The organism is uncultured Mesonia sp., from assembly GCA_947499595.1.
In the GTDB taxonomy this organism is placed as follows: Bacteria; Bacteroidota; Bacteroidia; order Flavobacteriales; family Flavobacteriaceae; genus Mesonia; species Mesonia sediminis.
Genome location: CANMOY010000004.1, coordinates 57672 through 115342, shown reverse-complemented (window position 1 = coordinate 115342; position 57671 = coordinate 57672). Strand labels below are relative to the sequence as shown.

The following is a 57671-nucleotide window of genomic DNA, read 5'->3' as shown; positions in this document are numbered from 1 at the left end:
AATTTATCACATACCAAATTACAACTTTTACAAATGGCTTATGGCTCTGTAAGAAAAAAAACAGCCCAAACCATCTTACAGTTTTTAGAAGTTTTAAGTCCTAAACAAGGAGAGACTATAAAAATCTCACGAGGTGATCTAGCGAGTGTTGCTGGTATTGCCACTGAGAGTTTGATTAGAACTTTATCACAATTCAAAAAAGACGGATTGATTGATATTGATGGTAGAAATATTAAAATATTAGATAAAAAGGGACTTTCTTGTGTAGAATAATTCAAAACTGACTTTTATCATTCTTTAACTTGTGACATCCTCATACTTTTGTTATCAAATAAATTGAGTGATGAACATTTTAATCCCAACAGATTTCTCTGAAAATTCTTGGAACGCTATACAGTATAGTTTAGCATTCTTTAAGGAGGCAAATGTTGTTTTTCATCTCGTTCACATTGAATCTTCTACCCAAGAAGAGGAAGGCCTTGAGTATTCAGGAAATATAGCTATTGATAAAAAAATATCTGTTGGCAAAGATAAATTAAAGCAGCTTAAAGAAAAGATTGCCAAAAATTTTCCGCTACAATCAGAACAAATAAATTTTCATATAGAAACTGGTTTTTTAATTGAAACACTACGACAAATCATAAATCAGTTGAAAATAACCTATATTGTAATGGGTACAAAAGGTGTTTCAAATAATGAAAAGTGCCTTATTGGCACCAACACGGCAGATGTAATTAAGCGTATTCAATGCCCTATCTTGGTGGTGCCAGAAAAAACTAAATATAAAAAACCGGAGCAAATAGTTTTTCCTACAGATTTTTCGAATTTCAGCAAAGAAAGAGTGTTTAGAAATCTAGCCGAAATTCTTCATTTAAATCATTCGGCTTTAAGTGTCCTATATGTAGCCAAAAAAAACGACTCGCTTACACCTTTCCAAGCCAGCAATAAGGCACGTTTGAAAGAATATATTAAATATTTACCTCATAGTTTTCAGTTTACCGTAAAAAACTCACTTTGTAAGGCCTTACAAGAGTTCATTAATTTGGAAGACATACAGATGATAGCGCTTCCTGCCAAAAATGTTTATCTTTTTCAAAACTTGCTTTTTCAACCTGTTGAAAAAAATATTACTTACCCCAAAGAAATACCATTTTTGGTTTTACACGAATAAAGATGGAAACACAAAGCTTAATACAAAAATACAATATTCCCGGCCCAAGATATACCAGTTATCCTACCGTACCTTATTGGGACGAGTCCAGTTTTACTGCTAAGGACTGGCAAAATACATTTATAAAATCATTTAAAGAAAGTAACGCACAAGAAGGAATTAGTATTTATATACATTTACCCTTTTGTGAACAACTCTGCACTTTTTGTGGATGCCATAAAAGAATTACCAAAAGACACGAGGTAGAAACGCCGTATTTAGAAAGTGTTTTGAAAGAATGGAGTTTATATTGTAACTTATTTCCTGAAAAACCAATCATAAAAGAATTACATCTAGGCGGAGGAACCCCAACTTTTTTTTCACCAGAGAACTTAAGGCAACTTATTGAAGGTATTTTTAAACTTGCCTCAAGGGCTGAGACGTATGAGTATAGTTTTGAGGGACATCCTAACAACACAACAAAAGAACATTTACAAACCTTATATGATTTAGGTTTTAGACGCGTTAGCTATGGGGTACAAGATTATAATCTTACGGTACAAAAGGCTATTAATAGAATACAACCTTTTGAAAACGTAAAAAAAGTTACAGAATGGGCGCGCGAAATAGGCTATACTTCGGTAAGTCACGATATTATTTTTGGTCTACCTTTTCAAAGTACAGCTGCGGTTAAAGAAACTATTTTGAAAACCAAAGAACTATTACCAGACCGTATCGCATTTTATAGCTATGCCCATGTACCTTGGATAAAAGGGAATGGACAGCGTGGTTTTAATGAAAACGATTTACCAAAACCAACTGTTAAGAGAGAGCAATATGAGTTAGGAAAGGCTTTGTTAGAGGAAATTGGATACATTGAAATTGGAATGGATCATTTTGCGCTTAAATCTGATTCGATGTATATGGCAATGCAAAATCATAAATTGCACCGCAATTTTATGGGGTATACCGCTTCAAAAACACAATTAATGATTGGTTTAGGGGTATCTTCTATAAGCGACAGTTGGTACGGATTTGCCCAAAACGAAAAACGCGTTGAAAAATACCAGGCTATGGTTGAAGAAGGGATAATACCCGTAGTAAAAGGACATATATTAAACCAAGAAGACCTAGTAATTCGCAAACATATCTTAAACCTTATGTGTCAATTAAAGACAAATTGGAAAAATGAAGTAGATTATTTTGAAAAACTACCCGATAGCTTGCAACTTCTAGATGAAATGATTAGTGATGGACTAATTCGTATCACTGGAAAAGAGCTGGAAATCACACCAGCCGGTCGTGCTTTTGTACGTAATGCTTGTATGGCTTTTGATTGGCGTTTACAACGTAATAAGCCTGACACTAAATTATTTTCTATGACAATATAGTTTTTTAAGTTAAGTTTCTGTTTAATTAGTTTGAAAAAAAGCCAGTTTTGCATAAAACTGGCTTTTTTTATTGATTACTTATTTAAGTTATGATTCGATTTCATCAAGCTTTTTGAGTGTACTTTCAAATTGTTTAAAATTTAATTTTATATCTCCATTTTCTAAGTTTCCAACCAATTTCATTAGCTCCCCAACATTCATCTTTTCACCCAAAACCCTAGCAACAATGAATCCCTTGTCACTATCGTTACCAAAAAACACCACCTCATCAATAGCCTTTTCTTCTCCTAAATAAGCAATTCGCATACCTTTAGTAGTATTTCCAATTTTCATGAGTAATTTATACTTCTCTCGGGATAGTATTTTGTTTAAAACAGCCACCTCACTTTCATAATTAGCTGTATTAGATCCGTTTAACGGATAAGCTAAAACGCTAACTTTTTTTATGCTCTCTATGGCTTCTTGATCTGCATTGGCCAGCTCATCATTAAAACTTAAAAACATACCAGCTGGTAAATCTACCATTACGTAGTTCTCATCATTTTGGTGGTTCACAAAATACTTTTGCAAAGTGGGTTCTTGATTACAACCGCTGAATTGTACACCTAAAATCAGTAAAAAGAATATTTGAAAAATTGATTTCATATTATTTGATATTTTTTAATTGTTTAGCCCCAGGAACCTTTAAATCATTGGCTAATTTTGAAACTTGTTTTAAATCTATATCTCCTTGAATGCTCATTACTACGGTAATGGGCTCACCCTCTTCTTGCCCGGTCATAAGCATTAATAATTCACTTACAAAACCCTCCTTGCTTCCTGGTTTAGAGTAAAACTTTACTTGCATACTCTTTTCTTTAAAACGCATAAGCTCTTCTACCTGGCTGGATTCAACATAAGTATTAAAATCAGTATTCATATCGGTACCAATTTCTACATTGTTAGTGGTTAACACTTTTATATCCTTTAGGTTTTCAATTAAATCAATATAAGCTTGGGTTTCTTGATCTTGCGTATCTAAGTCTATTTCAGATAACAGTTTAAACATATTCTGGGTAATCACCATAGCGCTTACCTCTTTCATCGATTCATACTTGGTAAAGTTGGCCTGCCCCCAATTTAGGATAGGGTAAAGACAAAAAGCCAATAGAAATACAATTTTAGTTTTCATAGTTTTTTAATTTTTAATTTTAATAATTTTTTCTGTGGTTGTTGGCAATACTTTAATATAATTTAATTTCATTCGACTAGCTTTAAGCGCTTCAGGCAGCATAGCCAATAAATCCTTTGAATTTTCGTAGGCCAATTTCTGATTAGCATAAGACACTTTTTCTTTTTGGGGCTGTGGCCAGAAAAAAAAGCCTCCCAACGCCATAAAACCAATGATAAGCACCGCTGCAATCTGATGGTAATACCACTTTTTCTCTACCTTCAGTTGCGATAATGGTTCTATATATTTCTCTTGCTTTGTTACCTCCTGCCAGCTAAAAATAGGCTTATATTTAACTAAGTGTGGCGCAACCGATTCTTGTTTAAAATATGCTTTTAAAACCGATTCTTCTTCAAGGCTTGTTTCGGCTTCTAGATACTTATTAATCAATTTTTCTATCCTATTTTCTGACTCCATATTCATGTTGCTTTAGCATTGCTGTTCTTATTTTTTTTCTAGCACGTGATAAACATACGCGCATAGCCGTAGGCTTCAAACCGGTTATTTTTTCCATTTCATCATAGCTATATTGTTCGACATCGCGCAATTGAATTAAAATTTGCTCTTGTTCACTTAGATTACTAATAATTTTTTGAACCTGCTTGAGTTCATCTTTAGCCTCTATTTGGCACTGCAAAGAACTCTGTTGGTTATTTTCATAATTGGTATGCACTAGGCGCACTTGATTATTGCGTTTAGCCTTTAATTGATCATAACTATAATTCTTGGTCATGGTCATTGCAAAAGCCTCAGGTGATTGATACTCTTTTAATTTAGTCTTGATCTTCCACAATTTCAAAATCACCTCTTGAGTAGCGTCTTGAGCGGCATCTTTTGATATTAATAGGCGTAGCGATAGGCGGTACATTTTATCTTTAACGCTAGTAATAAATTCTAAAAATTCTCTTTCGCTCAAAATACTTTGCTTTGTATAGTTGTAACGATTCGCTATATTTTTTGTTACAAAAATCTATTTATTTTTAATTTGTAGCTATCTTTAGACATAAAATTAAAGCTAGCTATGAAAAGAAACCTTTATATCCCTCTATTTTTACTAAGCCTCTTCACAAGCTTAACCGGTTGTTTTTCAGATATAGACGACGAAGTAATTCCAGCTTCAAGCGAAGAGATAAATGACTTTATTTATAAAGGATTAAATCAATTTTACTTATACAAGCCAGATGTGCCACAATTGGCCAATAATTATTTTAATAATAATGCCAGTTACCGCACATTCTTAGAAGGTGAGGCTAATCCTATCCAATTTTTTGAAAGCTTATTGAGTAATAGAGATCGCTTTAGCTTTATAGTTAGTGACTTTAGAGCATTAGAAAACAGCTTTAACAATATAAGCCTTACTACGGGCATGGAATACGGATTGGTTAGAATCCCAGAAACAAGCCGTGTATTTGGATATGTGCGCTATGTTTTACCCAATACTCCCGCTGCCAATCAAGGTGTTTCTCGAGGGATGCTTTTTGACAGAATAAATGAAACTGAATTAACTGAAGACAACTACCTTGAACTTCTAAACCAAGATAGCTTTACTATAGGATTAGCAGCAATAAATCAAGGCCAGTTAGTGCGTTTAGACCAGCAAATAAAATTGAATAAAATAGAATTTACCGAAAATCCCATTTTTTTAACTAAAGTAATCAATAGCGGTGAGACCCCAGTAGGCTATCTTATGTATAATGGTTTTGTTACCAGCTTTGAAAATGAACTAAATACAGCTTTCGCGGAATTTAAAGCGGCTAACATTCAAGAATTGGTGGTTGATTTAAGGTACAACCCAGGTGGAAGTATTGAAATGTGTAATGATTTAGCCAGCATGATTACCGGTCAATTTAATCAAGAACTCTTTATTACTCAACGTTACAATAGTAATTTTGAAGATGTACCGCGTTTTTTCAACAATAAACTTAGTAATGACGCTAGTATAAACAGCCTTAATTTAAACCAAGTATACGTGCTTACCACAACCAACTCGGCATCGGCAAGTGAATTATTAATTAGCGGCTTAAAGCCCTATATTAATGTCAAACAAATTGGCGATCGTACCCGAGGAAAATTTGAAGGCTCAGTAACCTTATACGATTCTGACAACTATTCCAGAAATGGTTCTAATCTTTCTATTAATCACAGTTACGCTATGCAACCTTTAGTATTAAAATCTATCAATAAAAACGGTTTTACCGATTATTTTAATGGTATAGAACCACAGCTTTTTATAGAAGAAGATTTCGGGAACTTAGGCGTTTTAGGAGATGAGCAAGAGCCCCTTTTAAAAGCGGCTTTAGATGATATATCTGGTGTTGGAAAAACGACTCCTACTGTTAGGGAATTTGATGTAAAACATTTGTATAATAGTAACCAAAAACTAAACTATTATAATAAGATGTTTATTGGCGCTCAAGAACTCCCTTAACCAACTTTTTATTGCCTTATTTAAGTAAAATCCCCTTCTTAGCTATAAGCTAAAAAGGGGATTTTTATGCATTATAATTTACTTGCAAAAGTTATTTAAGCGAACTGGATATTATTAATCATTGAACTCAACTCCGTTTGCCCCTATTCCTGTGGTTATACTTTGAATAAGTTCACCCTCTAGGTTGTAAATCATCACATCACTATTTTCGGTAAAACCGTTAACATCGGTATAAAAAATATGATCTTCTTCTACGGCAAATCCATAACCGACCCCCCAACTCGCTCCGTCTGCATTGGTATCAATCAAAGCGGTTTCGGTCATTATATCGGCATTGGCAGCATTTTTATAGATACTGCTTCCCTGGATGAAATAAATAAAATTATCATCAACATCAAATTTTGAAACCCCTGTGAAACCATCTGCAAAAGGAATTGTAGTAATTTTTTGTTTTGAATTGATATTAAACTTACTTACCCCTGATTGGTGCAAAACATAAAGAATATCGTCTTCCTCTTCTATAGCCTTGATGTTATCGGGTAAACTTATGGCCTGCTCCACACTAAAGTCTGATACTTTTATTGGAGTTATTTCTTTCCCTGTACCAAAAGAAGCGTTTTGAACAAATAAATAGTTGTCTGTCAGTTCTAATTGCTCTACACTCTTGTTCAATTCTATTTTTCGCAATAAACTAAAATCAGTTAAAGAATAAACCGTAATCGACTGTGAACCGCTGTTGCTTATATACAATACATTATCATCTGCCGCAGCAAATCTTGGTAATTCAATTTCTTCACTTATCGTGGCTACTTTTTCAAAAGTAAATCGGTTAACCACCTCTATTTTATTGCTATTGTTAAGTACTAAAAATGCCAAGTCCTCATTGGTAGTAAAATGATTGAGTACATCACCTAAAGGATTCCCGTTATTTGCATTGGCGTAAATACCATTTTCTAAGATAGCAAAATCGGCACTTAAAAAACTTACACTAGCGGTGGGCGAACCAAAATCACCTTCGTTTGAAATAATATAGCCCAAGTCGTACTTACCTTGTGGGGTAGGCAGACCCGAGTTATCGTCGTCGTTATTACAAGAAATGATAGTTAAACTTACCGCAACTAGCAGTATCCAAGATTTAAAAAAATGCTTCATAAGATTTGTATTTATAGAATTAGATTAAAAAAAAGTTCAAAATTTCTTCCTGGCATTGGTTTATAATTAACCACAAAATAATTTTCATTGCTAAGGTTGCGCACCCGTGCCCCTAACTCCCAATTAAAAGTATTTGAAGAGGTATAACTTAAACTGGTCTGGGCAATAGGATAAGCCTTAAGAGCTGTTTTTTCGTTATTATTGGTTTGAGTATATACTTTACCAGTATAAATTGTTTGAGCAATGAAATTCCAGTTTTTATAAATTAGGTCTAACTTAGCGGTTAACTTATGCTTAGGAACATAAATAAGTGTGTTTCGTGTCTCTAAGTTTGTAGCCTCGGTAAAGGCATAGATACTTTTTACTTGAACTTCAAATTTTTTAAAGGTAGTTTTATAGGCTGCGTTTCCTTCAATCCCTCTTGTGCGCACTTTATGCGTATTTAAAGGTTTCCATATCGAAGCTTCGGCTGGCAACCACCTAATCATATCGCTGATTTTAATGTTATATCCGGTTAAACCGAATTGCCATCTTTTGCGTTTAAAACTATAACTCGCTTCAAATTGTCTTGAGGTCTCTGGTTTCAAGTCTAAATTACCTGCACCGGGCCAAAATAAATCGTTAAAAGTAGGTATTCGGTAATTTTTTGAAAAACTAGCTTTTAAACTATGGTTCTTATTTAATTGAAGATTGGTCCCTATTTGGTAAAGTATTGGCATATTAAAATCTTCTGTGTGCTGCAAGCTTACTTGAGCTTGATAGATCCAATTTGAAGTAAGATGTTGTTTAAGAAATAAGTGAGCTTTGCTAATCTGGCGCGAAGCGGCAGAAATAGCTGTACCTTCTGCCCAATCTTTTCGTAAATTTAAGCGAACCTCTGTATACAAGTTTTTATTCGGTTTAAAACCAGTTTGAAGTATACTCACTAAAGATTTGGCGGTGCCGTGATCTTTTAAATTTGGACGCTCTATGTTTTGAAAATAGGTATACTTTTCTTGTAGATATGCACCGCGAGCTTTGGCACTCCATTTACCTTTTACATATTCCCAAGCAAGTTGGCTTTTATAATTTTCATCCTGATATTTAGTTCGGATTTGAGTGGATTCTAAAATAGGAAAATGTCGTTCGCCATTAAATGCAGTTGAATAAAAAGTAAGTTTATGAAAATTATTAAGCTTTACAGAGGCATTGAGGTATAAGTTTAAATGATCAAAAGCTGCATTTTCATTTTTTGCATTAGAATTAAAAAACGGATAATCATTTTCAGATTGCACGTAATTCCCGCCCACTTGAGCACTAATTTTTTGGTTAGACCATTGGTAATCTAAACTTTGGTTAAAAGTGGCAAAACTACCTAAGGAAGAGTTTAAGGAGAGTTGATGGCCTTTTTCAAAATCAAGTTGGTTCTGCAGTAAGATACTTCCTCCAATTGCACCCGAGCCTAATTGCGCCGAACCACCACCAGATCGAACCAAAATATCGGAATATCCATGTGCCGAAAGAGTATTAAAGTCCACCTGCCCCAAAAAGGTAGAATTTACGTTTATACCATTCCATAAAACCGCTGTTTGCTGTGCCGTTGTACCTCGAAAACTAGGTGAAGAAACCATACCTAGGCCATTCTCTTTAAAAAAAATAGGCGTTTCAAAATTCAGAACATCTGTGAGTTGTGGTCGGTATTTCTTTATCTCACTACTTTTGATTTCGACAATATTTTGGCCTACAGATTGGGTTCTAATATTGCTTGCTTTAAGCACAACAGAATCGAGCAGTTCTCGTTTTTGCGCTTGAACAGCATAACCTAAAAGAAAAAGTAAGATTAAAAATAAAAATTGCCTCATAACCTATACTTGCTTATCCCGAGCAAATTGATTTAAAAAATTACTTTTGGCAGGTCTCCTGGCTTGCGTCTTTATAAAAAACCTTCCCATCTAAACGACAGTGGTATTGAAGAAATATTTATAAAGCGTTATAAAACTAAGCTTACAGTTGCGGGAACAGCTTCCGATTCTAACGGAATTCCCTTTTAATAAAATCGGATTGACATCTCGATTTTAACCAAAATTTGGGCAAATATAAACATTTTTTACACCGAGGTGTGGTTAAAATGAAATAATATTACTTTTGCATAAAGTTCAAACTATGCGTCAATTCTTTTTTTGTGTTTTAATTCTTACAAGCTTATTAAGTTGTAAAAAACAAACTTCCGCTTCAGCTACTCATACCCCACCGCTTCAAAATAAGAACGAAGCTTTAAAATTAAAATATGCCAATGGTTTTGCGGTAAACAAATACGATGATTACACTTTACTATCTGTTAGTCAACCATGGCCCGACGCGCAAAAAGATTTTATTTATGCTATAGCCGAAAATAAAATCAATATTCCAGACAGTGTAGTCTATGATGTTTTTGTACCGCGTACAATAAATCGTTTAATTGTCACTTCTACTACTCATATTCCGGCACTAGAATCCTTAAAACAATTAGACAAGCTCATTGCTTTTCCTAACTTAAATTATATTTCTTCACCGGCAGTACGAACAAAAATAGAGAAAGGCGAAGTTTTAGAAGTAGGAAATAAAAATCAGTTAAATACAGAGCTAGTATTAGCATCACAACCAGACGCGGTTGTGGCTTCGGCTATCAATGCCAACAATAAATCATACAGTACTTTAGAACGCAATGGGATCCCTGTTATTTATAACGGAGACTGGGTAGAAGAAACCCCTCTTGGTAAAGCCGAGTGGATTAAGTTTTTTGGTGTTTTATTAAATCAAGAGCAACAAGCCGACTCTATCTTTAATCATATTGAGACAAATTACCTTAATGCTAAAAAAATGGCTAAAAAAGCTACTTTAAAACCCTTAGTTCTAAGCGGTAGTTTATATAAAGATGTTTGGTATGCGCCTGCAGGAGACTCGTGGCAGGCACAACTAATTCAAGACGCTAACGCCAATTACGTTTATGAAAAAACCAAAGGAAAAGGAAGCCTCTCGCTGGCTTTAGAACAGGTTTTGGCAAATGCGCAAAATGCCGATATTTGGATTTCTCCAGGTAGTTTTACAAGCTACAATGCTTTGATTGAAAGCAATCAACATTACAGTCAGCTTAGCGCGTATCAGAATAAAGAAGTATACAGTATTGCTTTAACCACTGGAGAAACAGGTGGGGTACTATTTTATGAACTGGGCCCCAACCGACCCGATTTAATTTTAAAGGATTTGATTAAAATATTTCACCCAAATTTAGCCAATTATGATTTTACATTTTTTAAGCCTTTAAACCCTTAATATTTTGCAAAAACCTAAACGCCTGCTTTTTTTGGGTATATTACTCGTTTTAACTTTCTTCCTGATCAATATTAGTTTTGGTTCGGCTGCTATTCCTTTTGAAGAAGTACTCAAAATTCTTTGCTTTCAAGCCGAAGATTCGGTTGAGAAGTACATCGTACTCTCTTATCGTCTCCCAAAGGCAATTACAGCGATTTTAGTAGGGTCTGGTTTAGCTTTAAGCGGATTATTGATGCAAACCCTATTTAGAAATCCACTGGCCGGGCCTTATGTATTAGGTTTAAGCAGTGGCGCCAGCTTGGGAGTGGCCCTGGTTATTTTGGGTAGCCAATTTTTAAGTGGCTTGTTAACCATAAATTTATTTAACAACACGAGTATTATCATTGCGAGTAGTCTAGGAAGTTTTTTAGTTTTATTGGCTGTATTAATCGTAGCCAGGCGGGTACGAGATACCATGGCTATTTTAATAATTGGTCTTATGTTTGCGAGTTTTACTGCAGCGGCGGTTAGTATTCTTTCTTACTTTAGCGACGCCGAAAAACTGCAACAATATATTTTTTGGTCATTTGGAAGTTTAGGAGATTTAACATGGGAAGAGGTAATTTGGCTTGCTTCTAGTTGGTTCATAGGACTATCGCTTTCCTTACTTACCATTAAACCATTAAACGCCTTATTATTGGGCGAAGCCTATGCTCAAAGTGTGGGTACACAGATTAAAAAAAATAGGATTTTAGTTATTTTAGCAACAAGTATTTTAGCAGGTTCAATCACTGCATTTGCCGGGCCCATTGCATTTATTGGCTTGGCAGTACCCCATCTCGCAAGACTCATTATAAAACAAAGTAACCATGCATTTTTGTTTCCTGCTTGTATAATTCTAGGAAGTTTACTGATGTTAATAAGTGATTTAATAGCACAAATGCCCAGTTTCCAGTTTACCTTACCCATTAATGCTGTAACTTCGCTTTTTGGAGCTCCAGTAGTAATATGGCTATTGGTGCGCAAAAAGAAAATGAGTTTTTAAGCAATGACCAAGCCGATTTTACATACAACAAACCTAAGTATTGGCTACCACCAAGAATGCATCGCTCAAGTAGATGATTTAAACATCAACAAAGGTGAGCTGGTAGCCATTATCGGTAAAAACGGAGCGGGAAAATCTACTCTACTAAAAACGCTATCAGGAAACCTATCTCCTCAATCAGGAAAGGTAAGTATTAATAATACCCCTGTTTGCCAATTAACTGCTCTAGAAATAGCCAAGAAAATTGCTATTGTATTAACCAAAACCGATTTTTCAACCCATTTGAGTGTTCAAGAACTAGTGGCTTTAGGAAGACAGCCCTATACCAACTGGTTAGGGAGCCTTACAAACCGAGACAAAAAAAAAGTTATTGAAGCGCTTAATTTGCTCGACATAGCCCATAAAAAGCGTGCTTCGTGTTCTAATTTAAGCGACGGCCAACTGCAAAAGGCTATGCTTGCCAGGGCGATTGCTCAAGACACGCCACTCATTATTTTAGACGAACCTACCTCCCATCTTGATTTATATCATAAGGTATTTGTTTTAAAAACGTTGCGTTTTTTAAGTAAAAAAACCAATAAAGCAATTGTATTTGCCTCGCATGAAATTGATCTAGCCCTACAATTGTGCGATAAAATTATTCTGGTACATCAAGCCAAAGTCAAACAATACGAAACCCATCAAGTTATAGAGAGCAATATTTTAAATCAAATGTTCCCATCAGAACTTATTTATTTTGACAAGAACAGTAAAAGCTTTAAAATTAAGGATGCTATCATTAAATAATGTAATATGAGTAATGAGATTATTATTATCATTTTCGCTTTAAGCGGATTTTTTTTAGGTGCTTTAATTCTATTCATACTGTATAATCAAATCAGTAAAAGGCAAATAGAGAATTTGGTGAAACAACACCAAACCCAACTTGAAAAGCAAGAGGGCAATTACAAGAGCAGAATAAACAAATATGAGGAGCAAATTATTGATCTGCAGGCCGATTGCAAGAAGGCTGAGAAGGAATTATTTGAAACCAAATCAGACCTGCGCCAGAGTCTTTTTATGGAGCAAAGTTTACAGCAAAAATTAAATACTCAAAAAACAGAACTAACTGATTTACAAGCAAAATTTAAAACCGATTTTGAAAACTTAGCCCAAAAGATTCTAGAGCAAAAATCTGAAAAGTTTACCCAACAAAATCATGATCAAATCAATCAATTGCTTAATCCGCTACAAGAAAAAATAAAAAGTTTTGAAAACAAAGTTGACCAAACCAATATTAATGCGGCCAAGCAATATACTGCGCTAGAAAAGCAACTGCAGTTTTTAAATCAGCAAAACATAAAGATAAGCGAAGAAGCCACTAATCTAACGAAGGCCCTCAAAGGAAATTCTAAAATGCAAGGAAATTGGGGTGAGATGATTCTAGAACGCGTATTAGAGCGAAGCGGATTACAAAAAAATAGTGAGTATTTTGTGCAGCAACATTTTACCACAGACGAAGGAAAGCGCTACTTCCCCGATGTGATAATTGCTTTACCAGGTGAAAAGAAAATGGTAGTTGACTCAAAAGTTTCGCTTACCGCTTATGAAACCTATTGCAATACGCAAGAAGAATCTGAAAAGAAAGTAGCCCTTAAACAACACCTGCTATCAATTGAGAATCATATTTCAGGCTTAAGCGAAAAAAATTACCAAAAACTATATCCAGAACAAAGTCCAGATTTTGTTTTATTGTTTATCCCTATAGAAGCTGCATTTGCCTTGGCGAGTCAAGAAAATCCGCAATTATACGGTCAAGCCTTTGATAAAAATATCATTCTTGTTACGCCTACTACCCTCTTAGCTGTACTGCGAACAATTGATAGTATGTGGCAAAACGAAAAGCAGCAACAAAATGCAATTGAAATCGCTACCCGAGCTGGTGCCTTGTATGACTCGTTTCACTTACTAATTGAAGAATTAGATAAACTAGGCCAACAGATTACTACAGTACAGAGAACCTACGATCGAGGGATGAAAAAATTAACGGGAAAGGGCAACTTGATTTCGAAGGTCGAAAAGCTTAAAAAATTAGGAGCAAAAGCCAATAAACAATTAGAAAAACAGTAACTTTCGTTAAATTCAAACTTATGAAGAAAACACTAAGTATTGTACTTTTAGTTATTAGCGTTTTAGCTGTAGCCTACTATGCATTTATTTATTTTGTGCCTTATAGCGAAGGTACACGAGCGGGTGAACTTATAAAATTTAGTAATCGTGGGGTGATCATAAAAACATGGGAAGGTGAAATAAGTCAAGGTATAAGCGGAGCTCAGATATTTCAGTTTTCGGTTTTAGATCAAAATAAAGAGGTAATTCAAAAACTAAAAGAATACCAAGGAGAATATGTTAAACTTACCTATATAGAAAGATTTGGCACCTTTGTATTCTGGGGAGATACAAAATATTTTGTAACTAAAGTTGAACGCTCATCTTCCCCACATTTTAGACGTTAATTCAGTAACTAAATATGCAAACAAGATATAAAACTATTAAAGAGTCTCAAGTTACCTTTTCAGAACTTATGCTCCCTTCTCACTCCAATTTTAATAACAAAATACATGGAGGCTATATTTTAAATTTATTAGACCAAATTGCGTTTGCTTGTGCCTCAAAGCACAGCGAGGCATACTGCGTGACGGCAAGTGTAGATAAGGTGAATTTTTTAAACCCAATTGAAATTGGTGAGTTGGTCACCATGCGTGCTTCTATTAATTACGTAGGTAGAAGTTCAATGGTTATTGGTATTCGCGTTGAAGCCGAAAATATTAAAACCCAACAGAAAAAACATTGCAATTCATCCTACTTTACTATGGTAGCTAAAGATGAAGCTGGTCAAAGCGTTGAAGTTCCTGGACTTAGATTAAATACTGAAAACGACATGCGCCGTTTTGTGCGCGCAGTACAGCGCCGAAAAACAAAATCTGAACATAAGGAAAGCTTTAGTGAACAACACTTTTCTAGTGCTCCTTACTTAGAATTATTGAAAGAGGAAAAGGTTCAAATAGCCCTTTAATCAAACTTTATATTGATTATTAAACGCTTAGAGTGACGTTTTAAAATGGATTAGAATTTACAAAAGATATTCTAATCCCAACAAAACCCACCCTACTATTAGAAACAATCCTCCTAAAGGGGTAATTGGACCTAAAAACTTTTTAGGCTTCTGCTTATACCCCAAGTATATTAAACCGTAAATGCTTCCTGAAAAAAGCAGAATACCTACTGCAAAACAACAAGTTAAGGCGACGCTTAAGGAATCTCCCCACGATAAACTGCTACCGCACCACAATAGTGCTAAGGCGTGAAACATTTGATAACGAATTGCCGTTTCAAAACTACGAAGCTGGTCTATAGTCAATTTACTCTGTAGTACATGAGCCCCGAAAGCTCCTAACATAACTGCTATCCCGCCAAGAATAGCAGCAAAACTTATAACGATATCTTGCATTTTTTTTGCACAAAGCTATTCTTTTTTTCTTAGAAAATATGGTATTTTAGATTCATGATAGTACTATCTATATGTAAAATATCGTTTTAAGATACGATAATCAATAATATCAATAATTTTAACGATATTTGAAAAAGATAACTAAATCATGGTAGCCACACTAACAGGCGATATTGTAAAATCGCAAAATTTAAAAGACCCTCAGCTTTATATAGGTGCTCTTAGCTCTATTTTTAATCGTTTAAATTTAAATTATGAGTTATTTGGTGGTGACAGTTTTCAAATTGAATTGGCCGAACCGGAAGATAGTTTTGCTCTAGCGCTTCAAATTAAGGCGCACTTAATTGAAATAGGTAATATTCAAACCCGCATCGCTATAGGTATAGGCGAAATTACTTTTCAAGGCGATAGCTTACTGACCCGACAAGGAAGTGCTTATTTGCGTTCTGGTAGATTACTTGAAAAGATTAAAAATTCTAAACAAAATCTAGCTATACGCACGGGGGATGAAAAATTTGATTCAGAAATAAATATAGGCTTCAAACTTTGCGAAATACCCATTTCACAATGGACTAAAAACACAGCCGAGATCGTGAGCCTTCTTTACACTTATCCTGATTTAAACCAAGAGCAATTGGGCAAGAAAATAGGCATAAAGCAAAATACAGTGAGCGAGCGTATTAAGCGTTCACATTGGGGCGTTCTAAAAGAATTTGATACTTTATTTAAAGAAAAAGTAAAGGCTTTAAACCTATGATTTTACTATTTATAAAATTATTACTGGCTCATCTTTTAGGTGATTTTTTACTACAACCTGATACCTGGGTAGCCAGCAAGGAAAAGAAAAAAATAAAATCGGTTAAATTTTATCTGCACCTGACAGTACATGCTGGTTTGTCCTTACTTTTCTTAGCACATTGGCGTTATTGGTATGTCGTTTCACTAGTGGTTTTGAGCCATGGGTTCATTGACCTATTAAAATTATATCGGCAGAAAAAACACAATCGGCGCTTTTGGTTTTTTACCGATCAGACTTTACATTTGCTATCCATTTTTTTAATTACCTTATTTTACGGATACCATCATCAAATTCTCTCATGGAAAGACCTTACTTTACCTGATGTATTTTGGGTTTATGGTACGGGGCTATTTTTTCTCAGTTTTCCGTGTGCATTTGCCATTAAAACAGCTTTGGCCTATTACACCCCTAAAACAGAGATTAAAAAAGATGAAAGCTTACATAAAGCCGGTCTATATATTGGTATGCTAGAAAGAATTCTGGTCTTTTTGTTTGTTATTACCCAACACTGGGAAGGCATAGGGTTTTTGCTTGCTGCAAAATCAATTTTTAGGTTTAGTGATCTTACCAAGGCAAAAGACCGTAAATTAACCGAATATATACTTATAGGAACCTTATTAAGCTATGGTATAGCTATATTAATGGGGTTACTTTGCAATTTTATAGCTTTTCAACTTTAAAAGTAATCTTGTATTAGGGATTGAACGGTATGTTTGAGCTCTTGTTTTTTATAAAAAACAAAGCGAGTAGTGAAAGCCCGGCCTGTTTTAAGCTAAAACAGGAATACCCAAAAAAATAACCCTAGTCATTAAGAAACTAGGGTTATTCAATAAGCGTAATTACTGATTAGCGGGAGTAGTTAGGCGCTTCTTTTGTTATGGTGACGTCATGCGGATGACTTTCGAAAACACCGGCCGAAGTAATTTTTACAAATTTCCCTTCTTCTTTTAAGGTGTTGATATTTTTTGCTCCACAATACCCCATACCTGCACGCAAACCTCCAATAAATTGGTTCATACTTTCCACCAATTCACCTTTATAAGGTACTCTACCTACAATGCCTTCTGGTACTAATTTTTTTATATCGTCTTCAACATCTTGAAAATATCTATCTTTTGATCCTTTTTGCATGGCTTCTACAGAGCCCATGCCGCGGTAAGATTTATATTTTCTTCCTTCATAAATAATTGTTTCTCCTGGTGATTCTTTTGTACCGGCTAAAAGTGAACCTAGCATAACGCAGTCTGCTCCTGCTGCAATAGCCTTAGGAATATCCCCTGTATAACGTATCCCGCCATCTGCAATTACCGGTATACCAGACCCTTTAATGGCTTGTGCTACTTCTAAAACTGCTGAAAATTGTGGAAAACCTACTCCTGCTACAACTCGAGTTGTACAAATAGATCCGGGTCCGATACCTACCTTAATTCCGTCTGCACCAGCCTCTACCAAATATTTTGCAGCACTAGCGGTTGCAATATTTCCTACTACAACGTCTAAATTAGGGAATTTGGACTTTACTTGTTTTAAAACCTCAACCACTCCTTTTGTATGTCCGTGGGCCGTGTCAATAATTACCGCATCTACACCGGCATTTACCAAAGCTTCTGCACGATCTACAGCATCGGGTGTAACCCCTATGGCTGCTGCAACGCGTAGCCTACCGTATTTATCTTTATTGGCAATAGGTTTTTGGGTTAATTTTGTTATATCTCTAAAGGTGATTAAACCTGCGAGTTTATTTTGCTGATTTACTACAGGTAATTTTTCTATTTTATTTTGTTGTAATATTTCTTCGGCATCCTCTAGCGAAGTACCCTCTGCAACTGTTACTAGATTTTCACTAGTCATAACCTCTTTTATGGGGCGATCAAGGTTTTTCTCAAATCTTAAATCTCGGTTTGTAACTATTCCTATAAGTTCGTTAGCCTCATTCACTATAGGAATACCACCAATACTATGCTCACGCATTTGATTTTTTGCATCGCGAACGGTAGCCCAAAGTGGTAAAGTTACGGGGTCTATAATCATTCCGCTTTCTGCGCGTTTTACCTTTCTTACTTTTAATGCCTGCTGCTCAATGGTCATATTTTTATGTAATACACCAATACCGCCTTCCCGAGCCATGGCTATTGCCATTTGTGACTCGGTTACGGTATCCATCGCAGCAGAAGCGATAGGTACATTTACCTTAATATTTTTAGAAAAATTTGATTGGGTACTTACTTCGCGCGGAAGAACTTCTGAGTAAGCAGGAATCAACAATACATCATCATAAGTTAATCCTTCGCCTACTATTTTGTTGTTGTGTGCAGTCATCGCAATTAGAGTTTAATTGCATGCAAAAATACGTTATTATGCTTACTTATAATGAATCATGTCTTTTTTTTTCTGAATAAATATCAGCAACCTGAATAAACTGAAATTAATTTTACACTAGCCCTATTGATTTATTATTATTTAAGTACAATATTAATGAATAAGAAATAGGCTTTTTTTTACGGTATTTAATTAAAGAAAATTATAGAATAGTCTTTAAGAATAGTAAATACACTATGCTTCATACCAACTTTAAAAATTTAATTTATTTCTAAACTAAAAGTTAGTTTTATTTCTGTTCCAGTAAAGCTATGGGGTATTATTTCTAAACTTCCGTTATTTTCTAGAACGTATTTTTTAACCAATTTTAATCCTAAACCAAAGCTATTCGCGCTAGGTTTAACATTAACAGGCTCTAAATGATTGATGTTTTGAATAGAATCAATTAAATCTTGATGCATTTCCTCACCTTCATTCAATATCGATAGGGTGATCTTGTCTTTGTCGCTAGTATCATAATTAATAATAATACGGCCTTTCTTATCTGTATACTTAAGTGCGTTTGTTAAAATATTATGCAAGATTACATGAAGTTGAGCCACTTGTATTTTTACAATTGGCTTTTGTTCTATACAATTATGAATTAAATGAACCTCTTTATATTTTGCAGGAATTTTATAAACACTTAAAACATCTGTCATCTCTTTCTGAATATCCAGGGGCTCAAATGTGCTTTTTATCTGGCCATTAATCTGACTATTGGCCCAAACCAGTAAATTATTTAGCATACGAAAAGTTTGAGTAAGCTGTAAGCGTATTTCTTTAAATGCCTCTTCCTTCTCATTATAGCTCAGGCTGCTTAACACGGTATCATCCATTAACTGCGTCATGGCAGCAATGGGTGAACGTATATCATGTGAAACGATTGAGAATAGGACATTTTTATTCTCATCTATTTCTTTTAAATGTTTATTTTTTCGATTCAATTCAGTAATAAGCCGTGCTCTTTGCTTACCAATTTTTCTGTATTTAAACATAAAAAACAAAGTCAACAGTAAGAATAGGCCACCAATGATTAATAAACTATTTCTCGATTTTATTTGATTTTGAGATGCCTTATTTTTTTCTTGTAGTAATTGGTTCTCTTTTTCTTTTAAATCTAGCTCTAACAAACCAACAATTTGTGCTTGTTCTTTGTTATAGAGCGAATCGCTCAATTGTGAATGAAGCGTCAAGTTTTCTAAGGCTTTTGGCAAATTCTTTGTTTTCTGATATAATTTAGCCAATAATTTGGTATTGCGTTTCAAATCCCAAGTTGCTTGCAAGGCGCTTGATTCTCTTTTGGCTTGCTCTGCTGTACCAATAGCAAGATCTATTTTATTTTGCTTGGCGTACACTTCGGCTAGACCGTGAAGTACAAAAATGCGTTCATAATTGGTTACCGATGGGTTATTAAGTACTTGAAGATACTTTGTTTCTGCTAGGTTTAATTTACCTTCAACAAAATCTAATTCTGCCAACCTATTCAGTGTATTTAGGTAAATATGATTATTAGGATCGGTTAAATTGCTTTTTGTTTCTAGATAAAGTTCCCTCGCCTTTTTATAATCGCCTAAATAAAAATAAGACATTCCTGCATTTAGAGAAAACGCTGGATTCTCTTTGATTTGAACATCTCGAGCCTGGTTAAAATAATCTACCGCCTGTTGATGCCTTCCCAAAGCCTGCTGTACCAAACCCAAACCATTATAAGCTAGCGCCTGATTTTGCTTATCATCAGTTTTTTGAAAAATATAGAGTGCCTGTTGGTTATATTTCAACGACTCTGCATAGTCTCCTCGAATATAACTTATAGAGCCTCTAACTTTGCAGGCAAGTCCCTTTAAACTATCATTAGGGAAACGTTCTAAAAATGTTTCGGCTTTCTGGATTAAAGAAGCTGATTTATATAAATCGTTTTTATAGATTTTTATTGCTTCGTTTAAATAAAAACTACTAGAATCTTGAATCTGACTTATACCTTTTGCAGATATAAATAGCGCAAAAAAAAATAGAGTAAGCCGTACACTGTAGTTTTTCATTAGCCAGAAGTTTAGCTTTAATGATAGGTTTTAAAAATTTGAGTAGCCATATTATATGCCGATTCAAAGCTCGTCATCTTAACATTAAACTCGGTCTTTTGTTGATTAAAATAGCTCAACATTTTTTCTGTTGGCATATTTCCCGTTAATTTATCCTTGGCCATTGGGCAGCCTCCAAAACCTTGAATAGCACCATCAAAGCGTTTACACCCCGCTTTAAATGCGGCATCTACTTTATTATGCCAAGCCTCTGGGGTGGTATGCAGGTGAGCTCCAAATTCGATATTAGGATAAGCCGGAATTAAATTAGAAAAGAGATAAGAAATAGTTTCTGAATTAGAAGTGCCAACTGTATCGGATAATGATAAAATCTCTACACCCATCTGGGCTAGCTTTTCGGTCCATTCTGCAACAATTTCAACATTCCACGGGTCCCCGTATGGGTTTCCAAAACCCATAGAAAGATAAGCCACTACTTTTTTATTATGTTGATCTGCCAGGTTAATTATTTCCTGCAAAAGCTCAACAGATTCTTCTATGGTTTTATGCGTATTACGCATTTGAAAATTCTCTGATATAGAGAAAGGATAGCCCAAATAGTCTATCTCTTGATGTTGAACGGCATCTTGCGCACCACGCAAGTTGGCAACAATGGCCAATAGTTTTGTTTTCGTCTTACTCAAATCAAGTCCGGCGAGTACTTCTGCCGTATCTCGCATTTGTGGAATGGCTTTGGGTGAAACAAAACTACCAAAATCTAAAGTATCAAAACCACAGCGAAGCAATGCTTGCAAATAGTCAATTTTTTGACTTGTAGGAATAAACGATTTAATGCCTTGCATGGCATCTCTAGGACACTCAATAAGCTTAATTTCTTTCATACGCCCAAAGATACACGTTCTGTTTAAAATAAATAACTTATGCTACAAATCCATAAAGAAAAATCAGACAAACAAAAATAGGGCTATTCCTACAAATACTGCTATTTGAAGGTAATTAAGGTATATAAAAGTTCTGTTATTTTGATTAATTCGCCTTGAAATAGCGGCCGCAAGGAATGCAAAAGATGAAAAAACTAAAAAAGAAACAACAATAAAAAGCAACCCCAGTATATAAATTTGCAAGATAAAAGTCATCTTTTCACTAAACAAAAATTGAGGAAGTAACGCCAAAAAAAACAACGCCACTTTAGGGTTTAAAATATTCATTATGAAACCTTGTTTAAAAAGTGCCGCTGTTGACTTAAAGCCCACTTTCTTTTCGTTTAGCCGAATAGGTGCATTATGCTGATAAATTTTATAGGCTAGATAAAGCAGATAGGCTGCTCCAAAAACTTTTACCATAAACAAGGCTTGTGGATACTTCTTTAGTAGCCCGGCCAAACCAAAAGCTACTAGACTAGTATGCACTAAGCACCCTATCATTAATCCTAAAACAGTAGCAATACCATATTTACGGCCATAAACCAAGCTTTGTGTGAGTACAAAAATATTATCGGGCCCTGGTGAAAGTGCCAGTAAAAAAACTACCGCGCAAAATGACAGCAGGGTTTCAATCATTATTTTTTAGCGCTAAGTTTTAGGTTTATTTCTTTAATCAAACGCGGCCCCTCATAAATAAAACCGGTATAAAGTTGAACTAAACTGGCTCCGGCTTCAAGTTTCTCCAAAGCATCTTCGGCCGTATGTATACCTCCTACCCCAATTATAGGAAAAGACTGTTTACTATTTTGTGAAAGGAAACGTATAACTTCAGTCGATCTCGATTTTAATGGTTTTCCGCTAAGACCACCTTTTTCTTTTCTACCTTCAGATTGTAATCCTACTCTAGAAATGGTGGTATTGGTCGCAATTACACCGCTAATTTGGGTTTCTTGCACAATTTCAATTATGTCAAGTAACTGCTCGTCGCTAAGATCTGGTGCTATTTTTAGCAATATGGGTTTAGGTTTTGGTTTTTGTTTGTTTTGTTCTTGTAAAGCAAAAAGTATTTTCTTTAATGGCTCTTTATCTTGTAATGCTCTTAAATCTGGTGTATTGGGCGAACTTACATTCACTACAAAATAATCTACATAATCAAAAAGTTGTTCAAAACCTTTTTGATAATCCAAGAGAGCTTGATCATTAGGCGTAATTTTATTTTTACCAATATTACCGCCTATTATAACCCGTTTTTTATTCTTTTTTAATCGCTCTACGGCGGATGCTAAGCCTTGATTATTAAATCCCATTCTATTGATAATAGCAGCATCTTCTTTAAGCCTAAAAAGTCTTTTCTTTGGGTTTCCTTCCTGGGGTTTCGGGGTTAAAGTACCAATTTCAACAAAACCAAAACCTAATGATCCTAATTCATTAAAAAGCTGAGCATCTTTATCAAAACCCGCAGCTAATCCTACAGGATTTTTAAATTTTAAGCCAAATACCTCTCGCTCTAAACTTTTATCGTTTACAGCAAAACGCTTTTTAAAAAATTGCTCTACCCCAGGGATTTTAAAAGCAAACTTTAAAGTCTTAAAAGTGAAATGATGTACTTTTTCTGGATCAAATTTAAAAAGCAAAGGCCTTATTAAAGAGGTATACATGGTAATAATAGGTTTATGCAAAAATAATTTAAATTGAATAAGGGCAAGACTAAATGCAATAAAAAACCAATGTTTTTTTATGAAACTTAAGGAGCTAAAATTGCTTTCGGCTAGTTGATTATGTACTTTTACCAAAATTTATGCTTTATGATTAATAGAGAAGAACTAATAGAAAGATTTGTAAGCTATGTTACCATAGATTCTGAGAGTGACCCAAATTCTAAAACCACCCCAAGCACCCAAAAACAATGGGATATAGCGAATAAGCTGGTTCAAGAGTTAAAAGATATGGGCCTGAAAGATGTTAGTATCGATGAGCACGCCTACATTATGGCAACAGTACCAAGTAATGTGGAACACCCAGTGCCGAGTATAGGCTTTATATCACATTTTGATACCTCACCAGATTTTACTGGTAAAGATGTCAAACCGCAGATAATAGAAAATTATGACGGAAAAGATATTTTACTCAATAAAGAACAAAATATTATTTTGTCGCCCGATTATTTTGAAGATTTATTGATGTACAAAGGTCAGACTTTGATTACCACAGACGGTACTACATTACTAGGTGCAGACGACAAAGCGGGAGTTACCGAAATTATGACTGCAGTAAAATATTTAGTAGAGCATCCAGAAATAAAGCACGGAGATATCAAAATTGGTTTTACTCCAGATGAAGAAATTGGACGTGGTGCACATAAATTTGATGTTAAAAAATTTGGTGCAGAATGGGCCTATACAATGGATGGTAGCCAAGTAGGTGAACTTGAATATGAAAACTTTAACGCTGCTGGCGCACAGGTTAAAATTACTGGTAAAATTGTACACCCTGGTTATGCCAAAGGAAAAATGATTAACAGCATGTATATTGCTCAAGATTTCATCAATTCCTTACCAAGATTAGAAACTCCAGAACACACAGAAGGACGCCAAGGCTTTTTTCACTTAACCAAAATTGAGGGTGAAGTAGATGAAACACGTTTAAATTACATTATACGGGATCACGATAAAGAGCATTTCGAAGCTAGAAAGAAGGTTATGTTAGACCTAGCCAAAGAAATAAACGAGCAACACGGACGAGAAGCAGTAAGTATTGAAATAAAAGACCAGTATTTTAATATGCGTGAAAAGGTAGAACCCGTTATGCATATTGTTGATATTGCTGAACAAGCGATGAAAGAATTAAACATTGAACCGCTTATAAAACCTATTAGAGGAGGTACAGATGGCTCTCAATTATCATATATGGGATTACCTTGCCCTAATATTTTTGCCGGCGGACATAATTTTCATGGTCGTTATGAATATGTACCAGTCGAAAGTATGATTAAAGCTACACAAGTTATTATAAAGATTGCAGAGTTAACTGCCCAGCAGTACAAAAAATAAAACCAGTCAATTCATTCAACACAAAAACAACCAAATTTATAATATTAAATTTGGTTGTTTTTTTATACTAAATTTGAAGTATGTAATTATCTCATTTGCTATGGATCCAGTTAAAGAATATATTACCAAACACGAAAAGTGGAGTAAACAGCTGCAAGAATTACGAATGCTTTTATTGAAGACTCCCCTAGAAGAAACGATTAAATGGGGTTCTCCCGTTTATACGTTAAACAATAAAAATGTAATTGGGTTAGGTGCTTTTAAAAACCATTGTGCGCTATGGTTTTTTAAAGGTAGTCTATTGCAGAAAAACCAGTCTTTACTCATTAACGCTCAAGAAGGTAAAACAAAAAATCTGCGTCAGATTCGCTTTAAAGCAGGAGATCAGATTCCTGAAAAGGAAATAAAAGCCTATATCCTGGAAGCAATAGCTATTGAACAAACTGGAGTAAAAAGTCAGACCAGTCTAAAAACAACTATTACGATTCCTCCAGAACTTCAAGCTGCTTTTGATAACAATACCTCACTAAAAACAGCTTTTGAAAAACTAAGCATTGGAAAAAAACGGGAATATTGCCAGTACATTTCCGAGGCTAAACGAGCTTCTACTAAAACTTCGAGATTAGAAAAAATAACTCCAATGATTCTAGCCTTAAAGGGGCTGCACGATAAATACCGAAAGTCATAAAAAAAATCCCAAATTTAAATTTGGGATTTTTTTTACTATAGAAAGCTATAGTTACTTTTTAGTTTCTTTCTCTGGATTTTGAACCAATTTACTTAGTTCCATTGAGATAGAAGCTTTATTAACGGTAATTTTTCCAGCACCAGTTTCGATAATTACCGCATTTAGTTTCTCGCTAAAATCTACAACCTTGCCGTGAATACCACCGCTGGTTACAACTTTGTCACCCTTTTTAAGGCTTTCACCAAAGTTCCTTTCTTCTTTTTGCCTCTTTTGTTGTGGTCTTATCATGAAGAAATAAAAAACGATGATAATCGCAATAAAAGGTAAAAAACTTGATATTTGATCCATTATAAAATATTAGTGGTTATGTCCTTCGTGTCCAGCTGCTGCTTTTCCTGCAGTTTGTTGAGCAGCTCCTCCATTTTTAGGAGTTACAAAAGTTCTAATTCTCAAGGTTTCTTGACCGCTTGCCGTGTTAGCGCTTACGCGGATAGATTTAGATTGATTATTTGGTCTACCCGAAGAGTTAAATTTAACTTTTATTTCTCCAGCTTCACCTGGGGCCACAGGAGTTTTTGTCCATTGAGGTACAGTACAACCACAGCTAGCCTTTGCATTTGAAATTACCAATGGCGCATCTCCAGTATTTGTAAACTTAAAGGTATGTTCTACTATATCACCTTCGTTAATTGTACCAAAGTCATGGGAATCTGACTCGAATTGCATAACTGGTGTTCCAGTAGCTTTTGCATCGCGTTCAGCAACTTCTTTTTGGTTTTCTTCTTTAACTTTGTCTGCGGCATTCTCTTTACAAGAAGTGAAAGTAATTCCCGCTACAGCGGCAAGAATCAATAATCCTTTTTTCATTGTGTTTAATTTTTAATTGTTGAAATATAATTTTTACGGAGCTAAAATTAAGAAAAAAGTTTCAACTACATCAAGCCTCTACCCACTTTATTTAATTCTCCTTTTTCTTTTAATTCTTTAGATAATTTATCTAAAATACCATTGATAAAAATACTGCTTTTAGGCGTACTATATTCCTTAGCTATCTCAAGGTACTCGTTGATGCTCACCTTTACAGGAATAGAAGGAAATTTTAAAAACTCACATAAAGCCATCTTTAATAAAATGCTATCAATATCCGCTATACGGTCTTTATCCCAATTGGGGGTCTTATCTTGAATTAGATTACTATAATATTCCTGATTCAACAAGCATTTTTCGAGCAAATCTATAGCAAATTCCTCATCTTCTTCATTTTTAAATAAAGCTGGAATTCTTACTTGTTCTTGAGTCTCTTTAGTCTTGCTTATCAACTTAAGTACCGCAGTATTTACCAAAGGTAAATCATCTAACCAAGTTAATTTTTTATCTTCTAAATATTCATAAAGCTTATCATTGGGTGCAATTATTTCTTTAAAAAGATAAGTAACAATTTTTTTATCTTCTTTATAGGTTGTTGCTTCTTGATCTAAGTAGGCTATGAAGCGTTCATCTTCTTTGATTAAATCCCACAGTATGGCCACATATTCGTCATCTTGATGCCAATTGTTTAACTTATGGTCTTCTATAAGCTCTTCTAACTGGCCACTTTGCTCTAATTGTTTAAGGAATTTATTGTCTACAAAATTTAAACTAGGATTGATGTCTTTTGCAGTAGGTAAAAATTTCTTTTGTGATTTTTCTATGAAATCTTGGGCTTTGTTTCTTACCTGTAGAAGCAAATCTAAGTTTAGTAAGAAAAGGTCATACATATCTTCCATACTCTTATAGATAAACTTTTTTTCTGCACCCAAATTTTGGTTTTTGGATTGTGTAAATGCGTAGAAAGACTGCATTACTTTTACACGGATATGTCTTCTTGTTAACATAGATAAATAAAGAACTTGATTTAAAAGATTAAAAAAGGGCGAATTAAAATTCGCCCTGCAAAAATAAAACTTATTTGTTGCAAATCGGTATTTGATTTACTTTTCTTGCTTCTTTTTTTCAATGCGCTCTTGCGCAATTTTAAGAGCAGCTTGGTGGGTTGTCATCTTGTTCTCTTCGGCCTTATTAAGTATTTCTAAGGTTGTGTTATAGATGTTCTCCGTTTTAGCCATTGTTTCTTCGCGGTTGTAACCTTTTAACTCGGCGTAAACATTAATCACACCTCCAGCATTAATCAAGAAATCGGGTGCGTAAACTATTCCTTTTTCTTGAAGTAGTTTTCCGTGCTTAGCCTCATTTTCTAATTGGTTATTTGCTGCCCCGGCTATTACCTGTGCTTTTAATTTACCTATCGTTTCATCATTCACTGTGGCTCCTAAAGCACAAGGTGCATAAATATCAACATCTGCAGTGTACAAATCTGAACCAGTATAAATTTTGGCTCCGTATTTTTGTTGTACGGCTTCTAAACGCTCTTGATTGATGTCTGAGATAAATACCTCTCCTCCTTCTTCACGAATATGTTTCACCACGGTTTCACCCACATTTCCTATTCCTTGAACAAGTACTTTTTTACCTTCTAGGTTGTCTGTTCCAAATTTATATTTAGCAGCAGCTTTCATACCCATATAAACACCGTATCCTGTAACTGGTGAAGGGTTACCTGATCCTCCCAAATGCTCAGAAATACCGGTTACATATTTAGTTACCTCACGAACGGTATCCATATCTTCAGTTTGCATACCTACATCTTCTGCCGTGATGTATTTACCACTTAAAGAATCAACAAATTTACCAAAACGACGCATCAACTCAGGCGACTTTTGCGTTTTAGCATCCCCGATGATAACCGCTTTTCCTCCCCCTAAATCCAATCCAGAAATAGAGCTTTTAAAGGTCATTCCTCGAGAAAGACGCAACACATCATTCAATGCTTCCCACTCACTGCTATAATTCCACATTCTAGTACCTCCTAAAGCAGGTCCTAAAACTGTGTTATGTATTCCTATAATCGCTTTTAAACCTGTATCTTTGTCATAGCAAAAAACCACCTGCTCATGTTCATCAAAAGAAAGCTGACCAAAAACTGGCGCTACCTTTTTAATTTCATCGGCATTCAATATTTCAGCATTCATAGTATAAAATTTAAATTATTAATGTCTTAATTTTGTACCGCAAAAATACATATTGTTTATAGATTAATTAGGTTTTTAATCTAAAAATAAAAATCTTTTAAAACTCACTTTACAAAACGGAATGAAAGAGTTACGGCACCTGAATAAATATTTTGTCAAGTATAAATGGAGTCTATTACTAGGACTTGTGATAACGGTAGCCGCCCGTATATTCGCGGTTTACGTTCCACAATTTATAGGAGACTCTACTCACGTAGTTGAACAATATGTGAACGGCGAGGTAACCGATTTAGCATTGGTCAAAAAAGAACTTTTAAACAATATCTTAATAATTCTAGGGGCTACCTTGCTCTCTGCGCTTTTCACTTTTTTAATGCGGCAAACCTTTATTGTGGTCTCTCGCCGAATTGAGTTCGATTTAAAAAACGAGGTTTATACACAATACCAAAACTTATCGCTCAATTTTTATAAAAAAAATAGAACGGGAGATTTAATGAACCGCATCAGTGAAGATGTTTCTAAAGTTCGTATGTATGTTGGTCCAGCTTTGATGTACAGCATTACCACAATTACCTTATTTGTGGTGGTAATTACCTATATGATTAAAACCGCTCCTCTACTTACTCTTTATACCTTGGTCCCGTTGCCTTTTTTATCAATCGCCATTTATAAAATAAGCCGAACAATCAACAAACGCAGTAGCGTTGTGCAGTTGTACCTTTCTAAACTTAATACCTTTACCCAAGAAAGTTTTAGCGGAATTAGTGTGATTAAAAGTTATGGATTAGAAAATCAAATCAATGAAGGCTTTGTTTCTTTATCCGATTCTAGTAAAAATAAAAACCTTGACCTAGTTCGGGTTCAAGCTTTCTTTTTTCCGTTGATGGTTTTATTGATTGGTTTTAGTAATCTTATAGTAATTTACGTCGGTGGAAACCAAGTCATAAGTGGAGAAATTGATAATTTTGGAGTTATCGTTGAGTTTTTAATGTATGTTAATATGCTCACTTGGCCGGTAGCTACAGTAGGTTTTGTTGCAAATATGGTACAACAAGCAGAGGCTTCACAAAAACGAATAAATGAATTCTTACAACAAGAGCCATCCATAAAGAATTATAATGAAGATAAAACTCCCATAGCTGGCAATATTGAGTTTAAGAACGTTAATTTCACTTATGAAGAAACCAATATAGAAGCTTTAAAAAACATCTCATTTAAGATTAATAGTGGAGAAACCTTAGCTATAATAGGTAAAACTGGCTCGGGAAAATCGACCTTATTAGAATTAATTGCTCGGGTTTATGATGCCACAGAAGGAACCATAACCATAGATAAGATTCCTATTGGAAAATTAAATTTAAACAACCTACGCGAAGCCATTGGCTACGTTCCTCAAGATGCTTTTTTATTTAGCGATAGCATTGCCAATAACATCCAGTTTGGAAAAGTGGATGCGACGAGAGAAGAAATTATTGAAGCTGCTAAAAACGCTTATGTACACAAAAATATAATTGGTTTTAGCAAAGGCTATGAAACTGTTTTGGGTGAAAGAGGAATTACTCTTTCTGGTGGTCAAAAACAAAGGGTTTCTATCGCACGAGCCATAATTAAATCACCTGAAATCTTACTCTTTGACGATTGTCTTTCGGCCGTAGATACTGAAACAGAAGAAATAATACTAAATAATCTCTACCGCGTTGCCAAAAATAAAACTATGATAATGGTTAGTCATCGCGTATCGACTGCTAAAAATGCCGACAAAATAATTGTACTAGAAGATGGTAAAATTGTTCAAGAAGGGGTACATCAAGATTTAATGAACCAAAATGGTCCTTATTTAGACCTTTACAACAAACAATTGGCCGAAAAAGAAAAGTAACTTTTATTTGCCGGTTGTTAATTTTTTTAAGATTTTTGACAGCAACTATAACGTATAACCAAATTAAATTTGACTATGAGTGATAACGGAACGATGCCGAAAGAAGAAATTTTTTCAAAAGTACTAAGAGCAGGAAGAAGAACTTACTTTTTTGATGTTAGAGCAACCAAAGCCAATGACTACTACTTGACCATCACCGAAAGCAAGAAATTCACGAATGAAGATGGATCTTTTCATTACAAAAAGCACAAGATTTATTTGTACAAAGAAGATTTTGCTGGTTTTGAGGAAATCTTAAAAGAAATGACTCAATACATAATTGATGAAAAAGGTGAAGAAGTGATTAGTGAGCGCCACCAAAAAGATTTTAAGAAAGAATATGAGAACGAGATAGAGAATAATGTAGCCCCAAAGCAATTTACAGATGTAAGTTTTGACGATATATAACAAAGGCTACACCTTTTTAAAAAGAGCATTGGTAAACAATGCTCTTTTTTTATTCTAGCTGCTAGCTTAATTGGCAATAAATTATTTTTGCCTACGCTATTTTTAATAGTGAATGAATTCCGATTTCATTAAAGGAAACAATAAAGCATCTCTAAAACATTTTATTAAAAATGGTTTTTGTTGTATTTTGAAAAAATGAATGATTCAACCCAACTCGATACGATTTATACGTTTACAGCATCCTCAAAACTAAATAATTGGAGAACAATTAATGACACCGTTATGGGGGGAGTGTCTTATAGTCACATCAAAGTAAACGAAGAAGGCAACGGAGTTTTCACAGGTAAAGTCTCCTTAAAAAACAACGGCGGATTCTGTTCTGTGCGCTACCCACTTCCCAAAAGGCGAATCGGTAAATTTCATAGCTTCGTATTAAAAGTTTATGGAGATGGCAAAGCATATCAATTCAGAATTAAAGAAAATTCAGAAGACGCACACGTTTACAAGGCAGTGTTCAAAACAACTAAGCAATGGCAGGAAATCAAAATTCGGTTTGATGAAATGTTTCCCAGTTTTAGAGGACAAAAACTCAATAAACCCAATTTCTCAGGACAATCTTTAGAAGAAATCGCTTTCTTAATTGCTAATAAAGAAGAAGAACATTTTAAGTTATTGATCAATCGAATTAAATTAATGTAAGATATATCAAGCCTATATAATTTACGAAAACAAAATTTTGTGATAAAAAATTATTGGCTTAGTTACTATCCTAACATATTACTTTTTTGATTTAGCAATTCAAATACACCATTCATCCTTAATATGTAATCAGTTAAAAAATTTTGGTTTCAAATTCATCCGATTCGGTTATATTTATCACTTAAATAAAACCGTGAAAAAAACAGCTGTACTAATTACTTTCTTCTTTTTAACTGTTTGGGTTCAGGCTCAAGAACCAAGCTATTTTTCGCTGCAAACCCTTAACACATTACCCGATCAAACTTTTTATGACATTATTGAAGATGATGAAAAGAACATTTGGCTATCGGCTAATAAAGGACTTTATAAATTAACAGGTAAGAATCTCGACTATATTAATTCTAGTCAACAAAAGGGCAAGACCGTTTTTAGTTTAATTCAATCTAATGGTAGTATTTACGGCATAAATCTTTACGGGCAATTGCTACGCTCACAACACGATAGTTTAATGGTCGTTGCCGATTTAAGTGAAAAATTAAAAGGAAAATTAGCACAACTATACGAGCATCAAGAACATATTTATGCATTGAGTCAAGCCGGCCTCAGCAGTTTACATTTGCCAACTCAAACGCTTGAGCAAATCAATCTAGACTTAGTTTTAACTTCGGCTCAAAACCCTAACACCAAAACGATTTATTACCTCACCAACACCCATCAGCTTAAAGCAATTAAAAACAACCAACTCAAGGTTATTCCTCACCTGCCTATTGCAAGAGACCAAAGCAACATCAAACATTTAGGCTTGTTTTTTATAAAAGATAAATTGTATTTGTTTTATGTGCAAAATCGTAAACTAAGCTACTTAAACTATGACGAAAGCCAACAAGCTTTTATCAATAAAGTAAGCATAGAAGGACTTGAAGATTTAGAAATTCGTCATATCAATAGTATCGATAATGATATTTACTTTAGCACTAATCGAGGTTTATTTATTGCTCAATCATCAAATAGTGGATTTAAGCTAAAGCAGCATCTATTTAAAGATTTTTCACTAAGCAAAACCCTGTTTGATTTTCAAGGTAACATTTGGGTAACTACGCTTAAAAATGGGGTATTTATTATTCCGAAGAATCATTATTATCAATATGATTTAAAATTAAAAAACAGGGAATACATAAGTGCGTTGGCTAAAGCTAAAGGCAGCAATCTTTTTGTGGGCACCAATTTTGGAAAAATTTTCTTTGGCAACATACAAAATGGTTTTAATCGGCTAAACATTAAAAACACGCATAAAGTTGAAGCGATTTTCTATGATGACCTTAGCGATAAGCTCGTTGTGAGTTTGAAAGATACCGATGGTTTCGTATACCAGCTTAAGTCTGCTCAAAGAAAGAACCTTAAAAATCAAATTAAAAGTTCTAAAGGCTTATTAAAAGCATTTAACGGATTGGTAAACCTGAGTTTTAAAGCCTCCTACTTCTATAAAGATCTTACCCAACCTGATCAAAGACGTATTTTAAATGACAAACGCGCCAAAAAAGCACTTTTTGATAGTATTAATAAGCGGCTTTACATCAGTTATATAGATGGGACACGAGTTTATGACCACAATTTTAACAGTGAGTACCTTAGTTACAAAAATAATACAATCCTTACATCAGCCATTAATAAATATAATGACAATATATTATTGGCTACTAATCAAGAAATACTAAAAGTAAATCAGAACCAACTTGAAGCTTTTATAAGCCAAGATCAATTATTTTTTAAGAATGGGATCTTAGATTTTGCGGTAGACAATGAAGACCGCATCTGGGTTTTAAGTCTAGAAGGTTTACAATGTTACCAAAACAAAGAAATTCTTTATGAAAAAACCTTTTTTAATGATTTTCACGGCCATAGCTTAAACAATCTATTTTACCTCGACAATCATCTTTATTTTAAAGGCAACCAAAAACTTATTTACCTACCCACCAATGTAAAAAGCCATTATGCGTCACTGGAATCTCCCCGCATTAAAAGCCTCAAAATAGATGGAAAAAATCAAGCTATAACCCACGAAATTGAATTAGAACCTGAATCGCAATTACTTGAAATTCAATTATATACACCAGGTTTACAACTCACTCAAGAAACCAATTACCTGTACAATCTCAACCAAGAAAAAGCTGTTTGGCAGGAAACCTCATCGGGATCTAACAATTTAAATTTTAGCAACTTACCCACAGGAAGCTACCAATTAAGTATAAAATCTAAAGATCAGTTTGGCCGGGTGAGCCAAGAAGAATTATGCCTTAATTTGATTATAAAACCCCATTTTTATGAGCAAAACTGGTTTTATGCATTATGCATTTTGGTTTTAGGATTTTCCCTTTACGGATTACATCATTGGCAATTGAATAGAAAAGCTAAAAAGGCACACAAGGAAATCAAATCTTTAAAAATACAAAACAAAATTAATGCCTTAAGCTTAGAGAATTTGCGCTCGCAAATGAATCCGCACTTTATCTTTAATGCGCTTAATGCCATTCAAGAATTTATCGTATCTAACGAAAAAAAATTAGCCAGCAATTATTTGGTGAAATTCTCTAGGTTAATTCGTTTATACTTAGAGCACGCCCAGCAGGATAAAATCAGTTTAACTGAAGAAATAGAAGCCTTAAAACTTTACATTGCTCTAGAAAAACTAAGGTTTGAGGATGAAATTGACGTACAGATAGAAATTGATTCTAGTCTAAATTTACAAGCCATTCAAGTACCTTCAATATTTATTCAACCTTATGTAGAAAATGCTTTTAAACACGGATTATTACACGTTTCGGGATCAAAAAAATTACATATTGTCATAAAGAAATTCAAAGAATCATTCATTTCTTGTATCATTGAAGATAACGGAATTGGCCGTGATGCTGCCAACAAATTGTATGCGAATAAAACCAAACCGCATACTTCTTTTGCTTTAAAAGCCAACCAGAGACGAGTGGCCTTGTATAACCAAATTAATCCTCAACCCATTACAGTAAAAATAACCGATTTAGGAAGCTCTGCAACCCCAAAGGGAACGCGAGTTGAAATCCTATTTCCTATAAATAATTAATATGCGTGTATTAATCATAGACGATGAGCCTAGAGCCAGAACCTTATTAGAAAAAATGCTTTTGGGCTTAGATGCTTATACTTTTGAAATACAAACTGCCAAAAATTTACTAGATGGACTAGAAATTTTAAAACAGCAATCCATTGATTTACTTTTTTTAGATATTGAAATGCCGCAGCACTCCGGATTAGAGCTTTTTGATATTCTGCCTCCACCCTATGCGTTTCAAATTGTATTTACCACGGCTTATAATCAATATGCCGTAGAAGCTTTTAAAAAAAATGCCATCGATTATTTGCTTAAACCTATAGACTTAGATGAGTTAGAAATAGCGGTTTCAAAGGCCAGTACTGCTAATAAAGGTGCGCATTTAGAAGCAAAATTAGAAGATTTGGCGAAGGCTTTAAAAAAGGTAGCTATAAATAAAATTGCTTTAGAGGTAGCGAAAGGTATTCTATTTGTAGAGCATAAAGACATACTTTATTTTGAGGCAGATGGGATGTATACGAATGTTTTCTTAAGAGATGGCACTAAAAAATGTATTTCAAAACCACTTAAAAATTTCGTGGAACAATTGGAGCAAGATACTTTATTTTTTAAATGCCATCGCTCTTTTTTAGTGAATTTGCAATATGTAAAAGAATTTTCACGCAAAGATGGAGACCAGTTGATTATGGAAAATGGCAAATCTGTTCCTATCTCAAAATCTAATAAAGAGTCGTTTTTAAAACTCATTCAACAGGTGTACCAATAAAAAAAGAAGCGGGTTTGTTAACCCGCCTCTTTTTTGTATTTAAGAGTAATAAATTCTTACTTATCTTGGTTCATTGCAATCTGAATAAGAATAATTAGTTTGCATATCGCTTATCCAATTTGATCCCGGATTAAAATCTTGATCTATTTGAATACAATTTAAATTAGCATTGCCTTGTGCCTGCATTCGGCTAAAAAAGAAATTATTGCCATTGGCCACATTCAAACTGCTTAAGTTGTTGGTGTGTACTTTTAAATCATCAACCTCGGGTAGCATACTAATATCTAAAGCAACTAATTTATTATTTTCAAGTAAAATTTGCTTTAACTTAGTATTTTTAGATAAATCTACTTGAGTTAATTGATTATTAAAAGCTGATAAGTTTTTTATGTTTATGAAAGCTTCTATACCCGTTAAATCTTCAATCCCTAGATTTTCAAGACTCAATCTTTCAGTAGCTAATTCTGCTTCTTGATAACTTATTTCTTCATCGTTATTAGTGTTGATAGCCGAGTTGTCGATCAACGCTTGTTTAAAAATCGCATCATTAAATTTTACGTATTGACTTTGATCTACATTTGTGTTTGTATCATCATCAGATGAGCAGCTTGCCAATGTTGCAATAGCGATTATAGCCAAACTTCTTAATGTTTTTTTCATTCTTTTATTCTTGATTATGGTTGTGCATTTTTACAATCTATTTTTTGACCATAAGGCATTTGTCCGTGTATAACCCCACCAAAGCTGGTATTGCTATAACCACTACCGTTATATTGCTGCTTTAAAATAAAGCCCTGAAGTTTACAATCTCCTTGTCGTGTAGTTTCTGTAAAAGCTCCTTTTATCCAACGGTACAAGGGCTTCCCTGTTATTTTATGATGAACAATACTCCAGTCGTTAGATTCAATTCTGTGGTACATCAATTTTGCACCATCTTTATTGATTACTTTATTTATTTCCGCTTTAGCGAAATTCTTTAAACTGGTGTTAGCATCTAACTTACCAGCTTTAGGAATTTTAATACTTGCTAAATTGGCCGCTGCAGCTTCTTCATAATTGGCTTTGAATTTTGCTTCTATCGCTAAAGCCATTTCCTTAGCTTTTTCTTTGCTAAACAAATTTAGTTTTTCGGGAGGTGCAATGATATTGGTGATGGTTAAATCGCCTGGTTTTACGTATGAAGGCACATTGTAGCTGTGACCGCCCTGAAAAGCACCGGCATATAAAACAAATACATCTTCGTCTAGTTTTAGCATACGGGTTAATATTAATCCGCTAGTATCTAAGTTTAGTTGGTGGTTAGGATCTGCTGGGTGCTGAATAGCATAAGATCCGCTTGTCATCTCATATACCCTCACACCATCTAGCGCAAAAGCATCTAAGATTGGGGGAGAAATGAATTCCAACCACGCAAAGTCTAAATCAAAGTCTGGGTAAATTACAACAGCGTGACCTTGTTCTGCTTCTCCTTGACGATAATTAGCGGCTTTTATTATATGATTGCTTCGACCAGAACTGTAGCCTATTATATCTTTAAATTGTAAACTTAAGGTAGCTTTTTCACTACTGGCTTGGGGTCCACGTGGTACGCTGCCTGGCATTCTACTTTTTCTACCCGATGGTCCAGGTTTAGCCGTATTCGCGTCACCACTTGAAGCATCGTTAGATACAGCTTCTTGTGCTGCTTTTTTTACTTTATTTTTTAACATTTTACCCAGTTGCGCTTCCGCCGGAAGGCTAACTGCCAAAAATAAAATGGCGAACAGATAAGTTAATTTTTGTTTAAACATTGTTTTAGATTTTTAGTTGATATTAGTTCGGCGCGTTTTCACAAGCGATATAGGAGCCGTAAGGAACTGGAGCAGTTCTGCTTATTCCAGCAAAATAGGCCTCGTTAAAACCACTGCCATTAAAATCTTGCTTTAAGATATATTGAAACAGCATACATTTGCCATTAGAATTTTTCTGTATTAAGGCACCAACAGCCCATTGATATAATACCGCTCCTGTAGTTTTATGGGTGACCACCTTCCAGTTGTCTGATATAATATTAAAGGCTACCAATTGCATACTTTTACTGGCATAATAGTTCTCTAATGCTTTTGAGGCAACCTGATGTAAATCTGAATCTTTATTAAGTTCTCCAGCTTCAGGAAAAGCAATAGCCTTTGCAGCTTGCTGCTCTTTTTCTTTATTGGCTTTTGTTGGTAGGTTTAAACTTTCTGAAGCTTTTTCTTTTATTTTTTTAAAAAACTGAGCCTGAACAGTTGTACTGCCGCCTAATAAGCATAAGCAGATCAAGCATTGTAATATAAGTCTCATAGCTTATAATGAATTTAAAGAGCGTGCATCCAGCTGGTTAAGCTGAATGCACTGCAAATAGATTGGATTAGTTTTTAATGAATTTAAAAGTTTTATTTTGCTGATTTGCTTTTACTTGAATAAAGTAAACACCAGCTGACAGATGATTTAAATTCATCTTTAATTCTTTAGTGGTATGCACCTTTTTACCGGCCATAGAAAAAACGTTTATTTCATCAACTTTTTCTATTCCATTTAGATTAAGGATACCTGCCGAGGGGTTTGGGTAAATAGAAATGGCATCTAAAATATTTTGCTCAATTCCTAAAGTACAAGTAGTATATCCATAAATGGTGTTTGGGTCTTTATCTGAATCTATCATCCAAAATATACCAGGGCTTGCAGCAGGAGGTGTAAAACCGTTATCTAATTGCACACAAGAAAGATTAGGACAATTAGTTGCATTAAATTCATTAATTGAAGCATTATTGCCGTTAGCCATATTTACAATTTGTAAGTTAGCGTTATCTGAAACATACAAAGTGTGAAAAGATGGCAACATCGAAACATCTATATCAGAGAAAAGATTATCTTGTAGATATAAGTGATTTAAATTTAAATTAGTTGTAACATCTAAAGAAGTTAAATCGTTATCTCCTAAATACAATTGTAAAAGTCCCGGGTTGTTAGATAAGTCTATACTGGTAAGATCATTTTCTTCTAATTTTAAACTTGTAAGCTGAGCTAACGAAGAAAGATCTATAGAAGTAAAATTATTAGTATTTGCCTCTAATTCTTCTAAAACGGTATTGCTAGAAAGATCTATCGTGTTAAGATTGGTATTGTTAACTATTAGTTTTTCTAAATTAGTAAAATTACTTACATCTATACTCCCTAATGGGTTATCACTCAAATAAGCAGTGGTAACGCTTGATGTATTGGGTAAGGTTAAGCTAGAAGCAGTTAAATTATTAGAATGTATAGCCAACCAAGTTAAATTTGTTTGATTACTTAAGTCTAAACTGCTTAGGTTATTATCAGACAAGTTTAAGTTTTCAATAGCTGTATTATTACTTAAGTCTATCGTTGTTAATTGATTGAACGAAGCCGAAAAATTGCTCAAATTAATGTTGTTAGAAACATCTAAAGAGGTTAATTGATTGTTATTTAAGTTTAAGACCTCTAAATTTACATTGGTACTTAAATCTATCGAGGCAAGACTATTAGTAAAATCTGCTACTAATGTGGTAAGATTGGTGAGTCCTGTTACATCTAAGGTTGTTAACGGGTTTATGCCTATATTAATTTTAGTTAAAGCTGTATTAGCAGTAAAATGGGCAAAATGAATATCGTTATTAGGCAAGTATACTTCTGTAATATTTGTAAAAGCATCTAAACCAGTTAGATCTTGAATATTTAAATTAGGAGCAGAAATTATACCCGTATAGGCCATTGCTTCGGGATAGCTAATTTCGTAGTCTCCATTGGTATTTATTGCCGTATTAGTAATTAAAGCAATTTTTAAATTTGTATCGGGTATGTATACATTTTGAGCAAAAAGGCTAGCACTAGCTAAGCAAAATAATGAGAGTAATGTTTTTTTCATTTTGAGATGTTTTTAATATTCACCCCAAAAATCTGATAATGATTAGTTTAATTTAATCAAAACTTGCTGAATGCCGTTATTTAGTTGCTGAATAAAGTTTATAATTTTTAAACTACAAGACTAGCCAATTTGCAAGCCGTTAGGTATTTTTGTTTCGGGTTTTAATAAAACAACATCGTCTTTTTGCACTGCCCCCAAAACCAAACACTCGCTCATAAAATTGGCAATTTGCTTTTTAGGAAAATTAATCACGGCTATCACCTGTTGACCCATCAACTCTTCTTTGCTATAGCGCCTGGTAATTTGAGCAGAAGTTTTGCGTGTACCAAGCTCTGGTCCAAAATCTAACATTAATTGATAAGCTGGTTTTTTGGCCTCCGGAAAATCCTGGACATCTATAATGGTAGCCACCCGCATTTCAATCTTTTTAAAATCCTCCCAAACTATAGTTTCCATATGTATTTAAACTTTCAAATTAACTCTAAATGTAGTAATTTTAGATAAAACTTGTCCATGAAAAGAGAATCTTCTACTGTAAAATTAGGTGAAAAATACCACGACTTTTTACTACCCGATGCCATTACCAAAGATTTGTATACTTTTAAAGATATAAAAGGAGAATTGGGCACGGTAGTTATGTTTATAAGCAACCACTGCCCTTATGTTAAGCTAGTTGCTTCAGAACTCGTTCGCATTGCCAACGATTACAGAATATTAGGCTTTGGTTTTGTAGCCGTATCGAGTAATGACGCTACTCAGTATCCAGAAGACAGCTTTTATAACATGTGGCAATTTGCCCGAAAACACAACTTTACTTTCCCGTACCTTTACGATGAAACCCAAGCGATTGCCCGGACCTATCAGGCCGTGTGTACTCCAGATTTTTATATTTATAACGCTTCCGCGGAATTGGTTTATCACGGCCAATTAGACGATGCCAGACCGCAAAATGGTATTGCGGTAAACGGAAGAAGTGTTCGTGAAGTCTTAGACGCGTTATTCAACAGTAGGAGTATCCCAAAACTTCAAAAACCTAGTGTAGGCTGCAGCATTAAATGGAAAAAAGAAAAAAGTCACTCGTAAGGAGTGACTTTTTTGATAATGGATTTACTTAAATTTAGGCTTTGATAAGTTCTACCTCAAAAATTAACGTAGCATTAGGCGGAATTACTCCTCCAGCTCCTTGTGATCCATAACCTAAATGGGCAGGAATAACAAATTTGGCTTTATCATCTTGGTTCAATAACATAATTCCTTCGTCCCAGCCTGCAATCACGTGCCCCATTCCTACAGGAAACTGTATAGGTTGGTTACGTTTAAAAGACGAATCAAATACAGTACCATCAGCTAACATGCCTTTGTAATGTACAGAAACGGTATTACCTTTTTTGGGTTTTGGTCCTTTACCTTCTTGGGTTATGGTATAATGCAAACCAGACTCGGTTTTACTCAAACCTTCGGTTAAGGCCTTTAGTTTATCCTCTTCTCTTTTCTTAGCTTCGGCTTCTCTTTTTTCTTTCTCTTCATTAAAACTCTTAAAGTTAGCAGCTGCATCAAACTGTTGTGCTTCCTCCCCAACGCGTTCTATACTTAGCTTTTCAATCTGGTCACCCTGCTCAATGCTATCAACTATATCTTGACCTTCTACAACTTCTCCAAAAACCGTATGCTTACCATCAAGCCAGGGCGTTTCAACGTGTGTGATAAAAAACTGACTTCCGTTTGTACCAGGACCTGCATTAGCCATTGACAATATTCCTGGCTTATTATGTTTTAAATCAGGGTGTATTTCATCGTCAAATTGATATCCTGGTCCGCCAGCTCCTGTTCCATTAGGGTCACCCCCTTGAATCATAAAATCGGCAATAACACGGTGAAATTTAAGACCATCGTAATACGGCGTACCCTTTGCTTTTGCGTCGTTTTTTATATTTCCTTCAGCAAGACCTACAAAATTTCCTACTGTTCCTGGTGTTTTATCGTGGTGTAATTTCACCAAAATTTCGCCCTTGGTGGTTGCGAACTTGGCATAGATTCCGTTTTCCATAGTTTATTTTAATTTTTAAAGCGCAAAGATAAGTCTTCTTGAGGGTTTTTCTCAAAAAGAAGAAACCCAAAATTTTAAATTTTGGGTTTCTTTAGATTTATAATGTATTTCTAATTAGCCACTTCACTCATAAACTTGATTCGGTAAAGCCTAAGTTCTTCTTCTTCGTAATCGCCGTCAAACTCATCCATCGCTTCGTCTATTTTATCGCTTTCTGCTTCTAAAAAATACTCATGCAATTCTTCTTGTTGATCTTCATCTAAAATTTCATCTATCCAGTAAGAAATATTCAGTTTGGTTCCACTATAAACAATTGCTTCAAGTTCTTTAATAAAATCATCCATCGATAGGCCTTTTGCGCTGGCAATATCGGGTAGCGGTAATTTTCTATCTACATTCTGTATAAAATAGAGCTTATTACTACTATTAGCACCGGTAGTTTTTACTACCATATCATCGGGTCTTATGATCTCATTATCTTCTACATAACGCTGTATGAGGCTTACAAACTCTTTCCCGAATTTTTTGGCTTTACCTTCACCTACCCCATGAATGTTTCCTAACTCTTCAATAGAAATCGGATATTTTGAAGCCATATCTTCCAACGAAGGGTCTTGAAATACCACATAAGGAGGTACATCTTTTTTTTGCGCTACGTTTTTTCGTAAATCTTTAAGCATTTTCATCAATTGCTCATCGGTTGCACTAGCCGCTTTATTTTGTTGAGCGGCTTTGTTTTGTTCTTCTTCGGTATAAATATGATCTTCAGACATCATAAAAGAACTAGGACTTTCTAAAAAAGCTTTACCTTCCGCAGTCAGTTTTATAACGCCATAGGTTTCAATATCTTTTTTGAGTAAGCCTTTTATCAGAACTTGTCTAATTAAAGCCATCCAATAAAATTTTGGCTTTTCTTTTCCTTTTCCAAAAATGGGAAGCTCATCTGTTTTGTGCGATTTGATCATAGCGTTTACTTCTCCCACCAATGTTTTAACCAAGTCTTTAGCTTTATAAATCGATTTGGTTTTCTTAACGGTATTTAAAAGTAGAACCACTTCATCTTTGGCTTCTTTTTGGGTTTTGGGAAAACGAACGTTGTCATCCATATCGGCTCCTTCACCTGTCTCGCTATCAAAGGCTTCTCCAAAATAATGCAAAATAAATTTACGTCTTGAAATAGAGGTTTCCGCGTAAGCGACAACTTCTTGCAGTAAAGCAAAACCTACTTCTTGTTCGGCTACAGGTTTACCACTCATAAATTTTTCTAGCTTTTCTATATCTTTATAAGCGTAAAAAGCTAAGCAATGCCCTTCTCCCCCGTCGCGACCAGCTCTACCGGTTTCTTGGTAGTAGCTTTCGATACTTTTAGGGATATCGTGGTGAATTACAAAACGTACATCTGGTTTATCTATTCCCATACCAAAGGCAATAGTAGCCACCACCACATCAACCTCTTCCATCAAAAACATATCTTGATGTTTAGCTCGGGTTTTACTATCTAACCCAGCATGGTAAGGTACTGCCGATATACCGTTTACTTGCAGCGTTTGCGCAAGTTCTTCTACCTTCTTTCTAGATAGACAATAAATGATTCCGCTTTTCCCTTGCCGCTCACGCACAAACCGAATAATGTCTGCGCTTACTTGAGCGGTTTTGGGTCGCACTTCATAATATAAATTTGGCCGGTTAAAAGAAGCTTTAAAGGTATTAGCTTTTGGCATACCTAAATTTTTCAAGATATCTTCTTGTACCTTTGGCGTTGCCGTTGCCGTTAAGGCAATTATGGGTATATCATCCCCTATTCGTTTTATAATCTTGCGTAAATTTCTGTATTCTGGCCTAAAATCATGGCCCCATTCACTTATACAGTGAGCTTCGTCTATAGCCAAAAAAGAAATTTTTTGCGTTCGCAAAAAATCTATATACTCTTCTTTGGTTAAAGATTCGGGTGCCACATATAATAACTTGGTAATACCGTTTTCAATGTCGCTTTTAACCTGTTTTACTTCGGTTTTATTTAACGAAGAATTCAAAACATGCGCTACTCCTTTTTCCGAAGAAATACCTCTAATGGCATCTACTTGGTTTTTCATTAAAGCTATTAAAGGGGAGACAACAATTGCTGTTCCTTCTTTTATCAAGGCAGGTAATTGGTAACATAGAGATTTACCACCTCCTGTAGGCATGATCACAAAAGTGTGCTCACCATTAATAATGCTTTTTATTACTTGTTCTTGCAGGCCTTTAAATTGGTCAAAGCCAAAATACTTTTTTAGTTCCTGATGTAAATCGATTTCTGTCAAACTGATATTTTAGTGTTACAATTTTACATACCTTTGTCAGTCTAAAGATATATATTTCTTTAGTATTGGCAAATCGAAATTTAAAAAATTGATGAAAGATTCTCAAATCCTTTCTTTTGCAAAAGACACTATTAAAAATGAGGCAGCCGCAATTGCCCAATTAGAAAACTTTTTAACTCAAGATTTTCCCCAAGCAGTAAATTGTATCTATCATAGCAAAGGTCGCGTAGTTATTACTGGTATAGGTAAAAGTGCCATTATCGCACAAAAAATAGTAGCTACTTTAAACAGTACTGGCACACCGGCAATTTTTATGCATGCTGCCGATGCTATTCACGGCGATTTAGGGAATATTCAAAAAGATGATGTTGTAATATGTATTTCTAAAAGTGGAAACACCCCCGAAATTAAGGTACTGGTACCGCTAATTAAGAATTTTAATAACAAATTGATAGGTCTCACCGGTAACAAAGATTCTTTTTTGGGTCAACAAGCCGATTTTGTTCTGAATGCCTATATTGAGCAGGAAGCTTGCCCTAATAATTTGGCCCCTACCACGAGTACCACAGCTCAATTGGTGATTGGCGATGCTCTTGCGGTAAGCTTACTTCATCTTAAAGGATTTTCTAGTAAAGATTTTGCAAAATACCACCCTGGGGGTGCTTTAGGAAAAAAACTCTATTTGCGCGTAGCCGATATTACGGCCCAAAACAATCTACCTCAAGTAGCGCCCAACAGTAAAATTTCTGATGTTATTGTAGAGATTTCTGAAAAAATGTTAGGAGCAACGGCAGTTATTGAAAAAGGCGATATACTAGGAATCATCACCGATGGTGACATTAGAAGAATGTTGCAAAAAAGTCAAGATATCAATCAATTAACAGCTCGCGATATTATGGGCGAAGCGCCTAAAACTATCGATAATCAAGCTTTAGCTATAGAAGCTAAAAATATGCTTGAGCACTTTGGTATTTCTCAGCTAATTGCAACAGAAAAGGGCAGTTATAAAGGTATTGTACACCTGCACAACTTAATAAAAGAAGGTATCATCTAAAGTATGGCGACAAAGACAAAGAAAAATCCTCAAGAAATGTCATTTCTAGATCATCTAGAAACCTTGAGATGGCATTTAATTCGTTCAATAATCGCAGTGGTAGCGGTTGCTTTTATCGCTTTTTTTTTAAAGGATTTAATTTTCGGAATTCTATTTGCCCCTAAGGAAGCAGATTTTATCACCTATAAAGTTTTATGTAATATGGCGCAAAGCCTTGGTCTAGATGAGAGTTTTTGTTTTGACGAAATTCCGTTTAGAATTCAAAGTAGAACTATGAGCGGACAGTTTTCTGCACATATGTGGACCTCTATTACCACAGGTTTTATTGTGGCTTTCCCTTATATCCTGTTTGAACTTTGGCGTTTTATTTCACCGGCTTTACACCCCAATGAACGCAATGCATCCCGAGGTTTTATAGTTATCGCCTCACTTTTATTCTTTTCGGGGGTACTTTTTGGTTATTATATTGTTTCACCCCTATCTATAAACTTCTTAGGTAGCTACCAAGTAAGCGAGCAAGTTTTTAATGATATTGACTTAAGCAGTTATTTCGGATTAGTTCGCGCTTCGGCACTGGCTAGTGGCGTGATTTTTGAGCTACCCATTATAATTTACATTTTAACCCGTATAGGCTTGGTTACACCAGAGGTACTTAAAAAATATAGAAAATTTGCCTTGGTCGGAATTTTAATTTTATCGGCCATCATAACGCCTCCAGATATTGCTAGCCAAATAGTCGTGGCCATACCGGTTTTAATTTTATACGAGATAAGTATATTTATTTCGGGTTATGTCATCCGTAAAGAAGAAAAAAAATTAAAGAAAGAGAAAAATATTATCCGAAAAAATGAGTAATCAAGTAGAAGAATTTAATACGTACCGCGCCAAGATGAACACCAAAATCTTAGGTGAAAACAATAAAGTTCTAAAACGAATTTTTAATTTAGACACCAACGCTTTCGCGGAAGGAGCTCTAGATATAAAAACCAAAGAGCTACTAGGTCTAGTAGCTTCGTTAGTGTTGCGTTGTGACGATTGCGTACGCTATCATTTAGAATCAAGTTTTAAAAATGGCGTAAACAAAGATCAAATTATGGAAACCTTAAGTATTGGTACACTTATAGGTGGGACCATCGTGATACCTCACCTACGAAGAGCACACGAATACTGGGAAGAATTAGAAAACCACTACTCAAATCAATAACGATATGATGAAACTGCGCGCAGAAAACTTGATGAAATCCTATAAAGGTAGAAAGGTAGTTAAAGGCATCTCGGTAGAGGTAAAACAAGGTGAAATTGTAGGCCTATTAGGTCCCAACGGAGCAGGAAAAACCACTTCTTTCTACATGATTGTTGGTCTTATTAAACCCAATGGCGGTAACATTTTCTTAGATCAAAAAAATATTACCAATTACCCCATGTATAAACGCGCGCAAAACGGTATTGGTTATTTGGCTCAAGAAGCCTCTGTTTTTAGAAAGCTTAGCATAGAAGATAATATTATGAGTGTATTGCAACTTACCAAACTTTCTAAAAAAGAGCGTCAATATAAAATGGAGAGCCTTATAGATGAGTTTAGTCTAGGACATATTAGAAAAAACCGAGGCGATTTATTATCGGGAGGCGAACGCCGACGAACAGAAATTGCTCGAGCCTTAGCCACAGACCCAAAATTTATCTTGCTAGACGAACCTTTTGCTGGGGTAGATCCAGTGGCCGTTGAAGATATTCAGCGTATTGTCGCACAACTCAAAGATAAAAATATAGGTATCCTTATAACAGACCACAACGTGCAGGAGACCTTAGCCATTACAGATAGAACTTATTTAATGTTTGAAGGTAGTATATTAAAACATGGGCAACCTGAAGACTTGGCCTCTGATGAAATGGTTCGCAAGGTGTATCTAGGACAAAATTTTGAATTGCGTAAGAAAAAACTTTTCTAAGCTTAAGCTGATGCCGATTTTCGCACAAAAACACTTAACAACACATAACCCAAGATAATACAAGGAACGGCCAAAAACTGGAAAAAACCTATACCCAATACACAAGCGAAAACAAACAGAAATCTAAACCAGTTTTCTTTAAAATTAAGGTTCTTGAACTTCAACGCAAACAAAGGAATTTCTGCATTTAAAATAATCGCGCTAAAAACACATAATCCAATCAACACTACTGGCAACTTTGTAACCGTTGCTAACCAAGATTCGGGATGGTAGTGAATTATAAAAGGTAAACTAAGAATTAATAAGGCGTTGGCGGGCGTAGGCAAACCAATGAAAGAACTGGTTTGTCGCTCATCTATATTAAATTTAGCCAAGCGATAAGCCGAACCTAAGGGTATTAAAAAAGCAAACAAAGACCAGGCATAAAAAGATAAATTAAAAGTTTTATCCTCCCAATTACTGTATAAAATCGCACTATTGGCAGGCAAATATTGCTCCAACAATTGAAACACGATTAAACCCGGCACCAAACCACTAGTTACCATATCGGCCAGCGAATCAAGTTGTAAGCCCAAATCGCTTTTGACATCTAAAGCTCTAGCAGCCAACCCGTCAAAGAAATCGAAAAAAATTCCTAGGCATATAAAAATACCGGCTAATAACAATTGGTTATTCAAGGCGCAAACAGCCGCTATACTTCCTGAGAGTAAGTTGAGTAAGGTTATAAGGTTAGGAATATGTTTTTTCATAAGGTATTAGGTGTTTCAAACAAATCAAATATAGCCTGTACACGATAGCAAAAGCAATATAAAGCACAAAATTAAGTTAATAAAAAATAAAATAAGATATTTGCAAAAAAGAAAACCTTGACAAAACAGGCGCTTTATATTCTAATTCTACTCCTAGGCATCGGTTTACAAGCACAAACGGCTCGTAAATATTCTAACGAATTTTTAAACATAGGAGTAAACGCAGCTGCATTTGGAATGGCCAACGCCGTAACCGCCACTACAGACGACGTGTATGCTGGATATTGGAACCCCGCCGGACTCACCCGCATCGAAGATCACGAAATTGCGCTAATGCACGCCAACTATTTCGCCAATATCGCCAATTATGACTACCTAGGATCGGCTTTAAAAATAGATGACGAAAGTAGTCTTGGGATACACGTTTTGCGTTTTGGTGTAGATAATATTTTAAATACTACACAACTTATAGACGATCAAGGTCAAATTGATTATGACCGTATTAGCCTATTCTCGGCGGCAGACTATGCTTTTACGTTTTCTTATGCCAAGAATTTACCGCTCGAAGGTTTTTCTTTTGGTGTAAATGCCAAAGTGATTCACCGCATAATAGGTGAATTTGCTAATTCTTGGGGATTTGGGCTAGATGCTGGCATTCAGTTTCAAGGCAAAAACGGGTGGGAGTTTGGTGCTATGGCACGAGATATTACTACTACCTATAATACTTGGAGTATCGATGAAGATGCCTACAGCCAAGTACAAGATGCCGTTGAAGGGCAAAACCAAGAATTACCAGAAACTACAGAAATAACTTTACCAAAACTGCAATTAGGAGTGGCCAAAAATTTTCGCATTCGATACGATTGGGACATTAAAGCAGCCCTTGATTTGCAAATGCGATTTGCACAAACACAAGATTTAATAGCAACAGAAGCGGTAAGTGTAAGTCCTGCACTTGGCTTTCAAGTAGGCTACCTAGACTTGGTTTATTTACGAGGCGGTGTAGGTAACTTTCAAAATGTAGAACAACTTGAAGGCGGTTCAAAAGTTGGTTTTCAGCCAGGATTCGGGTTAGGTTTTAAATACAAGGGAATACATATAGATTATGCCTTTACCGATATTGGTGATCAAAGTGTAGCGCTCTACTCTAATGTATTCTCACTTAAAATTGACTGGCGTGTTTTTAGATAAGTTGTTACCAAAAAAAGTACTTCAAAAGTTGACTTACTGCGTTTTAAGCGGTTTACTTTTGGCTTTAGCCTGGCCTACTTACGGCTTTCCTTTATTATTATTTTTAGGATTTGTTCCTTTATTATTGGTAGAGTACCAGCTGCTTCTAGAAAACAAAAAAAGCAGTGTGGTTTTAGGCTATGCTTTTACCACTTTTCTGGTGTGGAACAGTATCACCACCTTTTGGATCTACTACTCTACTGCCTTCGGGATGGTGTTCGCCTTATTGGTTAACTCCTTGCTTATGAGTTTGGTGTTTTTCTTATTTCACAAAGTGCACCACTGGTCTCACAACAACCGAATTGCTTATATTTTTCTGGTAGGATGCTGGATTGGATTCGAGTATATGCATTTGCATTGGGAATTTTCTTGGCCTTGGCTTAATTTAGGAAATGGTTTTGCTACTTATTATCAATGGATTCAATGGTATGAATACACGGGCACCTTTGGCGGAACCCTTTGGGTCTGGTTGGTTAATTTGCTAATATTTTTCAGCTTAATGGCAACGCAACCAAATAGAATCAACATACTACGAGCGATGGCTGTTTCTTTTGTGCTTTTACCCATTGGTGTTTCTTATCTCATTTTTCCCGATTACGCTTCCGCGGAAACTAAAGAAGAATATATAGAGACTTTAATTTTACAGCCCAATATCAATCCGTATACAGAGAAATATAACACTACCGATAAAAGAGTGGGCGATTTATTACTAAAACTAACAGAAGAAAAAATAACTTCAAACACCCAATTAATACTGGCCCCAGAAACGGTTTTTGCCGATGGAACCAATATTGATTCTTGGCCTTTTTCAGTTGCTAAGCGACAGGTAGAAGAATTAAAAAACAAGTACCCGAACACCGCTTTTATTGGAGGCATTTCATTTTACAAATTAATTAAAGATGAAGCTAAAATAGAGCAACAAACCAATTTTGCGCGTCCTGGTCTTTGGTTTAACGATTACAATTCGGCTGTTGCAGTGGTTCCCGGTCGTGAAGATGCTTTTTATCACAAATCAAAATTAGTGGTTGGGGTGGAGAACTTTCCTTATCAAGATTGGTTAAAACCCATTTTAGGGAATATAATGATAGATTTAGGTGGTACAGTAGCTATGAAAACCACTCAACCCGAACGTAGCGTTTTTGAGCTAACCGACCAAACCAAGGTGGCTCCTATTATTTGTTATGAATCGGTTTATGGTGAATATGTAGGAGGCTATGTAAATAACCAAGCACAAATTTTGGCGATTATTACCAATGATGCTTGGTGGGAAGATACGCAAGGCCATCAACAGCACTTAAGTTATGCGCGTTTACGTGCTATAGAACAACGTCGATCGGTAGTTCGTAGTGCCAATACTGGTATCTCTGCGGGCATACTACCCAACGGAGAAATCACTCAAAAATTAGGCTATGAGAAACAAGGCAGTCTTTTGGTTAATCTACCGCTTGAGAACAAAATTACTTTTTATGCCCGTTTTGGCGACTACGTCGCTAGAATAGGTATATTCCTTGCTGTTTTTAGCTTTCTGTTGGCTTTAAGTCAAAAGTTTCGAGACAAAAAAATAAAATAAGTTAAATACTAGCTTATTTTTTATTAAAATTGTCTTCTAATATAAAAAACATCATGGAATCACAGAAAGTAGACATGTTCATTATGAGTAATGCCAAATATTTTGAAGGGCATCAAATACCACAAATTCGCAAAAGGCTTCTCGAATTAGATGACAATGCTTGGCTCAACCTCCAAAGCATTCAGTTTAAAGACCCCACCACTTCGCTTATTGTTTCTTTACTGGCAGGTGGCTTAGGTATAGATCGATTTTTAATTGGTGATACCGGCTTGGGCGTGGGGAAATTAATTACTTGTGGTGGTTTTGGTGTTTGGGCCATTGTAGATTGGTTTATTATTATGGGTGCTACCCGTCAAAAAAATCTTGAAAACCTTTACAGAGTGCTATTATAATGCATAGCAGACCTAAGATTTACAGTCTTTTTTTAGTATTCTTAGGCGCTTGTTGGACTTGGATCGCCTTGAACCTTTCATCGATTCTTGGTACATCTTCTAGTTGGAGTGTTTGCATTTTTAAAAATACCACTGGTTTAAATTGCCCCAGCTGTGGTTTAACTACTGGGGTAATTTATTTTCTAAAAGGGGAGCTAAATGCGGCACATCAAGCACATATTTTAAGCCTGCCAGCACTCTTGGTTTTAATAGGTCTTTCATTTATTTGGTGCATAGATATAATAGGTAAAAAGCGAAATCTCTTAAATTTTTATAGCAAATTTGAGGGTTTGCTTAAAAAACCATTATATTTATTCCTATTTTTAACATTAGTTGCCATCGTTTGGCTCTTGAACTATCTTATTTAATATGTACCTTAAAACCGAAAACCGTATTTATGAAAGCGAGTGCGAACGTGCGAGCAATTCTTATTTAATGTCATTAGTAGGAATTATCGTTGGTTTACCGCTACCTATAATTAACGTTATTGCTACTTTTTTTTATTTATTGAGCCAGCGAAAAAGTACTTTTTTTGTTCGTTGGCACGCAACTCAAGCGTTGTTGTCCCAATTGGTTTTACTCCCTTTTAATAGCATATTGGTAATTAGTACCATCTTTTGCATCCAAACAGATGTGGGTCCCTTGAAAATATTTTACTGGTTTTATCTAGGCTTTGTGTTATTGCTTAATTTAATTGAATTTATTTTCACAATCATCATCGCAGATCGCGTAAGAAAGGGGCATCACATGCGTTGGCCTATTTTGGCATCGATTACCGATTCCTTGGTCAGCAAAAATCAATATTCAAGCGGATTTTAAAATTACTATTTCATTTAATACATCTCTTAAAAAAATTAGCCAATTAAAAATATTGGCTAATTTTTTTTAAAAGAATGGGCTAGGAAAAACTAAAGGGACAAAACAAAAACGCTAATAACAAGAAAACTTCGCTAGCCCAAACTTTTAAAATTTAGTGGATTGTTCACCTTACTCCCCTTGCCCTAGAGAGAAACCACGCTGACCATCAAACTCATATAGATTTTCAGTTTTAATAACATCAAAATCAGAGGCTTGTAATTCTACCAATAAATCAATCACATCAGAATAATTTATTGTTAAATACTGTGGGCTATCATTTTTTAATTGCACTTGTTGGTTTACAAACCTACAACGCCAATGGTCTGTACAATAAGTTTCTGGGTTTCCGTTAGGAAAAACCTTTACTCCACGATTGGTTATCATTTTTAATTTTAAACCGTTGGATGTTGCTTTCTGCAATTGTTCACCAATTACTTGCGGGTTGTTACCCGCCCAATCAATAAATACATCCACTCCTACCAGTTGCTTTTTTGCGATTTTTCTTTTGTATTCAGGAATTTGAATTTCACCCGTTCCCTCATTTAGAGCGCTAACTTTTAAATGTTCAGGCGCTTGTCCCAAACGCTCAATAACCGCATCGGCAAATTCATCTGTATTTACCCGTTGGGCACTGCATTTATCATCATAAATATCAGGTGTATGGATACCGTCTTCAATAGTTTTTAACCAGGCGTTCTTGATTCTATCGGCTAGTTTTGTTTGTTTTAAATGAGCCAATAGCATTACTGCGGCATTGATAAGACCAGACGGATTGGCAATTTTTTGCCCCGCTATATCAGGAGCCGATCCGTGAATAGCCTCAAACATGGCCACTTCCTTACCGATGTTTGCCGAACCCGCCATTCCTACAGAACCACCGATTTCGGCTACAATATCAGAAATAATATCGCCATATAAATTAGAAGTCACAATTACATCAAATTGTTCTGGTCTTGCAGCCACTTTAGCAGAGCCTATATCTATAATTTGCGAATTGCTTTCTATATCTGGATATTCCTGAGCTATCTCTTTAAACACTTTATGAAACAAACCATCGGTAATTTTCATAATATTGTCTTTTACCATGCAAGTTACTTTCTTGCGGTTGTAAGCGCGTGCGTATTCAAAAGCATAACGAATTATTTTTTCGCTACCCGGACGGGTAATTAATTTTAAACATTGATAAACGTCTTGGGTTTGGCGATGCTCAATACCAGCGTATAAATCTTCCTCGTTTTCACGGATTACCACGATATCTAAATTAGGAAAGTTAGTTTTTACGAAAGGATGTAAAGCGCTTACTGGTCGAACATTGGCAAATAACCCTAAAGATTTTCTCAAAGTTACATTTAGACTTTTATAACCTTTCCCTTGAGGGGTAGTAATGGGCGCTTTTAAAATAATTTTATTGCGAGAAATTGTTTCCCAAGCTTCTCCACTTATTCCTGCCGTATTTCCTGCTAGATAAACCTGTTCACCCACTTCAATAGGCTCGAAACTTAAGGGCGCTCCACTTGCTTTTAATATTTTTAAGGTAGCCTTCATAATTTCTGGACCTATACCGTCTCCATAAGCAACCGCTACTTTTGTTAGCGCCTTATCTGATTTTTTTAAGTCTTCAACCTTTGTTAACTCGTTTTCCATTGGGTTTGTTTTATAATTACATTACAAAGATGAGCAAAAATTACATAAGTTTTTATTTATGTTTTTAATGCCAAACATAAACAATTGTTATGATTTTATTTTAAAATCAGCACAATGAGAAGGAAGTCAAACAAATATTTTAGTCTTTTAATATGCTTACTAATCGTACCAAGCTATTCCTGCGCAAATCACTATTTCTGCTAGTTTAAGCATTATTTACTAGCTTGGGAAAATAAACCCAGCAGTTTGTGATTGCAAACACCGCAGTTTATGATTACAAGCTCAGCAGCTTACGAACACAAGCACAGCAGTTTGCGATTACAAACACAGCAGTTTGTGATTGCAAACACAGCAGTTTGTGATTGCAAACACAGCAGTTTATGATTACAAACCCAGCAGTTTATCTAAAATGAAAAATTTTAAAATTTTTTAAAAAGAATTTATAAAAATAAATAATCCTACAAATCGGTTATGAGGATGCGATTATCGCTTAATCTATATTCGAAAACAGTTTTTAAGGCCGAGGAATAAACCTTGAAATGATCTAAACCATATAGGGGCGCATATAATCTAAATGTACAAATGTCGGTAGCCGTGATATACGGCGTAGTTTTTACATGAGAGTGCATTGCTGAACTGATTTTTTGTTCATCAGTTTTGGGAATATCTATAGGAATAAAAGTATTATGAAACTTTCGCCAATGACTAATCTTCCCCTCTTGATCGGCAACAAAAAGATAATCATTGCCTAATGGAATCCTATTTTCTTGGCTCGTTCCCAAAATCAAATACAAACGATATTGAGCTTCGCCTTCCAGTAATACTAAATTAGGGCTGCAACCCTCGGGAATTGTAATATCTTTATGCTGAGTAAAAATTTGATTAAGAATTTTATTTTTGATATTCCACAGATTCAACTCGGTTTTTGAAAGTGTTCGTAGTTCTTCGTTAAAACTAGGTTTTCCCTGCCCTGCAGCCGAACTAAAACCGTATTGCGCCATAACTTTTTCCTGATTTTTCTCTAAAAAACTAACGTAGATACTATCGTTTTTTTCATATACCAGATATCCTCCATATTGCGCTTTTAAATGATTTTGCTGCATTAACAAATCGGTTGCCTGCCAAGCAGCCCATTCATAGGCATAAAGCTTATCGGCTTCTTGTACAATAGAATCTAATTTTTGTTGGCTAGGCAAAGATTCGCTCTGTGCGTACATTCCGAAAGCCAAGAATATGAAAAAACTTCGTATAAAATAGGTCAAACTCAAATGGATTTAGTTTTTAAAATACTGATTTAATCTTTATTTCAAATTTAGCAAAAGTGACCATCCCAGTCAATTCTGAGACTTTCACCCCTTTTCTGCACGCAGTTGTCTAGGTAAAACCCTATAAGTCCGCCTACGATCATCCCAATAAAAAGAAAAAGGAAACCAAAAATAAAAGCCGCCAAACCTCCTACTAGAACACCGATTTGCGTGTAGTAATAATTAGGTGTTAGCTTAAGTTCTCGCTTAAGAAATTTAAGTAATTTATGGTATTCCTTTTTGACATGCGTTTTATGTCCATTGATTTGAAAATTCTGATACAACAATTGAAGCTCATTTTCTAGGCGTTCTCTTGCAAAATCATCGAGTTGCCTTGCTTGTAATTCATTTATCAGGCGAATAAACTGCTCGGTATATTGCTGGTTTCTCTTAGATAGCGGATTTGCTCTAAAGTCAACCAAAAATTCTTTAAACTGTAATAAGGTCATTTTTCTTTTATAATTGAATACTCCCTAATAAAAATTAGAGGTGCCGAATTGAAATTCTACTTTTTAAAGATAGATAATTTTTTACAAAAAACTACATAGAAAATTAAATCAAAATTCTAAAAAATCCGCTTTAAGCGATATAAACCAACGTAAGATAAAGAATTTTATAGAAAAAAAATCTAACGCTTTATACCCATTTTGTTTATCCAGGCCACATACTTGCGTTTGTTAGCATTGTGCTGCGCTAAGGTTTTGGCAAACATATGGAAACCTGGTTTTTCTGGATTTGCTACAAAATAAAAATATTTATGCTTTTCATAGTTTAGCACGGCATCTATACTAGAGATATCGGGCATTGCAATGGGTCCGGGAGGCAGGGTTTTGTATTTGTATGTATTGTATGGACTATCTATTTCTAAGTCTTTATATAGGACCCTTTTGATTATGGTATCAAAAGATTTGTTTTGTAACTTGATGGCATAAATAACTGTAGGATCTGCATCTAATTTCCAGCCGTTATTATATCTATTCATATATACCCCGGCTACGCGTTTACGTTCACTAACTTTTGCGGTTTCTTTTTGAACAATACTCGCTACGGTAATTACCTCTTGTTTTTTGAGTCCTATTTTTTTTGCTTGTTGGGTTCGTTTCTCGTTCCAAAATCGTTGGTATTCTTTAAGCATCCGTGCTCTAAATTCGTCTGCAGAGGTGTTCCAATATAATTCATACTGGTTAGGAATATACATCGCTAAAGCAGTAGCAGGTTTAAATCCGTTTTCTGCTAAAAAAGTAGCGTCTTTAAAACTATTTAGCAAAGACAAACTATCGGCTTCTATTTGTTGTGCTACACGTCCCGCCAGATTTTCTAAGCGCTCCTGATTATTAAATACAACAGCTACGGGTGTATTGGCACTGCGCAATGTATTTACTATGTCATTATTGCTCATACCTCGGCGTAAAATATATTTCCCTGGTTTTAGGTTTTGCATATAGCCTTTTTGCTTGGCCACCATATGAAAACTTTGGGCATCTTGTAGCAAAGGTTTTAATTGCTTTAAAACATCTTTCTCATAATTAGGTTTACTGGGAATATAGATTGCCTGAGTTTCGCTTTCAAAGGCAGTATTGGGTGCAAAAATACTTTGATAAATATGGTAACTAAAGAAGCTAAGCACCACAATGCCTAATACCGCGATAATAACAAGAATTTTTTTAATATACATGATTAATAAGTTGATATAAATATTGGTCTTTAAAAGTTCCTTGACACAGCACCCAATCTTTTTGCACGCCGGTACGTTTAAAATTGAGTTTTTCAAACAATTGAATACTGGGGTGGTTATCGGCTAATATACCCGCGTAAATTTGATGCACTTTTAAATGTTCTTGGGCAAATTCACAAGCTTGCTTTACCGCCGTATAGGCATAACCTGATTGCCTGTATTTGGGATCAAAAATAATAACTCCTAGCGCAACCCTTCGGTTTTGAGGATCAAAATCATAAAAATCTAATAGACCTATGTTCTTATCCGCTTTAAGCGAAATAACCAAGCGTAATTGCTTAACTTCATAAATATCACGATGTGATTCGGCTAAATATTGCCTTAATATATGGCGTGAAAAAGGCTTTTGCGTGCCGCTGAGATGCCAATATTGACTATCATTTTCTACCTGTTCTATAAAATCTAAATCTTCAGGTTCTAATGCACGCAGGTATATAGTATCTTCTGGATTGCTTAACATGTGATACTGCCTTTAAAAACTTGTTGAGCTGGCCCTTTTAAAAAGACATTAGTAAAGCCTCGTTCTTTAGGAATAAAGGAGATCTGCAAAGAACCACCTAAGGTTTTTATTGCTACTGGGCTTTTGATTATTTGCTTGCTATGATATGCGACTAAAGCGGCAGCCGTTACACCTGTACCACAAGATAAAGTTTCGTCTTCTACGCCTCGCTCGTATGTTCTAACAAAGAGACCTTTTGGTTGTACTTCTACAAAATTGATATTGCTACCTTCTTTACCATACAAAGAACTGTTGCGAATTTCTTTTCCGTTTGCATAAACGGGGAAATTGACTAAATCATCAACAAAAGCCACGTGATGAGGTGAACCCGTATCAGTAAAATAGGCGTTATCGCTTACTTTTTTTACAAACGATACGTCTTGCATTTGCAAACTTACCTCATTGTTTTCTACAGCCGCAGCGTGTAGTCCATCTACAGCCATAAAGTGAGTTTCTTCTTTAAAAATACCCAAAAAATGAGCAAAATGAACCAAGCAACGCCCACCGTTACCACACATAGTACTTTCTTTACCATCGGCATTAAAATAAACCATCTTAAAATCAATTTCTTTATGCGGATGATTCTCTAAAAGAATAAGTCCGTCTGCTCCTATGCCAAATTTTCGGTCACACAGCCTAGCTATGAGTTTGGTATCATTTTTGAAAAATTCTTTGCGATTATCTATAAGGATAAAATCGTTACCGGTTCCTTGATATTTGTAAAATTCGAGTTGCATAAGTGGACTTAATTGCCGCAAATATACAACCTTTCATGATTTCTAGGAGCCGTTAAGGTAGCGTTAAGTTTGTAACATCAGAAAAATTATAGCGTATTTTTAAAATAAAAAGAATTATGAAAAGAAACTTGCAATTACTTTTAGTTGCCGTTTTGGCTAGCGGCATATCTTTATTCTTGTACCAACAGTATCTTTTACCTGTTACCGAGGTTGCCCAGCAAACGGTTTCAAAATCTAAAGTAAAAATTGAAGATACTCTGCCTCAAGATACCGGAGTTAAGTTTGTAAAGCATTTTAATAGCAGCGACGCTGATTTTACCCAGGCGGCCAAGAAAACCGTTCACGCAGTGGTACACGTAAAGAATGTAAGTATTGGAAGAGCACCAAGAACCATACAAGAATACCTGCGGGGTATGCGAGGAGGTCGAGCAGTGCAAGGAGCTGGTTCTGGTGTGATTATAACCGAAGACGGCTATATTGTGACCAACTATCATGTTATTAAAGATGCCTCTGAAATTGAGGTAACGCTTAACAACAATCGCAATTACAAAGCAAAGCTCATTGGTGCAGAACCAAACTCTGACATCGCTTTACTTAAAATTGAGGCCAAAGATTTAGAGTATTTAACTTTTGGCGATAGTAATGACACCCAGATTGGCGAGTGGGTGTTAGCTGTTGGTAATCCGTTTAATTTAACTTCTACAGTAACAGCCG

At 35.1% G+C, this 57671-nt stretch carries 60 protein-coding genes and 1 riboswitch (2 of these 61 cut by a window edge); of the genes, 30 read left to right on the top strand and 30 right to left on the bottom strand.

The window, feature by feature from the left end; translation table 11 throughout:
- The 3 genes from ACH2AZ_RS06250 to hemN all read left to right on the top strand — a co-directional run.
- On the top strand, positions 1-273 hold the 3' portion of the coding sequence (locus ACH2AZ_RS06250; RefSeq protein ID WP_394907130.1) for a response regulator. It extends 777 nt beyond the left edge of the window; 273 of the gene's 1050 nt are visible here — the last part of the coding sequence; the start codon falls outside the window, past its left edge; its stop codon occupies positions 271-273.
- A 70-nt stretch (positions 274-343) separates the two neighbouring features.
- Positions 344-1171 carry a universal stress protein gene (locus ACH2AZ_RS06245; RefSeq protein ID WP_394907129.1) on the top strand — a complete coding sequence of 276 codons (828 nt, stop codon included), beginning with the start codon at positions 344-346 and terminating at the stop codon, positions 1169-1171.
- Between the two features lie 2 nt (positions 1172-1173).
- Positions 1174-2541: an oxygen-independent coproporphyrinogen III oxidase gene (hemN, locus tag ACH2AZ_RS06240; RefSeq protein WP_394907128.1), complete on the top strand. Its 1368-nt coding sequence runs from the start codon at positions 1174-1176 to the stop codon at positions 2539-2541.
- An 87-nt stretch (positions 2542-2628) separates the two neighbouring features.
- On the opposite strand, the gene ACH2AZ_RS06235 is transcribed toward hemN, so the two are convergent.
- Genes ACH2AZ_RS06235 through ACH2AZ_RS06220 form a run of 4 tightly spaced genes read right to left on the bottom strand, consistent with a single transcriptional unit; the run spans position 2629 to position 4667 of the window.
- Positions 2629-3186: a DUF4252 domain-containing protein gene (locus ACH2AZ_RS06235; RefSeq protein WP_394907127.1), complete on the bottom strand. Its 558-nt coding sequence runs from the start codon at positions 3184-3186 to the stop codon at positions 2629-2631.
- Position 3187: 1 nt separating this feature from the next.
- Complete coding sequence (locus ACH2AZ_RS06230; RefSeq protein WP_394907126.1) at positions 3188-3712, bottom strand: DUF4252 domain-containing protein; 525 nt, start codon at positions 3710-3712, stop codon at positions 3188-3190.
- Between the two features lie 6 nt (positions 3713-3718).
- Entirely contained in the window at positions 3719-4168 is a 450-nt protein-coding gene (locus ACH2AZ_RS06225) for a hypothetical protein (RefSeq protein ID WP_394907125.1), read from the bottom strand.
- On the bottom strand, positions 4152-4667 hold the full coding sequence (locus ACH2AZ_RS06220; protein WP_394907124.1) for an RNA polymerase sigma factor: 516 nt from the start codon (positions 4665-4667) through the stop codon (positions 4152-4154). Before ACH2AZ_RS06220 ends, ACH2AZ_RS06225 begins: the two co-directional genes overlap by 17 nt.
- Positions 4668-4772: 105 nt before the next feature.
- Here ACH2AZ_RS06220 and ACH2AZ_RS06215 point away from each other — a divergent pair, with 105 nt between their 5' ends.
- Positions 4773-6179 (top strand): S41 family peptidase, encoded by a 1407-nt coding sequence (locus tag ACH2AZ_RS06215; RefSeq protein ID WP_394907123.1) that lies wholly within the window; start codon positions 4773-4775, stop codon positions 6177-6179.
- Positions 6180-6293: 114 nt separating this feature from the next.
- On the opposite strand, the gene ACH2AZ_RS06210 is transcribed toward ACH2AZ_RS06215, so the two are convergent.
- Together ACH2AZ_RS06210 and ACH2AZ_RS06205 are read right to left on the bottom strand one after the other, a co-directional pair.
- A complete protein-coding gene (locus tag ACH2AZ_RS06210; RefSeq protein WP_394907122.1) occupies positions 6294-7331 on the bottom strand; it encodes a DUF5074 domain-containing protein in 1038 nt (345 codons plus the stop codon).
- A gap of 11 nt (positions 7332-7342) precedes the next feature.
- Entirely contained in the window at positions 7343-9172 is a 1830-nt protein-coding gene (locus ACH2AZ_RS06205; protein ID WP_394907121.1) for a TonB-dependent receptor plug domain-containing protein, read from the bottom strand.
- A gap of 30 nt (positions 9173-9202) precedes the next feature.
- Positions 9203-9409: riboswitch (cobalamin riboswitch) on the bottom strand.
- Between the two features lie 64 nt (positions 9410-9473).
- Here ACH2AZ_RS06205 and ACH2AZ_RS06200 point away from each other — a divergent pair.
- Genes ACH2AZ_RS06200 through ACH2AZ_RS06175 form a run of 6 tightly spaced genes read left to right on the top strand, consistent with a single transcriptional unit; the run spans position 9474 to position 14701 of the window.
- Positions 9474-10622 carry an ABC transporter substrate-binding protein gene (locus tag ACH2AZ_RS06200; protein ID WP_394907120.1) on the top strand — a complete coding sequence of 383 codons (1149 nt, stop codon included), beginning with the start codon at positions 9474-9476 and terminating at the stop codon, positions 10620-10622.
- A gap of 31 nt (positions 10623-10653) precedes the next feature.
- Positions 10654-11646, top strand: a complete 993-nt coding sequence (locus ACH2AZ_RS06195; RefSeq protein WP_394907119.1) for an iron chelate uptake ABC transporter family permease subunit — start codon at positions 10654-10656, stop codon at positions 11644-11646.
- Between the two features lie 3 nt (positions 11647-11649).
- A complete protein-coding gene (locus ACH2AZ_RS06190) occupies positions 11650-12432 on the top strand; it encodes an ABC transporter ATP-binding protein (RefSeq protein ID WP_394907118.1) in 783 nt (260 codons plus the stop codon).
- Positions 12433-12438: 6 nt separating this feature from the next.
- A complete protein-coding gene (gene rmuC / locus ACH2AZ_RS06185) occupies positions 12439-13755 on the top strand; it encodes a DNA recombination protein RmuC (protein WP_394907117.1) in 1317 nt (438 codons plus the stop codon).
- A gap of 20 nt (positions 13756-13775) precedes the next feature.
- Positions 13776-14141, top strand: coding sequence for a 6-phosphogluconate dehydrogenase (locus ACH2AZ_RS06180; RefSeq protein ID WP_394907116.1), 366 nt, complete (start codon positions 13776-13778; stop codon positions 14139-14141).
- A 14-nt stretch (positions 14142-14155) separates the two neighbouring features.
- Entirely contained in the window at positions 14156-14701 is a 546-nt protein-coding gene (locus ACH2AZ_RS06175) for an acyl-CoA thioesterase (RefSeq protein ID WP_394907115.1), read from the top strand.
- A gap of 57 nt (positions 14702-14758) precedes the next feature.
- On the opposite strand, the gene ACH2AZ_RS06170 is transcribed toward ACH2AZ_RS06175, so the two are convergent.
- Positions 14759-15136, bottom strand: coding sequence for a DUF423 domain-containing protein (locus ACH2AZ_RS06170; RefSeq protein ID WP_394907114.1), 378 nt, complete (start codon positions 15134-15136; stop codon positions 14759-14761).
- A gap of 148 nt (positions 15137-15284) precedes the next feature.
- On the opposite strand from ACH2AZ_RS06170, the gene ACH2AZ_RS06165 reads away from it, so the two are divergent.
- A complete protein-coding gene (locus ACH2AZ_RS06165) occupies positions 15285-15893 on the top strand; it encodes a SatD family protein (protein ID WP_394907113.1) in 609 nt (202 codons plus the stop codon).
- Entirely contained in the window at positions 15890-16615 is a 726-nt protein-coding gene (locus ACH2AZ_RS06160; protein ID WP_394907112.1) for a DUF3307 domain-containing protein, read from the top strand. The genes ACH2AZ_RS06165 and ACH2AZ_RS06160 overlap by 4 nt, the downstream gene beginning before the upstream one ends.
- Positions 16616-16781: 166 nt before the next feature.
- Here ACH2AZ_RS06160 and guaB read toward each other — a convergent pair whose 3' ends face one another.
- From guaB to ACH2AZ_RS06135, 5 genes are all read right to left on the bottom strand, one after another.
- Positions 16782-18254 (bottom strand): IMP dehydrogenase, encoded by a 1473-nt coding sequence (gene guaB, locus ACH2AZ_RS06155; RefSeq protein ID WP_394907111.1) that lies wholly within the window; start codon positions 18252-18254, stop codon positions 16782-16784.
- 260 nt (positions 18255-18514) lie between these two features.
- Complete coding sequence (locus ACH2AZ_RS06150) at positions 18515-20335, bottom strand: tetratricopeptide repeat protein (protein WP_394907110.1); 1821 nt, start codon at positions 20333-20335, stop codon at positions 18515-18517.
- Positions 20336-20352: 17 nt separating this feature from the next.
- Positions 20353-21216, bottom strand: coding sequence for a hydroxymethylglutaryl-CoA lyase (locus tag ACH2AZ_RS06145; protein WP_379045931.1), 864 nt, complete (start codon positions 21214-21216; stop codon positions 20353-20355).
- Between the two features lie 63 nt (positions 21217-21279).
- Positions 21280-21894: a LysE family translocator gene (locus ACH2AZ_RS06140; RefSeq protein ID WP_379045934.1), complete on the bottom strand. Its 615-nt coding sequence runs from the start codon at positions 21892-21894 to the stop codon at positions 21280-21282.
- Entirely contained in the window at positions 21894-22916 is a 1023-nt protein-coding gene (locus ACH2AZ_RS06135; RefSeq protein WP_394907268.1) for a quinone-dependent dihydroorotate dehydrogenase, read from the bottom strand. The genes ACH2AZ_RS06140 and ACH2AZ_RS06135 overlap by 1 nt, the downstream gene beginning before the upstream one ends.
- Before the next feature lie 147 nt (positions 22917-23063).
- On the opposite strand from ACH2AZ_RS06135, the gene pepT reads away from it, so the two are divergent.
- Together pepT and ACH2AZ_RS06125 are read left to right on the top strand one after the other, a co-directional pair.
- On the top strand, positions 23064-24308 hold the full coding sequence (gene pepT / locus ACH2AZ_RS06130; protein WP_394907109.1) for a peptidase T: 1245 nt from the start codon (positions 23064-23066) through the stop codon (positions 24306-24308).
- A 100-nt stretch (positions 24309-24408) separates the two neighbouring features.
- On the top strand, positions 24409-24996 hold the full coding sequence (locus ACH2AZ_RS06125) for a YdeI family protein (protein WP_394907108.1): 588 nt from the start codon (positions 24409-24411) through the stop codon (positions 24994-24996).
- A gap of 51 nt (positions 24997-25047) precedes the next feature.
- Here the strand turns inward: ACH2AZ_RS06125 and yajC are convergent, their stop codons facing one another.
- The 4 genes from yajC to ACH2AZ_RS06105 form a co-directional block, all read right to left on the bottom strand.
- Positions 25048-25344, bottom strand: a complete 297-nt coding sequence (gene yajC / locus ACH2AZ_RS06120) for a preprotein translocase subunit YajC (protein ID WP_379045946.1) — start codon at positions 25342-25344, stop codon at positions 25048-25050.
- A 9-nt stretch (positions 25345-25353) separates the two neighbouring features.
- Complete coding sequence (locus ACH2AZ_RS06115) at positions 25354-25863, bottom strand: DUF1573 domain-containing protein (protein WP_394907107.1); 510 nt, start codon at positions 25861-25863, stop codon at positions 25354-25356.
- A gap of 65 nt (positions 25864-25928) precedes the next feature.
- The gene (gene nusB, locus ACH2AZ_RS06110; RefSeq protein ID WP_379045952.1) at positions 25929-26870 is read right to left on the bottom strand and encodes a transcription antitermination factor NusB; all 942 of its coding nucleotides are present in this window, start codon (positions 26868-26870) and stop codon (positions 25929-25931) included.
- Between the two features lie 96 nt (positions 26871-26966).
- Positions 26967-28064 carry a Glu/Leu/Phe/Val dehydrogenase gene (locus ACH2AZ_RS06105; protein WP_394907106.1) on the bottom strand — a complete coding sequence of 366 codons (1098 nt, stop codon included), beginning with the start codon at positions 28062-28064 and terminating at the stop codon, positions 26967-26969.
- Between the two features lie 121 nt (positions 28065-28185).
- Here ACH2AZ_RS06105 and ACH2AZ_RS06100 point away from each other — a divergent pair, with 121 nt between their 5' ends.
- From ACH2AZ_RS06100 to ACH2AZ_RS06080, 5 genes are all read left to right on the top strand, one after another.
- Positions 28186-29943 carry an ABC transporter ATP-binding protein gene (locus tag ACH2AZ_RS06100; RefSeq protein WP_394907105.1) on the top strand — a complete coding sequence of 586 codons (1758 nt, stop codon included), beginning with the start codon at positions 28186-28188 and terminating at the stop codon, positions 29941-29943.
- Between the two features lie 75 nt (positions 29944-30018).
- Positions 30019-30390: a PUR family DNA/RNA-binding protein gene (locus tag ACH2AZ_RS06095; protein WP_394907104.1), complete on the top strand. Its 372-nt coding sequence runs from the start codon at positions 30019-30021 to the stop codon at positions 30388-30390.
- A gap of 195 nt (positions 30391-30585) precedes the next feature.
- Positions 30586-31089 (top strand): CIA30 family protein, encoded by a 504-nt coding sequence (locus ACH2AZ_RS06090; protein WP_394907103.1) that lies wholly within the window; start codon positions 30586-30588, stop codon positions 31087-31089.
- Positions 31090-31282: 193 nt separating this feature from the next.
- A complete protein-coding gene (locus ACH2AZ_RS06085; RefSeq protein WP_394907102.1) occupies positions 31283-34186 on the top strand; it encodes a histidine kinase in 2904 nt (967 codons plus the stop codon).
- 1 nt (position 34187) lies between these two features.
- Positions 34188-34940, top strand: a complete 753-nt coding sequence (locus ACH2AZ_RS06080; protein ID WP_394907101.1) for a LytR/AlgR family response regulator transcription factor — start codon at positions 34188-34190, stop codon at positions 34938-34940.
- A gap of 60 nt (positions 34941-35000) precedes the next feature.
- Here the strand turns inward: ACH2AZ_RS06080 and ACH2AZ_RS06075 are convergent, their stop codons facing one another.
- The 5 genes from ACH2AZ_RS06075 to ACH2AZ_RS06055 form a co-directional block, all read right to left on the bottom strand.
- The gene (locus ACH2AZ_RS06075) at positions 35001-35600 is read right to left on the bottom strand and encodes a hypothetical protein (protein WP_394907100.1); all 600 of its coding nucleotides are present in this window, start codon (positions 35598-35600) and stop codon (positions 35001-35003) included.
- 14 nt (positions 35601-35614) lie between these two features.
- Positions 35615-36730, bottom strand: coding sequence for a hypothetical protein (locus tag ACH2AZ_RS06070; RefSeq protein ID WP_394907099.1), 1116 nt, complete (start codon positions 36728-36730; stop codon positions 35615-35617).
- 22 nt (positions 36731-36752) lie between these two features.
- The gene (locus tag ACH2AZ_RS06065; protein WP_394907098.1) at positions 36753-37262 is read right to left on the bottom strand and encodes a hypothetical protein; all 510 of its coding nucleotides are present in this window, start codon (positions 37260-37262) and stop codon (positions 36753-36755) included.
- 67 nt (positions 37263-37329) lie between these two features.
- Positions 37330-38847 (bottom strand): T9SS type A sorting domain-containing protein, encoded by a 1518-nt coding sequence (locus ACH2AZ_RS06060; protein ID WP_394907097.1) that lies wholly within the window; start codon positions 38845-38847, stop codon positions 37330-37332.
- A gap of 120 nt (positions 38848-38967) precedes the next feature.
- Complete coding sequence (locus ACH2AZ_RS06055) at positions 38968-39303, bottom strand: tRNA-binding protein (RefSeq protein ID WP_379045985.1); 336 nt, start codon at positions 39301-39303, stop codon at positions 38968-38970.
- 57 nt (positions 39304-39360) lie between these two features.
- Here ACH2AZ_RS06055 and ACH2AZ_RS06050 point away from each other — a divergent pair, with 57 nt between their 5' ends.
- Positions 39361-39930 (top strand): thioredoxin family protein, encoded by a 570-nt coding sequence (locus tag ACH2AZ_RS06050; protein ID WP_394907096.1) that lies wholly within the window; start codon positions 39361-39363, stop codon positions 39928-39930.
- A 34-nt stretch (positions 39931-39964) separates the two neighbouring features.
- Here ACH2AZ_RS06050 and ACH2AZ_RS06045 read toward each other — a convergent pair whose 3' ends face one another.
- Both ACH2AZ_RS06045 and recQ read right to left on the bottom strand, forming a co-directional pair.
- On the bottom strand, positions 39965-40894 hold the full coding sequence (locus tag ACH2AZ_RS06045) for a peptidylprolyl isomerase (RefSeq protein ID WP_394907095.1): 930 nt from the start codon (positions 40892-40894) through the stop codon (positions 39965-39967).
- 110 nt (positions 40895-41004) lie between these two features.
- Positions 41005-43203, bottom strand: a complete 2199-nt coding sequence (gene recQ, locus ACH2AZ_RS06040) for a DNA helicase RecQ (protein ID WP_394907267.1) — start codon at positions 43201-43203, stop codon at positions 41005-41007.
- A gap of 85 nt (positions 43204-43288) precedes the next feature.
- Between recQ and ACH2AZ_RS06035 the strand changes: the two genes are divergently transcribed.
- Genes ACH2AZ_RS06035 through lptB form a run of 4 tightly spaced genes read left to right on the top strand, consistent with a single transcriptional unit; the run spans position 43289 to position 46200 of the window.
- On the top strand, positions 43289-44251 hold the full coding sequence (locus ACH2AZ_RS06035) for an SIS domain-containing protein (RefSeq protein ID WP_394907094.1): 963 nt from the start codon (positions 43289-43291) through the stop codon (positions 44249-44251).
- 3 nt (positions 44252-44254) lie between these two features.
- Positions 44255-45106, top strand: coding sequence for a twin-arginine translocase subunit TatC (gene tatC, locus ACH2AZ_RS06030; protein ID WP_394907093.1), 852 nt, complete (start codon positions 44255-44257; stop codon positions 45104-45106).
- Positions 45099-45455 (top strand): carboxymuconolactone decarboxylase family protein, encoded by a 357-nt coding sequence (locus tag ACH2AZ_RS06025; RefSeq protein ID WP_147862784.1) that lies wholly within the window; start codon positions 45099-45101, stop codon positions 45453-45455. The genes tatC and ACH2AZ_RS06025 overlap by 8 nt, the downstream gene beginning before the upstream one ends.
- 7 nt (positions 45456-45462) lie before the next feature.
- Positions 45463-46200 (top strand): LPS export ABC transporter ATP-binding protein, encoded by a 738-nt coding sequence (gene lptB / locus ACH2AZ_RS06020; RefSeq protein ID WP_379046206.1) that lies wholly within the window; start codon positions 45463-45465, stop codon positions 46198-46200.
- Positions 46201-46202: 2 nt separating this feature from the next.
- On the opposite strand, the gene ACH2AZ_RS06015 is transcribed toward lptB, so the two are convergent.
- Entirely contained in the window at positions 46203-46949 is a 747-nt protein-coding gene (locus tag ACH2AZ_RS06015) for a CDP-alcohol phosphatidyltransferase family protein (RefSeq protein ID WP_379046010.1), read from the bottom strand.
- A 117-nt stretch (positions 46950-47066) separates the two neighbouring features.
- Between ACH2AZ_RS06015 and ACH2AZ_RS06010 the strand changes: the two genes are divergently transcribed.
- From ACH2AZ_RS06010 to ACH2AZ_RS05990, 5 genes are read left to right on the top strand one after another with little or no spacing between them, the layout of a single operon-like run.
- On the top strand, positions 47067-48140 hold the full coding sequence (locus ACH2AZ_RS06010) for a PorV/PorQ family protein (protein WP_379046013.1): 1074 nt from the start codon (positions 47067-47069) through the stop codon (positions 48138-48140).
- Positions 48127-49749: an apolipoprotein N-acyltransferase gene (lnt, locus tag ACH2AZ_RS06005; protein WP_394907092.1), complete on the top strand. Its 1623-nt coding sequence runs from the start codon at positions 48127-48129 to the stop codon at positions 49747-49749. The genes ACH2AZ_RS06010 and lnt overlap by 14 nt, the downstream gene beginning before the upstream one ends.
- A 53-nt stretch (positions 49750-49802) precedes the next feature.
- Positions 49803-50141: a TM2 domain-containing protein gene (locus ACH2AZ_RS06000; RefSeq protein WP_147862788.1), complete on the top strand. Its 339-nt coding sequence runs from the start codon at positions 49803-49805 to the stop codon at positions 50139-50141.
- The gene (locus tag ACH2AZ_RS05995; protein ID WP_394907091.1) at positions 50141-50548 is read left to right on the top strand and encodes a DUF2752 domain-containing protein; all 408 of its coding nucleotides are present in this window, start codon (positions 50141-50143) and stop codon (positions 50546-50548) included. Before ACH2AZ_RS06000 ends, ACH2AZ_RS05995 begins: the two co-directional genes overlap by 1 nt.
- Position 50549: 1 nt before the next feature.
- Positions 50550-50999 carry a DUF4870 domain-containing protein gene (locus tag ACH2AZ_RS05990; RefSeq protein ID WP_394907090.1) on the top strand — a complete coding sequence of 150 codons (450 nt, stop codon included), beginning with the start codon at positions 50550-50552 and terminating at the stop codon, positions 50997-50999.
- Positions 51000-51167: 168 nt separating this feature from the next.
- On the opposite strand, the gene ACH2AZ_RS05985 is transcribed toward ACH2AZ_RS05990, so the two are convergent.
- The 6 genes from ACH2AZ_RS05985 to dapF all read right to left on the bottom strand — a co-directional run bounded on the left by ACH2AZ_RS05985 (position 51168) and on the right by dapF (position 56957).
- Positions 51168-52682 carry an NADP-dependent isocitrate dehydrogenase gene (locus ACH2AZ_RS05985; RefSeq protein ID WP_394907089.1) on the bottom strand — a complete coding sequence of 505 codons (1515 nt, stop codon included), beginning with the start codon at positions 52680-52682 and terminating at the stop codon, positions 51168-51170.
- Positions 52683-53140: 458 nt separating this feature from the next.
- On the bottom strand, positions 53141-53944 hold the full coding sequence (locus tag ACH2AZ_RS05980; protein ID WP_394907088.1) for a hypothetical protein: 804 nt from the start codon (positions 53942-53944) through the stop codon (positions 53141-53143).
- 50 nt (positions 53945-53994) lie between these two features.
- Positions 53995-54435 carry a hypothetical protein gene (locus ACH2AZ_RS05975; protein WP_394907087.1) on the bottom strand — a complete coding sequence of 147 codons (441 nt, stop codon included), beginning with the start codon at positions 54433-54435 and terminating at the stop codon, positions 53995-53997.
- A gap of 179 nt (positions 54436-54614) precedes the next feature.
- Positions 54615-55661, bottom strand: a complete 1047-nt coding sequence (mltG, locus tag ACH2AZ_RS05970; protein ID WP_394907086.1) for an endolytic transglycosylase MltG — start codon at positions 55659-55661, stop codon at positions 54615-54617.
- Positions 55651-56181, bottom strand: a complete 531-nt coding sequence (locus tag ACH2AZ_RS05965; protein ID WP_394907085.1) for a GNAT family N-acetyltransferase — start codon at positions 56179-56181, stop codon at positions 55651-55653. The genes mltG and ACH2AZ_RS05965 overlap by 11 nt, the downstream gene beginning before the upstream one ends.
- Positions 56175-56957: a diaminopimelate epimerase gene (gene dapF / locus ACH2AZ_RS05960; protein WP_394907084.1), complete on the bottom strand. Its 783-nt coding sequence runs from the start codon at positions 56955-56957 to the stop codon at positions 56175-56177. Before dapF ends, ACH2AZ_RS05965 begins: the two co-directional genes overlap by 7 nt.
- A gap of 116 nt (positions 56958-57073) precedes the next feature.
- Here dapF and ACH2AZ_RS05955 point away from each other — a divergent pair, with 116 nt between their 5' ends.
- Positions 57074-57671 carry the 5' end (the start) of a S1C family serine protease gene (locus tag ACH2AZ_RS05955; protein WP_379046043.1) on the top strand. Its footprint extends 806 nt past the window's final position, so only the first 598 of its 1404 coding nucleotides appear in the window; it begins with the start codon at positions 57074-57076; the stop codon falls past the right edge of the window.

Coding starts and splice junctions, on each gene's coding strand:
- ACH2AZ_RS06245 (WP_394907129.1), top strand. CDS start 344: ATGAACATTTTAATCCCAACAGATTTCTCTGAAAATTCTTGGAACGCT.
- hemN (WP_394907128.1), top strand. CDS start 1,174: ATGGAAACACAAAGCTTAATACAAAAATACAATATTCCCGGCCCAAGA.
- ACH2AZ_RS06235 (WP_394907127.1), bottom strand. CDS start 3,186: ATGAAATCAATTTTTCAAATATTCTTTTTACTGATTTTAGGTGTACAA.
- ACH2AZ_RS06230 (WP_394907126.1), bottom strand. CDS start 3,712: ATGAAAACTAAAATTGTATTTCTATTGGCTTTTTGTCTTTACCCTATC.
- ACH2AZ_RS06225 (WP_394907125.1), bottom strand. CDS start 4,168: ATGGAGTCAGAAAATAGGATAGAAAAATTGATTAATAAGTATCTAGAA.
- ACH2AZ_RS06215 (WP_394907123.1), top strand. CDS start 4,773: ATGAAAAGAAACCTTTATATCCCTCTATTTTTACTAAGCCTCTTCACA.
- ACH2AZ_RS06210 (WP_394907122.1), bottom strand. CDS start 7,331: ATGAAGCATTTTTTTAAATCTTGGATACTGCTAGTTGCGGTAAGTTTA.
- ACH2AZ_RS06205 (WP_394907121.1), bottom strand. CDS start 9,172: ATGAGGCAATTTTTATTTTTAATCTTACTTTTTCTTTTAGGTTATGCT.
- ACH2AZ_RS06200 (WP_394907120.1), top strand. CDS start 9,474: ATGCGTCAATTCTTTTTTTGTGTTTTAATTCTTACAAGCTTATTAAGT.
- ACH2AZ_RS06190 (WP_394907118.1), top strand. CDS start 11,650: ATGACCAAGCCGATTTTACATACAACAAACCTAAGTATTGGCTACCAC.
- rmuC (WP_394907117.1), top strand. CDS start 12,439: ATGAGTAATGAGATTATTATTATCATTTTCGCTTTAAGCGGATTTTTT.
- ACH2AZ_RS06180 (WP_394907116.1), top strand. CDS start 13,776: ATGAAGAAAACACTAAGTATTGTACTTTTAGTTATTAGCGTTTTAGCT.
- ACH2AZ_RS06175 (WP_394907115.1), top strand. CDS start 14,156: ATGCAAACAAGATATAAAACTATTAAAGAGTCTCAAGTTACCTTTTCA.
- ACH2AZ_RS06170 (WP_394907114.1), bottom strand. CDS start 15,136: ATGCAAGATATCGTTATAAGTTTTGCTGCTATTCTTGGCGGGATAGCA.
- ACH2AZ_RS06165 (WP_394907113.1), top strand. CDS start 15,285: ATGGTAGCCACACTAACAGGCGATATTGTAAAATCGCAAAATTTAAAA.
- ACH2AZ_RS06160 (WP_394907112.1), top strand. CDS start 15,890: ATGATTTTACTATTTATAAAATTATTACTGGCTCATCTTTTAGGTGAT.
- guaB (WP_394907111.1), bottom strand. CDS start 18,254: ATGACTGCACACAACAACAAAATAGTAGGCGAAGGATTAACTTATGAT.
- ACH2AZ_RS06150 (WP_394907110.1), bottom strand. CDS start 20,335: ATGAAAAACTACAGTGTACGGCTTACTCTATTTTTTTTTGCGCTATTT.
- ACH2AZ_RS06145 (WP_379045931.1), bottom strand. CDS start 21,216: ATGAAAGAAATTAAGCTTATTGAGTGTCCTAGAGATGCCATGCAAGGC.
- ACH2AZ_RS06140 (WP_379045934.1), bottom strand. CDS start 21,894: ATGATTGAAACCCTGCTGTCATTTTGCGCGGTAGTTTTTTTACTGGCA.
- ACH2AZ_RS06135 (WP_394907268.1), bottom strand. CDS start 22,916: ATGTATACCTCTTTAATAAGGCCTTTGCTTTTTAAATTTGATCCAGAA.
- pepT (WP_394907109.1), top strand. CDS start 23,064: ATGATTAATAGAGAAGAACTAATAGAAAGATTTGTAAGCTATGTTACC.
- ACH2AZ_RS06125 (WP_394907108.1), top strand. CDS start 24,409: ATGGATCCAGTTAAAGAATATATTACCAAACACGAAAAGTGGAGTAAA.
- yajC (WP_379045946.1), bottom strand. CDS start 25,344: ATGGATCAAATATCAAGTTTTTTACCTTTTATTGCGATTATCATCGTT.
- ACH2AZ_RS06115 (WP_394907107.1), bottom strand. CDS start 25,863: ATGAAAAAAGGATTATTGATTCTTGCCGCTGTAGCGGGAATTACTTTC.
- nusB (WP_379045952.1), bottom strand. CDS start 26,870: ATGTTAACAAGAAGACATATCCGTGTAAAAGTAATGCAGTCTTTCTAC.
- ACH2AZ_RS06105 (WP_394907106.1), bottom strand. CDS start 28,064: ATGAATGCTGAAATATTGAATGCCGATGAAATTAAAAAGGTAGCGCCA.
- ACH2AZ_RS06100 (WP_394907105.1), top strand. CDS start 28,186: ATGAAAGAGTTACGGCACCTGAATAAATATTTTGTCAAGTATAAATGG.
- ACH2AZ_RS06095 (WP_394907104.1), top strand. CDS start 30,019: ATGAGTGATAACGGAACGATGCCGAAAGAAGAAATTTTTTCAAAAGTA.
- ACH2AZ_RS06090 (WP_394907103.1), top strand. CDS start 30,586: ATGAATGATTCAACCCAACTCGATACGATTTATACGTTTACAGCATCC.
- ACH2AZ_RS06080 (WP_394907101.1), top strand. CDS start 34,188: ATGCGTGTATTAATCATAGACGATGAGCCTAGAGCCAGAACCTTATTA.
- ACH2AZ_RS06075 (WP_394907100.1), bottom strand. CDS start 35,600: ATGAAAAAAACATTAAGAAGTTTGGCTATAATCGCTATTGCAACATTG.
- ACH2AZ_RS06070 (WP_394907099.1), bottom strand. CDS start 36,730: ATGTTTAAACAAAAATTAACTTATCTGTTCGCCATTTTATTTTTGGCA.
- ACH2AZ_RS06065 (WP_394907098.1), bottom strand. CDS start 37,262: ATGAGACTTATATTACAATGCTTGATCTGCTTATGCTTATTAGGCGGC.
- ACH2AZ_RS06060 (WP_394907097.1), bottom strand. CDS start 38,847: ATGAAAAAAACATTACTCTCATTATTTTGCTTAGCTAGTGCTAGCCTT.
- ACH2AZ_RS06055 (WP_379045985.1), bottom strand. CDS start 39,303: ATGGAAACTATAGTTTGGGAGGATTTTAAAAAGATTGAAATGCGGGTG.
- ACH2AZ_RS06050 (WP_394907096.1), top strand. CDS start 39,361: ATGAAAAGAGAATCTTCTACTGTAAAATTAGGTGAAAAATACCACGAC.
- ACH2AZ_RS06045 (WP_394907095.1), bottom strand. CDS start 40,894: ATGGAAAACGGAATCTATGCCAAGTTCGCAACCACCAAGGGCGAAATT.
- ACH2AZ_RS06035 (WP_394907094.1), top strand. CDS start 43,289: ATGAAAGATTCTCAAATCCTTTCTTTTGCAAAAGACACTATTAAAAAT.
- tatC (WP_394907093.1), top strand. CDS start 44,255: ATGGCGACAAAGACAAAGAAAAATCCTCAAGAAATGTCATTTCTAGAT.
- ACH2AZ_RS06025 (WP_147862784.1), top strand. CDS start 45,099: ATGAGTAATCAAGTAGAAGAATTTAATACGTACCGCGCCAAGATGAAC.
- lptB (WP_379046206.1), top strand. CDS start 45,463: ATGAAACTGCGCGCAGAAAACTTGATGAAATCCTATAAAGGTAGAAAG.
- ACH2AZ_RS06015 (WP_379046010.1), bottom strand. CDS start 46,949: ATGAAAAAACATATTCCTAACCTTATAACCTTACTCAACTTACTCTCA.
- ACH2AZ_RS06000 (WP_147862788.1), top strand. CDS start 49,803: ATGGAATCACAGAAAGTAGACATGTTCATTATGAGTAATGCCAAATAT.
- ACH2AZ_RS05995 (WP_394907091.1), top strand. CDS start 50,141: ATGCATAGCAGACCTAAGATTTACAGTCTTTTTTTAGTATTCTTAGGC.
- ACH2AZ_RS05990 (WP_394907090.1), top strand. CDS start 50,550: ATGTACCTTAAAACCGAAAACCGTATTTATGAAAGCGAGTGCGAACGT.
- ACH2AZ_RS05985 (WP_394907089.1), bottom strand. CDS start 52,682: ATGGAAAACGAGTTAACAAAGGTTGAAGACTTAAAAAAATCAGATAAG.
- ACH2AZ_RS05975 (WP_394907087.1), bottom strand. CDS start 54,435: ATGACCTTATTACAGTTTAAAGAATTTTTGGTTGACTTTAGAGCAAAT.
- mltG (WP_394907086.1), bottom strand. CDS start 55,661: ATGTATATTAAAAAAATTCTTGTTATTATCGCGGTATTAGGCATTGTG.
- ACH2AZ_RS05965 (WP_394907085.1), bottom strand. CDS start 56,181: ATGTTAAGCAATCCAGAAGATACTATATACCTGCGTGCATTAGAACCT.
- dapF (WP_394907084.1), bottom strand. CDS start 56,957: ATGCAACTCGAATTTTACAAATATCAAGGAACCGGTAACGATTTTATC.